This is a genomic window from Lentzea albida (assembly GCF_900111005.1).
Classification (GTDB): domain Bacteria; phylum Actinomycetota; class Actinomycetes; order Mycobacteriales; family Pseudonocardiaceae; genus Lentzea; species Lentzea albida.
Genome location: NZ_FOFV01000006.1, coordinates 1 through 54,435, shown reverse-complemented (window position 1 = coordinate 54,435; position 54,435 = coordinate 1). Strand labels below are relative to the sequence as shown.

Sequence of the window (54,435 nt, the reverse complement as noted above, 5' to 3'; positions counted from 1 at the left end):
TCCAGCCGAGCGGCAGCGGCCAGGTCAACGAGCGCGGGCTCGCGTTCTACGACCGGCTCGTCGACTCGTTGCTGGAGAAGGACATCCAGCCGCTCGTCACGCTGTACCACTGGGACCTGCCGCAGGTCCTGGAGGACTTCGGCGGCTGGCGCAACCGCGACACCGCGTACCGCTTCGCCGAGTACGCCGCGATCGTGCACGAACGCCTCGGCGACCGGGTGCAGGCCTGGACCACGCTGAACGAGCCGTGGGTGTCGGCGTTCCTGGGCTACGGCAACGGGATCCACGCGCCGGGCATCACCGACGCGGTGGCGTCGCTGGAGGCCGCGCACCACCTGCTGCTGGCCCACGGGCTCGCGACGCAGGCGTTGCGCGCGCAGGCACCCGAGTCGCACCGGCTGTCGATCGTGCTCAACTTCAGCACGATCTACGGCGACGACGCGGAGGCGGTGCGCAAGGTCGACGGCCTGCAGAACCGCATCCTGCTCGACCCGGTCCTCGGCAAGGGCTACCCGCTCGACGTCCTGCAGGACACGACGTGGCTGGGCGACTGGACGAACGTGGTCCGCGACGGGGACATGGAGACCATCGCGACCCCGATCGACTGGATCGGCGTCAACTACTACAACCCGACCAGGGTCGCGCCGGCCGATCCCGGCTTCGTGCCGCTCGGGCCGCACGCGGGGCTGCGCGGTGTGACGATCGAGCCGCCGCAGGGCGAGCTCACGGGGTTCGGGTGGGAGCAGAACGCCGACGCGTTCACGGAACTGCTCGTCCGCCTGTCGCGCGACGCCGGCGGCGTGCCGCTGGTGGTCACGGAGAACGGCTCGGCGTTCCCGGACGTCGTCGACCCCGCGGGGCGCGTGCACGACGTCCAGCGGACGAAGTACCTGGTGGACCACGTCCGCGCGGTGCACAGGGCGATCTCCGAAGGCGCCGACGTCCGCGGGTACCTGGCGTGGTCGCTGCTCGACAACTACGAGTGGGCGGCGGGGTACTCGCAGCGGTTCGGGATCGTGCACGTGGACTTCGAGACGCAGCAGCGGACCGTCAAGGAAAGCGCCGTCACGCTGTCGCGGATCATCGGGCAGAACGGGCTTCCGGCCCACGGTTACACCGTTTAGCCCAGCAGTCGGGCCGAGGGGGCCTCAGCGCTCCCACCTGCGGACACCTCCGTGCCGCAGGTGGGAGCGCTCTCTCGTCTAACGCCTGCGCAGCACCCGCGGGTCGGCGTGCAGGCTCTCGCCCAGCCTGATGGTGATGAACTCGTTGTTGTCCGGCTTGCCCGGGGTGCGGCCCGACGACGACGGGAAGTTGTTGTCGTTGAGCACCGCGATCGTGCGGTCGTCGAGGATGGTGACGTCCTCGATCGTGACGAACGGGAAGCGGAACGGGTCCGCCTGGCCGCCGACGTGCTTCGGGTTGGCGAGGTCCAGCAGGTCGGCGACGAGGGTCTTGTCGAGCTCGCCGTCGCGGTCGCGGTCCCGCTTGTCCGCCAGGTACACGCGCTTGACCAGCGCGGCGGCGCCCTGGCCGTTGTCCCGCTCGATGATCAGCAGGCGGTTGGCGTCGACCGCGATGGCGTCACCGATCGCGAAGGACGGGTCCTCCAGCCGGTAGCGCCAGGTCTTGCCGGTGAACGAGTTGGAGGCGACGTCGAACTCGTTGAGGCGCAGGGTGCCCGGGGCGTCACCGGCGACGGTGCCCTCCAGCAGCGCGTTGATCCTCTTGCCGTCCGGCGAGAGCGTGATGCCCTCGAAACCCTTGCTGCCGCCGAGGTTCGGGTTGCCGGCGGGGTTCTCGGGGGCGCGCACGCCCGGCAGCGGCACGGGCGGGGCGAGCAGCCGGCCCGCGCGGTCGAAGTGCAGCAGGTACGGGCCGAACTCGTCGCCCATCCAGTAGGTGCCGTCGGCGCCGCGCGTGACGGACTCGACGTCGAGGTCCGCGCCGGTGATCACCCGGTCCTGCCGGGTGAGCGGGAACGGGATGTGGCCGTGCGGGTCGGTCAGCGTGACGCCGCCGAGCACGTCGACGGTGCCCTTCGCGAAGTCGGGCGCGATGCGGTGGATGCGCAGCAGGAAGTCCGCGCTGTTGGCCTTCGCGCCGTACCCGTTGTCGGAGATCGCGTCGAACGTGCCGTCGCCGTTGCGGACGAGACCGCTGAAGCCCTGGATCGGCTGGTCCGCGAACGGCGGCGTGACACCGTTGATCGGGGCGGTCCCCAGTGCCGCGCCGCTCGGTTCGCTGCCGGGCAGGTACGTCTCCGCCGGGAGGAAGGCGAAGTTCGTCAGCGCGGCCCGCTTCGGGCCCTTCTCGCCGGCCGCCTGAGGTGCCGCGGTGGTGGGCGTGGCCAGTGCCGTGACGGTGAGCAGGGTGAGGCCTACGGCCAGTGTTCTCCTCATCCCGCGACCCTATGAGGATCGTTTTACCCGTGGTTCGTCTCGCGGCAACAAGTTCCATGAACTCTTGACGTCATGACGACGACCTGGCGCTTGCGCTTCGAACTCAGCGACAGCCCCGGCGCGCTCGCCCGCGTCACCGTCCGGCTGGCCGCAGCAGACTGCAACGTCCTCGCGTTGCACGTGATCCCCGTGCCCGGCGGTGTGCTGGACGAGATCGTGGTGCGGGCCGGTGAGGGCGTGCTGCCCGCGGACCTCGTCGACGCCGTGCGGTCCGAGGGCGGCAAACGCGTCGGGATCACCACCGCGGACCTGAAGGAACTGGTGGACGAACCGACGGCGGCGCTGCGGGCGGCCCGGATCGCGCTGGCCGACCCGTCGCGGACGGGGGAGGCGCTCCGCCAGGTGCTGGCCGCGGACTCGGTGACCGCGGGGGAGGCCGCGGACGGCCAGGTCCAGTTGGGAGAGTGGGCCGCCCGGCGCGGCTGGGCCCGGTTCACGGAGGTGGAACTCACGCGCGCGCAGGCGTTGCTCGACCTCGTCGACGTCCCCGCGCCCACGATGCGGGCGACCGTCCTCGACGACGGCGCGGCTCTCGTCCTGCGCCCCGGTTCCGCCTCCGACGAGGACCTCGTGTCGGGCCTGCACTCCCGCTGTTCGATGAAGACCCTGTTCAACCGCTACCACTCCGGCATGCGCGCGCTGCCCCGCCGCTGGGTGCACCGCCTGCTCAACCCACCGCGCGGCACCACGGTCCTCGCGCAGGGCGGGGACCAGGTCGTGGCCCTCGGGCAACTCATCCACACCGGAACACCGGAGTGCGCCGAGATCTCGCTGCTGGTCGAGGACGCCTGGCAACGCCGTGGCGTCGGAACGGCACTGCTGAGCGCGCTGGCCGCGGACGCCCGCGCCGCCGGTTTCTCCGAGCTCGTCGCGTGGTGCCTGCCCTCGGAGTCGGCGCTCGTCCGGACCGCCGGCCGCGCCGGTCTCCCCGCCACGACACGCCGGGAGGACGGTCTTCTCCGCGTTTCGATCACGCCTGGTGCGACCGGTGTGAGGGCGCGGGGTGCTGGGGTCATAGCCGAAAAAACACGATGAACAGCGCGGAAACCCTCCTCGGAGATCGCTTGGGGCTAAGCTGCTTAGCGACTCAAAGGTTTTCATCGAGGAGTGGTGGTGCTCGTGTCCAACCACGCGCGTCCGACGTTGGAAGACGTTGCCGCGAGGGCAGGGGTTTCCCGCGCCACGGCGTCACGAGTGCTGAACGCGTCACCGCGCGTGAGCCCGGAAGCGCTGGAGGCGGTCAACGCGGCCGTGTCGGCGCTGGGCTACCAGCCGAACCGCGCCGCGCGGGCGTTGGTCACCCGCCGCACCGGCGCCGTCGCCGTGCTCTTCTCCGAACCGGAACCCAAGATCTTCGATGACCCGCACTTCGCCCGCCTGATCCGTGCGGGAGCGCGCGCTCTCGCGGACGTCGACGTGCAGATGGTGCTCATGCTCGTGCACTCGCCGGACGACCAGGCGCGCGCACACCGCTTCCTCGCAGGCGGCCACGTCGACGGCGCCCTGGTCTTCGCGCCGCACCGCAACGACGAGCTGGTCTCGATCGTGAAGAAGCTGCCGCTCCCGGTCGTGTACGCCGGCAAGCCGTGGGGTTCGTTGCGCGGCATGCACCTCGTGGACAACGACAACGAGGGTGGCGCGGTCCTCGCCACCGAGCACCTGAAGTCGCTCGGCCGCAAGAAGATCGTTCACGTTTCCGGCCCGCTGGACGAGCTGTCGGCCATAGACCGCCTGAACGGCTTCAAGTCCGCCCTGTCGTTGGACGACAAGGGAGTCGCGCGGTTCGTCGAGGACGGCGGCTTCACGCGCGAGGGCGGGCGCAAGGCCATGTCCGTCCTGCTGAACAAGATCCCGAACCTCGACGCCGTGTTCGTGGCCTCCGACCTGATGGCCGCGGGGGCGCTGGAGACCTTGCAGGAGGCCGGGAAGCGCGTGCCGCAGGACGTCGCCGTGGTCGGGTTCGACGACCACGTGGCGATAGCGGAGCACACCTCACCGCCGTTGACCTCCGTTCGGCAGGACTCCGACGAGCAGGTCGCCCACATGGTCGAGCACCTGATGAAGCTGCTGCGGGATGAGACCGTGAAGCGCAAGCAGCAGATGCTGCCCACGGTGCTGGTGCGGCGCGAGTCCGCCTGAGCTGCGTCTCGGCCCCCGCCCGGCACAGCCCGGCGGGGGCCGAGACGTGTCAGCCGCCCATGTTCTTGCAGGTGGGCGGTGGCAACGGGTTCAGGGGACTGCACGGCCACCCCGACGAGGACGGCGCTGCCGTGGTCGTGGGTGCCGGCGTCGTCGTCGGCTGCTGGTCGGGGTTCGTCGCCGCCGGGGGCGGGGTGGTCTTCTTCGGGCTCTGCTGCGTGCTCGGGGTCGGGCTCGAGCTCGGCGATTCGCTGCTGGTCGGGGTCGAGCTCTCCGTCGTGCTCGGTGCGGTGCTGGAAGTCGACGTGATCCAGCTGGAAGCGGGTGTTCTGCTCAGCGGGTCCTCACCTGCCGCTCCGTGGAACGCCATGCCCACCAGCACGCCGAGCAACGCTGACCCGAGCACAGCGGAACCACCTGCGGCCCACAGTGCGCGCACAGCGGTCCTCCTCTAGATGCTCACGGTGTGAAGTCGATCGATCACGCTCTCGGCACAGTACCGGGTGGACCGGTTGCGGGAGAACGCTCGACTGAATGCCTTATCGGCTCCCTGATGGCCCCGGTTGAGTGATCACCGTCACTGAACTGTGATCCGGGCGAGTACCAAACTGGCCCCGGAAAGGCCTGCCACCAGCACGGTTCCGGTCAGGTGCCACGTCGGAGCGTCACCCGAGCAGGTGAACACCTCGGTGAAGCGTTCCGACGAGCAGGTGACGAACGGAACCGAGGAGAGGGCGATGGAGGCGGCCGCCACGCCGCCGAGCAGAGCGGAGCCGAACGTGCGCATGGCCGGGAACGCGGCGTTGGCCGTGCCCACCGCGGCGATGGCGAAGAGGAGCGGGACCGGTCTGGGGAAGAGGCCCGTCAGCGCGCAGCCGACCATCAGGACGCCGAGCACGGCCTGGCCGATCCTCGCCTGTGTCGCCACGGCGGCACCCTAACAACTCCGTAAGCTCTTTTCGGTCCGGTTTGCGCCACTATTTTCCGTATGCGCAGTCGTCGATTTCTGATCCCCGTCTCAGTTTTCCTGGTCGTCGCGCTCGGGGTGGGGCTGTACCTGTTCCAGCCGTGGCGGCTGCTCACGGTTCGCGAAACGCACGACGCCTTGCTCGTGCCTCCCGCGCCCGTGTCGACGAGTACCTCCGCGGTCGCCGAGACGTCCGCCGAGTCGCCTGTCGAAACGGCGAAGGAGGTGGCGATGGGGCAGTGGCGCTCGCTCGAGCACGCGACCACCGGTAAGGCGAGCCTGATCTCGCTGCCGGGTGGCGCGCATTCGGTCCAGTTCGCTTCTCTGGACACCAGCGACGGCCCTGACCTGTACGTTTACCTCTCGCCGCACCCGTCGAGCTCGCCGGAGAAGAAGTTCGGTGAGGGATTCACCAGCCTCGGCAAGTTGAAGGGGAACCGTGGCGACCAGGTGTACGAAATTCCCGCGGGCGTGGACGTGTCCACCATTCGGAGCGTGGTGATCTGGTGCCAGCGGTTCAGTGCCGGCTTCGCCGTAGCGCCACTGGAACAAGCCTGAAACATCCACTTCGGACTGGGCTCTTCGCAGTATTGACTTTCCTGGTCTAGACCACATAGCGTTAACGTCAACAACACCACATCGTCCCTTGTCGATGGGCGTGCGGAAGCCCCGTCGACAAGGAGCACGGCTCACTGGATGGGCCCACTGCGGCGGTGACGCGACTCCTGCTCTCCCCGGAGCCGCGTCACCGCCGGTGGCGTTTACTGTGGTTCGTGCACTCCAGGACGGTGGCGATCCACTACGTGCGCGCGGCGCTCCGCGCGTGCCCGGAGCCGTCCGCCGTCCTGCACGGTGCTGGCATCCCGCCCAGCCTCCTCGCGGACGACCGGGCGCGCGTCACGCCCGCCCAGTACACGAAGTTCATCCAGACGCTGTGGGAAGTCCTCGACGACGAGTTCATGGGCTTCGGGCCGCGGCCGTCCAAGCGCGGCACGTTCGCCATGATGTGCCTGCTCTCCGTGCACTGCCCGGACCTCGAAGCAGCGCTCAAGAGGGGTCTCGCGTTCTACGCGCTCTTCGACGAGCCGCTGGAGCTGTCGCTCGACGGCGGCCGCTTCACGCTGCACATCCCCGGCGACCCGGACCACTTCCTGACCGAGTCGCTTCTCGTGTTGTGGCACCGCTTCTCGTCGTGGCTCATCGGCCGCCGCATCCCGTTGCAGAGCGCCGAGTTCGCCTACCCGGAGCCGTCGCACGCCGCCGAGTACCACCTGATCTTCGGCTGCCCGCTGCGCTTCGACGCGCCGGCCACCACGATCGCGTTCGACCCGAAGTTCCTGCGCATGCCGGTCGTGCAGGACGAGGCGGCGCTGCGGCGGTTCCTGCGGCACTCGCCGGCGGAGCTGTTGTCGCGCAGGGACCACGGCGCGGACACGGCGGGTCACGTGCGGCGGTTGCTCGGGCGCGGCGTGACGGGACTGGAGGCCGTGGCGGCCCAGCTGGGGGTGTCGGCGCCGACGTTGCGGCGCAGGCTCGCCGCCGAGGGGACGTCGTTCCGCGAGGTGCGCGAGCAGCTGCTGCGCGACCAGGCGGTGGCCTCGCTCGTGCGGGGCGGGGAGTCGGTGGAGGAGTTGGCGCTGCGCCTCGGGTTCTCCGAGGCGAGCGCCTTCCACCGTGCTTTCAAACGCTGGACCGGGTCGTCACCCGGCTCCTACCGTGCCTAAAACTTGTCGCGCTCCCGCAGCGAGGCCGGGGGACGGAACCGCTCCCCGTACGTGTCCGCGAGGTAGTCCGCGCGCTCCACGAACGCCTGCACGCCGTAGGAGTTGATGAACTGCAGCGTGCCACCGCTCCACGGCGCGAACCCGAACCCGAAGATCGAGCCGATGTTCGCGTCCGCCACGGACGTCAGCACGCCCTCGTCCAGGCACCGCACGGTCTCCAGCGACTGCACGAACAGCAGCCGGTCGCGCACGTCCTGTTCGGACACACCCGCGTCGGCCTTCGCGTACCGGGTGGTGAGCTCGGGCCACAGGAACTTCTTCGACCCGTCCGAGGGGTACTCGTAGAAGCCCGCGCCGGTCGACTTGCCGCTGCGTCCCAACGACACCAGCTCGCGGATCAGGTCGTAGGCCGGGCTGTCCGACACGAGCGTCGGGTCGTCGGCGAGCGTCTGGTCGTGGATCTTGAGCTGCAGCGACAGCGTCACCTCGTCCGACACCGCCAGCGGGCCCACGGCCATGCCGGACTTCTTCGCGACGTTCTCGATCAACGCCGGCGCCACGCCCTCGGCCAGCATCGTGATCGCCTCGATCACGTACGTGCCGAACGTCCGCGAGGTGTAGAAACCGCGCGAGTCGTTGACCACGATCGGCGTCTTCCCGATCTGCCGCACGTAGTCCAGCGCGCGCTGGAGCGTCTCCTCGGACGTCTTCTCGCCGCGGATGATCTCCACGAGCCGCATCTTCGGCACGGGGGAGAAGAAGTGCAGGCCGATGAACCGCTCCGGCGCGGCCACGGCCGACGCGAGGCCGGTGATCGGCAGCGTGGAGGTGTTGGACGCGATCACCGCGTCCGGCAGCGCCTTCTCCTCGGCCGCGGGCAGGACCTTGTTCTTCAGCTCGCGGTTCTCGAAGACGGCCTCGATGATCAGGTCGCAGCCCGCGAGGTCGTCGTCGGAGTCGGTCGGCGTGATGCCTTCCAGGCCCTGAGCGCCCTTCTGGGCGCCTTCGAGGCTGACGTCCTTCAGGACCACCTCGATGCCGGCCTTCGCGGACACCTCGGCGATTCCGGCGCCCATCATGCCCGCGCCCAGCACACCGAGCTTCGAGACGCGCTTGCCGGTGGCGGAGGCGCGGCCGTTGACCTCGTTGAGGTTGAACCAGAACGCCGTGATCATGTTCTTGGAGACCTGACCGGAGGCCAGTTCCAGGAAGTAGCGGCCCTCGATCTTCAGCGCCGTGTCGAAGTCGACGAAGGCGCCTTCGACGGCCGTCGCCATGATCTTCTCCTGCGCCGGGTACACGCCGTGCGTCTTCTTGCTCAGCACGGCGGGAGCGGCGGCCAAGAGCCCGTAACTGTTGGGGTCGCCGAACTTCAGGTCCGGCACGCCCGCGCCCTGCACGTCCCACGGCTGCGTCGGCGCCGGGTTCGCCTTGATCCACGCGATCGCCTCGGAGATCAGCTCCTCGCGCGTGTCCACGAGCCGGTGCACGATGCCGGCCTGCAGCGCGCGTTCCGGACGCAGCTGCTTGCCCTCCATGAGCAATGGCAACGCCTTCTGCACGCCGAGCAGCCGCACCATGCGCGTGACGCCACCGCCGCCGGGCAGCAGGCCGAGCGTCGCCTCGGGCAGGCCGACGCGGATGCCGTTGTCGTTCAACAGGATCCGGTGGTGCGAGGCGAGCGCGATCTCGAACCCGCCGCCGAGCGCGGTGCCGTTGATGGCGGCCACGACCGGCTTGCCGAGCTTCTCCAGTCGCCGCAGCTGCGACTTGAGCTCCTCGACGCCGTCGAGCGCCTGTGAGGCGTTCTCCGGGGTGATCGAGATCAGCACGTTCAGGTCGCCACCGGCGAAGAACGTCTTCTTGGCGGACGTGATGACCACGCCGGTGATGTCGTCGCCCTCGAGCTTCGAGACCGCGTCGCCCATCAGGTCGCGGTACTCGTCGTTCATGACGTTGGCGGAGCCGGACATGTCCATCGTCAGGGTGACGATGCCGTCCGCGTCCTTGTCGTAGTGGAACGGCATGCCTCAGACCCTCTCGATGATCGTCGCGATACCCATGCCGCCGCCCACGCACAGCGTGGCGAGGCCCCGGCGCAGGTCCCGGCGCTCCAGCTCGTCGAGCAGCGTGCCGAGGATCATGCAGCCGGTGGCGCCGAGCGGGTGGCCGAGCGCGATCGCGCCGCCGTTGACGTTGACCTTGTCCTCGGGGATGTTCATGTCCCGCAGGAACTTCAGCACGACCGACGAGAACGCCTCGTTGACCTCGAACAGGTCGATGTCCTCGACCGAGAGGCCCGCCTTGTCGAGCGCCTTGCGCGCGGACGGCGCCGGCCCGGTGAGCATGATCGTCGGCTCGGTGCCCACGACGGCCACGGAGACGATCCGGGCGCGCGGGGTCAGGCCGAGCGCCTTGCCCGCCGCCGCGGAGCCGATCAGCATCGCGGCGGAGCCGTCGACGATCTGCGACGAGTTGCCCGGCGTGTGCACGTGGCTGATGCGTTCGACGGTGGGGTAGCGGTCGATCGCGACGGTGTCGTAGCCGAGGTCGCCGTGGAACTGGAAGCTCGGCTTGAGCCTGCCGAGGGACTCCACGGTGGACTCGGGACGGATCGTCTCGTCCTCCTTGAGCACCACCGTGCCGTTCTGGTCGACGACCGGCACGACGGACCGCTCGAACCAGCCGTTCTTCTGCGCCTCGAACGCGCGGGCGTGCGATCGGGCGGCCCAGGAGTCGACGTCCGTGCGGGAGAAGCCCTCGAGCGTCGCGATCAGGTCGGCCGAGACGCCCTGCGGCACGAACGAGAGGTCGAAGTTCGTCTGCGGGTCGATCGCCCACGCGCCGCCGTCGGAGCCCATGGGCACGCGCGACATCGACTCGACGCCACCGGCCACCACGAGGTCCTCGAACCCGGACGCGACCTTGGCCGCGGCGAGGTTCACGGACTCGAGGCCCGAGGCGCAGAACCGGTTGAGCTGCACACCGGCGGGACGCTGGTCCCACCCGGCGGCCAGCAGCGCCGTGCGGGCGATGTCGCCGCCCTGCTCGCCGAGCGGGGACACGACGCCGAACACGACGTCGTCCACCGCGGAGGTGTCGAGGGAGTTGCGTTCGGACAGGGCGCGCAGCACACCGGCGGCCAGCTCGACGGGCTTGACGCTGTGCAGCGCCCCGCGCTTGCCCTTGCCGCGCGGCGTGCGCACCGCGTCGAAGATCAAGGCTTCGCTCATGACACCACGCTAGGCCCGCTCCCCGGACCTGGCCATGACCGTGAAGGGTGACCGATTAGCTCACCGCGAGCTGCAGGTACTCGGGATCCTCCGTCTCGACGAACCCGAGCCGCTCGTAGAGCCTGCGCGCGGGCAGGTTGTCGACCCACACGCGCAGTCGCACGACCTTCCAGCCCTCCTCCACCGCCCACTCGAGAACGGCCTTGAGCAGGCCTTCCCCGAGTCCGCGCCCGCGGTGCGACGGCCGCACCCACATCGAGTAGAGGTAGAGCCCCTCCGGCTTCGCGGTGGCCGCGACCAGGGCGACGGGTTCGTCGTCGAGCGCGACGACCTTGAGGCCCTCGGCCGCGCGTTCCCGCCACTCGGCGTCGTCGAACCCCTGCTCGACCGCCAGCGTCGACCCGAACTCCTCGGGGTCGCTGGACAGCGCCTCCAGGCGGATGTCCCGCCACAGCCGCCACTCGTCCGGCGCGACCTGATGGATCTGCATACCGACCAGTCTGGACGACGGGGTGGGAATTTCGCTCAGATTTTCGGGTGACGCCCTGGCGCGGCGGTCATGGTGTGGATCATCGCGCGGTGGTTTCGTGGACCGCATGGCAGAGCGTCGATCGCGGTGGATGGACAGCGACCTGGACCAGTTGCGCCAGCTCGCGCGCACGTTCTTCGAGAAGGAGGTCACGCCGAACGCCGAACGCTTCGCCGAGCAGAAGCAGGTCGACCGCGACCTCTGGACGAAGGCGGGCGAGCTCGGGCTGCTGTGCCTGAGCATCCCCGAGGAGTACGGCGGCGGTGGCGGCACGTTCGCGCACGAGGCCGTGCTCCTGGAGGAGCAGGCGCGCGCCGGCGACAGCTCGTGGGGCAACAGCGTCCACAGCGGCATCGTCGCCCACTACCTCAACTCCTACGGCACGGAGGAGCAGAAGCGGCGCTGGCTGCCCAAGCTCGCGTCCGGCGAGTACGTCGGCGCGATCGCGATGACCGAACCCGGCGCGGGCTCCGACCTCCAGGGCATCCGCACGAAGGCGATCCGCGAGGGCGACGAGTACGTCATCAACGGTTCGAAGACCTTCATCACCAACGGCGCGCTCGCGGACCTCGTCATCGTCGTCGCCAAGACCGACCCGTCGCAGGGCGCCACCGGCATCTCGCTGCTCGTCGTCGAGAACGACATCCGGCGCGGCCGCGTGCTCGACAAGGTCGGCATGAAGGGCCAGGACACCGCCGAGCTGTTCTTCGACGACGTCCGCGTGCCCGCCGCGAACCTCCTCGGCGGGCAGGAGGGCCAGGGGTTCGTCCAGCTCATGCAGCAGCTGCCGCAGGAGCGTCTGATCATCGGGGTCTGCTGCATCGCGGGCATCGAGGCCGCCGTCGACCTCACGCTGAAGTACGTGAGGGAGCGCAAGGCGTTCGGCAAGGAGCTGATCAAGTTCCAGAACACCCGTTTCAAGCTCGCCGAGTGCGCCACCGAGGCGTCCGTGACGAGGGCGTTCATCGACGAGTGCGTCGAGAAGCACCTGCGCGGCGAACTGGACGTGCCGACCGCGGCGATGGCGAAGTGGTGGGCCAGCGACCGGCTGAGCAGGGTCGTCGACGAGTGCGTGCAGCTCTTCGGCGGCTACGGCTACATGAACGAGTACCCGATCGCACGTGCCTGGTCCGACGCCCGCGTCCAGCGGATCTACGGCGGCACGAACGAGATCATGAAGGAAATCATCGCGAGGTCCCTGTGAGCGGCCCTCTGGCGGGACTCCGGGTCGTCGAACTGGCCGGGCTCGCGCCCGCGCCGTTCGGCGCCATGGTGCTGGCCGACCTGGGCGCGGACGTGGTCCAGGTGCACAAGCCGGGGAGCCGCTCGACCGTCCCCGGCGACTTCCTCACCCGCGGCCGGCGCTCGATCGCGATCGACACCCGCGAACCCGAGGGCGCCGAGCTGGTGCTGGGCCTGGTCGAGCGCTCGGACGTGCTGATCGAGGGTTTCCGGCCGGGCGTCACCGAACGGCTGGGCATCGGCCCCGCGCAGTGCCTCGCCCGCAACCCGCGCCTCATCTACGGGCGCATGACCGGGTGGGGCCAGGACGGGCCCCTGGCCGACCGCGCCGGGCACGACATCAACTACATCGCCGTCGCCGGGGCGCTGGAGCCCCTGGGACGGGCCGGCGGGCCGCCGTCGTTCCCCATCAACCTGCTGGGCGACTTCGGCGGGGGAGGGCTGCTGCTGGCCCTCGGCGTCCTGGCCGCGCTGTATGAAAGGGAACGTTCCGGGCGGGGCCAGGTCGTGGACGCGGCGATGGTCGACGGGGCGGCGTTGCTGACGACGTTCCTGCACGGGATGCGCTCCGCGGGCATGTGGTCCGGCGGCCGCGGCGAGAACATGCTCGACGGTGGAGTGCCGTTCTACGACGTCTACGAGGCCGCGGACGGGCGGTACGTGGCGGTGGGCGCGCTGGAGGAGAAGTTCTACGCGGACCTGGTGCGGGTGCTGGGCCTGCAGGACGCTCCCTCGCGCAACGACCCGGCGAACTGGCCCGAGCTGCGGGAACGCATCGCGGCGGCGGTGAAGACCCGGTCGCGGGACGAGTGGGCCGAGCTCGCGGAGGGCACGGACGCGTGCCTGGCGCCGGTGCTGACCCCCGCGGAGGCGGCGAATCACCCGTACAACGCGGCTCGCCACACTTTCGTGGACGTGGGCGGTGCTCTGCACCCGGCTCCGGCGCCCCGGTTCGACCGCACTCCGGCGGCCGTTCCGACGCCTCCGGTCCCGGCCGGGGCGAACACCGGGGAAGTGCTTGCCGACATGGGTGTGTCGGAAGACCGAATTATGGAACTGCGGCGGTCTGGAGTAATTGGATAATGCCTGGGCGCGCTTTTATTGCGCCACGAGGGCGTGACGGTGCGTGATGGGGCGCGTTCGGCATCCGGGTGAGGCCCGGTGCAACAGTCTCTCTTCCAAGCTGTGGGATGCGAGGGTCTCCGTGTTCACCTCGTGCCCAGGACATCGGCGCTGCTGACGCCCCTCTTTAGCCGCCATTCGGGTGACATTGGCCGCCGTGCAGGCGTGCGTCGCTGGTGGATCCTGGGACGACTTGGGCGTGGTCGTTGTTCATCGCAAGGGTGAATGAGGGACCATGACGGGTGACACGGGCGGCGTGCCGCCCGACCTGTGGACGACACGGACGGAGAGGTACCTGTGAACCTCAAGAAGGTGCTAGTGCTGGCGGGCGTCGCGCTGGTGCTGTTCCTCCTGATCACCCAGCCCGAGCAGTCCGCTTCGGCGGTGCAGCAGGTCCTCGGCTGGCTGCGTCAGGGCGCGGAGTCGATCATCACCTTCGTCAGGAGCCTCTTCGGGACGGCCACCCCTCTCGCCTAGTGACGGACGGTGATCTTCGGCCGTCCGCGTTGAGCCGGACGGGTGGAATGCGGCCAATCACGCACTGGTAACGGGTGTTCTGGTGATTCAGGGTCTGGCGATTGTCAGACCTACCGAATACCTTCCGCTGCAATGGCCGATCCCCGACCGACGAGGAGGCATTGATGGTCGAGGACTCCGGGGTCCACGAGCTGTTGCAGCAGTGGGCGGCTGAACGGTCTGATGACGCAGAGATGCAGGAGGTGAACCGGATCAAGAACGCGTGGCTCGCGGAGGCTCCCCCCTCGGCGCCAGGCATCCCCGTGCAGCGGGGAGGCAGGAGCGGGTCGCGTGGCTTGGTCAAGGTCGACTCGGCGGATCCGGCCTACGTGGCCGCGATGCGCAAGCGGGCGCCGGAGGCACCCGAGGCACTGCTCGCCGCCGCGGCGAGCTACTGGCAGCTGGTGGGCGACGTCGCCGAGGCCGAGCAGTGGTGGGACGCGGGCATCAGCCCGCTGGACCAGCGCGCGCTCGACTACCGCGCGGCCGGCCTCACGCCTGCCGACCTCGGGCGGCGCCTGGGACCGATGACGGTTCTCCAGCACCTCCGCCGTGGCTCGGCCGCGGCCTGGTGCGTCGCACGTCTGCAGAGGCAGCGCCGGGACGGCGTCGCGTAGTTCGGCAACGGGCTCTCGGAGGCGGGAGCCCTGCAGTTCCCTTCACGGGTGGCCTCCTCTTCGCGGAGGCCTCACCCAAGTAGTGTGGAGGTCGTGCGCGGCCTCCTTACTCCCCAACGTGTGCTGATCGCGTTCGCCTGTCTGGCGGCGCTGGTCGTCTGTTGCGGGCTCGCGTACTGGCAGTGGCAGCGCTTCGAGTCCGCCAGCGGCACGTTCCAGAACCTCGGCTACGTGCTCCAGTGGCCGCTCTTCGGCCTCTTCCCGCTCTTCATGGTGTGGCGCTTCCGCAGGCTCGCGCGCGAACGCCGTGACGAGGCTCTCTCACCCGAGCCGGTTGCAGCAGCCCCTGCGCCGGTAAGTACGGTTGTCGCCGTCAAACCCGCGCCTGTCGAGCAGTTCGACGACGAAGAAGACGCGGAGCTCGCGGCCTACAACCGCATGCTCGCGGACCTCAACGCGCGGGACGGTCGTTGAGCGAAGGCGGGCAGATGAAGGGTGCGTTGACCCGGTTCAGGGTCATGGCTTACGTGGTCGGAGTCTTCCTGCTGCTCCTGGTCGTGGCCATGGTGCTCAAGTACGCCGCGGACATGGGTGGCGCGATGAAGGTCGTCGGCCCGGTCCACGGCTTCCTCTACGCCATCTACCTGGTGATTTCCGTCGACCTGGCGCTCAAGCTGCGCTGGTCGATCAAGGGCACCCTGCTGGTGCTGCTCGCCGGCACCGTGCCGTTCCTGTCGTTCTGGGCGGAGCGCAAGGTGGTCGAGAAGACGGCGCAGGGCGTCCCGCTGTGACGTTTGGCCTGCTAGCGTCTGGGGCTACCAACTGAACACGGCCGTTGACGTCGCGCGGGAGAGCTCCCTTCGGTGGGAGCGCCGAAGGAGCAACTCCTCCCCGGAATCTCTCAGGTACAAGTACCGCGCGACGAAGGCAACTCTGGAAAGCAGGCCGCTCGGCGGCCTCGCCCACGGTGCAAGCCACTCCGGTGGTGAAGCTCTCAGGCTCATGACAGAGGGGGAGGCTCGCTCTAGTGAGGAGTCTCCGATGGACCGTGTCATTCTTCTGATGCCTCAGCCGGCCGCGTCCGGCTCTTCGGCGCACCCTGGAGGAGCGTTCTGATGTCCCGCCTCACGCCTCTGAACGCCGAGCACGAGCAGCTCGGCGCGATGTTCACCGACTTCGCGGGCTGGCGGATGCCGCTGCGCTACTCGTCCGAACTCGCGGAGCACCACGCGGTGCGCACGACCGCGGGCCTGTTCGACCTCACGCACATGGGTGAGATCGTGCTGACCGGCCCGGCCGCGGGGGAGGCCCTCGACCACGCGCTGGTCGGCCACATCTCCGCGCTGGCCGTCGGCAAGGCGCGCTACACGATGATCACCCAGGCCGACGGCGGCGTGATCGACGACCTGATCGTGTACCGCCTCGGCGACGAGGAGTTCATGGTCGTCGCGAACGCCTCCAACGCTTCAGTGGTGGCTGAAGCTCTGGTCGAGCGCGCCGCCGGGTTCGACACCGTGGTCACGGACAAGTCGACCGATTACGCGCTCATCGCCATCCAGGGCCCGAAGTCGGTCGAGATCCTTTCGGGTCTCACCGAAACGGACCTGTCGACGGTCAAGTACTACGCCTCGTACCCGTCCACCGTGGCCGGCGTCGACGCGCTGCTCGCCCGCACCGGCTACACCGGTGAGGAGGGCTTCGAGCTGTTCGTCGCGCCCGCTGACGCGTCCGCCGTGTGGGCGGCGCTGCTCGCCGCGGGTGAGGCGCACGAGCTCAAGCCGTGCGGTCTCGGCTGCCGCGACACGCTGCGCCTCGAAGCCGGGATGCCGTTGTACGGCAACGAGCTGACGACGTCGCTCACGCCGTACAACGCGAACCTGGGCCGCGTCGTGAAGCTCGACAAGCCCGGCGACTTCGTGGGCCGCGACGCCCTGACCAAGGTCGCGGAGTCCGGTGTGGACTCGGTCCTGGTCGGACTGAAGACCCCCGAGCGCCGCGCCCCGCGCCACGGCTACGCGGTGCTGAACGGCGACGAGGTCGTGGGCGAGGTGACGTCGGGCGCGCTGTCCCCGACCCTCGGCTACTCCGTCGCGATGGCCTACGTGACCAAGGCCAGTGCCGAGCCGGGCACCCAACTGCTGGTGGACGTCCGCGGCAAGAAGCAGCCGGTCGAGGTCGTCGCACTTCCGTTCTACAAGCGCGCCAAGTAAGGGAGATCTTCCAGATGTCCGACCAGTTCAACGCTTCCCTCGCGGAGTACGACCCCGAGGTGGCCGAGGCCGTTGCGGCCGAGCTGGCACGCCAGCAGGGCACTCTCGAGATGATCGCCTCGGAGAACTTCACGCCCGTCTCGGTCCTGCAGGCCCAGGGCTCGGTGCTGACCAACAAGTACGCCGAGGGCTACCCCGGCCGCCGCTACTACGGCGGCTGCGAGCACGTGGACGTCGTCGAACGCCTCGCCATCGAGCGCATCAAGTCGCTCTTCGGCGCCGGCTTCGCGAACGTCCAGCCGCACTCCGGCGCGCAGGCCAACGCGGCCGCCATGTTCGCCCTGTTGCAGCCCGGCGACACGATCCTGGGCCTGGACCTGGCGCACGGCGGCCACCTGACGCACGGCATGCGCATCAACTTCTCCGGCAAGCTCTACAACGTCGTGCCGTACCACGTCTCCGACGGCGACGGCCGCGTCGACATGGCCGAGGTCGAGCGCCTGGCCCAGGAGCACAGGCCCAAGCTGATCGTCGCTGGCTGGTCCGCCTACCCGCGTCAGCTGGACTTCGCCGAGTTCCGCCGCATCGCGGACTCGGTCGAGGCCTACCTGATGGTCGACATGGCGCACTTCGCGGGCCTCGTCGCCGCGGGCCTGCACCCGTCGCCCGTGCCGCACGCGCACGTCACGACGACCACGACCCACAAGACCCTCGGCGGCCCGCGTGGCGGCGTGATCCTCTCCAACGAGGCGGACATCGCCAAGAAGATCAACTCCGCGGTGTTCCCCGGCCAGCAGGGCGGCCCGCTGGAGCACGTGATCGCGGCCAAGGCCGTGGCGTTCAAGCACGCGGCCTCGCCGGAGTTCGCGGACCGCCAGCGCCGCACGCTGGAGGGCGCCCGCATCCTGGCCGACCGCCTGTCGCAGGCCGACGTCGCCGCGGCCGGCGTGAAGGTGCTGACCGGGGGCACCGACGTGCACCTGGTCCTGGTCGACCTGGTGTCGTCCGAGCTGGACGGCAAGCAGGCCGAGGACGTGCTGCACCAGATCGGCATCACGGTCAACCGCAACGCCGTGCCGAACGACCCGCGTCCGCCGATGGTCACGTCGGGGCTGCGGATCGGCACGCCGGCGTTGGCCACGCGCGGGTTCGGTGAGGTCGACTTCGCCGAGGTCGCCGATGTGATCGCGGAGGCCTTGAAGCCCGGTGCGGCTGTTGAGGAGCTGCGGGCCCGGGTCGAGGTGCTGGCGGCGAAGCACCCGCTGTACTCGACGCTCTGATCGTTGCTTGGACGAAGAGGGGGCCTCGGTGAGGTCCCCTCTTCGCTGTTCCGGGGTGGACTCCACTACCGCAGAAATCTCGGAACTGGTCCGTTCGCGCGGTTCTTGATCATGACTTGTCCACATTTTGCGAGTTGTCCACAGCTTGGCCGGGATCAGGCCACCTGTCGGCTGCCCGGCAACACACTGGCGAGGAAGGCAGGCGAAGGGATCTCGTCCATGTGGGGCTGGTTGGTCGGCGGCTACACCGGAGTGCTCGTGGCGCTCACCGGTTTCGCCGGATTCGTCGCGTCGGGGGTCGATTGCTCGAAGAAGCGCGCCGACGCGTACAAGGTGCTCAAGCTCGTTCTGATGTCGGTGACGGGAGCTGGCGGTGTGTTCGCCGTACTGGTGAGGCTGCACGAGGCCGGGTTGGTGTGAACGAGCACCGGTGAACAGGGAAGGGCGCCACCGCGAACCGGTGGCGCCCTTCCGTGACCCGAGAGCGAAACGACGGGAACCCCGGCCCCTTCCCCAGGGCCGGGGTTTCACCGTGTCAGGGTGATGTGTGTCTCAGATGGACCGTCCTAACGGGATGCTGTGTGGGTTACGCCGCGGGGGCCGTCACACCGGGCGGGAGGCACTCGACGTTGCGCTTGCCGTTGGGCTGGATCACGAACCAGGTGTTGCCGATGCCCTGGCCCGCCCACTTGCCCGGCGCCGGGTCCTTCGAATAGGTGTAGAGGGCCCAGCCGTCGATGGCGACCTGCTTCTTGCCGTCGGCGCGGGTGATCAGGGAGACCAGCTTCTGGTCGACGCCCTCCAGCTGCGGGATCGTGTCCGACAGCAGCGGCGGCCACGTCACGGCGCACTGGTCGTTGCAGTTGGACTTGCCCTCCGGCTTCGGGACGTCCTTGTCGAAGCGGTAGAGGGTGCGGCCGTCGCCGTCCTGGACGACCTGGCCCATCTTGTCGACGCTCTTGCCGACCAGCCTCAACGTGCTGACCGGGGCTGCTGCCGGAGGCTGCGCCGCGGGCTGTGCGGCCGGGGTCTCGGGGGCCTGCTGCTGGACGGGGGTCTCGGGTGCCGCAGCGGGTTCCTGGAGTACCGGGGGCTGACCCACGTCGCCGTAGTCACCGAGGACGCCCAGGTCGGTTTCGGTCTGTGCCACCGGCTTGGAGTTGTTCGAGCCACTTCCCGTGGCGCTCCAGACACCCAGACCCAGCACAACTGCCAGTCCCGCGGCGAGCCCGATGGCAATGCGGTTACGTCGGATCACACTCATGTCCTCCTTGTCCATCCGTTCGCTCTATCGAGGCCATACGGGCGGGGTTGCGTCTCGGTTCAGAAACGAACCGAACCTCCTCGCCGCTCGAACGTCTGGCGGAGCCAGGTCACGCAGGAGGTGCAGGGTGGTCGTCGCTGGTCAGCTGGCGGGAATGGCCGAACGGGTGCTGGGTGCGCCGTTGCCGATCGGAATTCGGGCGTGGGACGGGAGCGTCGCCGGGCCGCAGGACGGCACGGTGCTCGTGATCCGGTCGCGGGACGCGTTGCGCCGGCTCGTGTGGAGTCCGAACGAGTTGGGGCTCGCGCGCGCGTACGTGAGCGGGGAGCTCGACGTGGAGGGAGACCTCGCGAGCGGTCTCTCGCAGATCTGGGGGCTCGTGCGGCGGGGTGTCACCCGGCGGCCGAAGATCTCGGAGGTCGCGAAGCTCGCGGTGAAGCTCAAGGTGCTGGGGCCGAACCCGGACGCGCCGAAGGAGGAGGCGCGGCTCAAGGGCGCGCTGCACACCAAGAGCCGCGACCGGGACGCCATTTCGCACCACTACGACCTGAGCAACGCGTTCTACCAGCTCGTGCTCGACCCGAGCATGGCGTACTCGTGCGCGTACTTCACGTCCGAGGACGAGCCGCTCGCGCAGGCGCAGCACAACAAGCTCGACCTCGTGTGCCGCAAGCTCGGCCTCGAGCCGGGCATGCGGCTGCTCGACGTCGGGTGCGGGTGGGGTTCGATGATCATCCACGCGGCGAAGCACTACGGCGTGCACGCGACGGGTGTGACGATCTCCGCGCAGCAGCGCGAGCACATCCTCAAGCGGATCGAGGCCGAAGGGCTGACCGGGCGCGTCGAGGTGCGGCTGCAGGACTACCGCGAGGTGCGTGACGAGCCGTTCGACGCGATCTCCACGATCGAGATGGGCGAGCACGTCGGCGAGAGCAACTACCCCGAGTACGCCTCGACGCTGTACCGGCTGCTCAAGCCCGAGGGGCGCCTGCTGCTCCAGCAGATGTCGCGCGGACGCAACGCGCCCGGCGGTGGCGCGTTCATCGAGTCGTACGTCGCACCGGACATGCACATGCGGCCGATCAGCCAGACGACGGGCTTCCTCGAAAGTGCCGGCCTCGAGATCCGTGACGTGCACGCGTTGCGCGAGCACTACGTGTGGACCGTGCGCGCGTGGGCGGACACTCTCGAGGAGCGGTGGGACGAGGTCGTCGCGCTGGTCGGTGAGGGGCAGGCGCGGGTCTGGCGGCTGTACCTGGCGGGTGGCGCGCTGACGTTCGAGGAGGGGCGGATGGGGGTCGACCAGGTCCTCGCGGTGCGCAGGAGCGAGAACGGGCGCAGCGGCATGCCGCGCGTGCGGCGTGAGCTGGTCGCCCGATGAGCTTCCTGATCACCCTCGTCGCGGTCCTCGCACTGCTGAGCGGGCTGTTCCTGTACGCGGACTCCCGCAAGCGGTACGACCTGATCGACTCCGTGTGGGGCCCCGGCTTCGCCGTGATCGCGGTGCTCACGTTGGTGTTCGCGGAGGGCGAACCGACTCGGCAGTGGATCATCACCGCGCTCACCGCGGTGTGGGGCGTACGCCTGGGCGTGCACATCCACTCGCGCAACAAGGGCAAGGACGAAGATCCGCGGTATCAGGACATCCTGAGGCGTGCCAAGGGAAATCCCCGCCTGAAGATGTACCGGGTCTACCTGTTGCAGGCCGTGCTGATGTGGATCGTGTCGCTGCCGGTGCAGGCCGCGCAGCACCTTTCGGCCCCTTTCGGAGTGCTGGATTGGGTGGGCACTGGCGTGTGGTTGGTCGGCTTCGTCTTCGAGGCCGTGGGTGACTGGCAGCTCTCCCGGTTCCGTGCGGATCCGGCGAACAAGGGCGCCGTGATGGACAGAGGGTTGTGGCGCTACACGAGGCATCCGAACTACTTCGGTGATTCGGTCGTCTGGTGGGGCCTGTACCTGTTCGCGTTGCACTCGTGGGTCGCCGCGCTCACGATCATCGGCCCGGTTGTCATGACGTGGCTGCTCGCGAAGGGCAGCGGCAAGCCGTTGCTGGAGAAGGACATCGTGTCGCGCCGTCCTGGGTACGCCGAGTACGTCCGGCGCACCAGCGGCTTCTTCCCGCTGCCTCCGAAGAGTCGAGTCAAGGCCTGAGAACGGTCCTGCTCGCGCTCTTCGTGCGAGCGCGAGCAGGACCGGGCAGGTGCCAGACCGCTGCGGCGAGTTTCGCCGAGCACAGGTAGCGGTAAGCGCTTTCCCGGACTTTCGACGCGGCGAGGATCAGCGCGACCGTCCGGACGACCGTCGCCTGGAGCCTGCCCGCTCGCGCCGCGACGTCGGTGAGCTGCGGCCGGATGCTCGTCGCCTCACTGGCGCACGTCATCTGCTCGGTCGTGGCCGTCCGGTGCGGCACGCGCACCGCGCGGTCGGCAGGCGGGTGAGCGGCCCGTCCTCGCGCGGTGCCGTCGTGGCCGGAGCGCGGGTTAGTGTGGGGCCCGTGGGCAACGACATCTCCTTTCCGCGCCAGCAGGCGCGCACCCAGCGGTTCACCGTCGGCGCACCGAGGACGTTCGCGGTGTCGGCTGACGGCGCACGTGTCTTCTTCCTCCGCCCTGCCACGGCCGCAGGTCGGGCCAACGGCCTCTGGGAGTTGAACACCTCCACCGGAACCGAACGTCTGCTCGCCGACCCGGCGACGCTGCTGTCGGACCCGGAGGACCTGCCCGCGGAGGAGAGGGCGCGCCGGGAGCGCACGCGCGAGTCGGGAGCGGGCCTCGTCGGCTACTCGCTCTCGCGGGACGCCTCGGTGGCCGCGTTCGCGCTGTCCGGCCGCCTGTTCGTGGCCGATCTGACCAGCGGTGACGTCCGCGAGCTGCCGACCGGGGGCGGGGTCATCGACCCGCGCGTCGATCCGACGGGGGAGCGCGTCGCCTACGTCACGCGTGGCACGTTGCGGGTGGTCGAGCTGGAGTCGGGCGACGACCACGCCGTCGCCGAGCCGGACGGCGACGACGTGACGTTCGGCCTCGCGGAGTTCATCGCGGCCGAGGAGATGTCGCGCTACCGCGGCTACTGGTGGGAGCCGGGCGGCAAGCGGCTCATCGCCGCGCGCGTGGACAACTCCCCGGTGCAGCGCTGGTACATCGCGGACCCGGCGAACCCCGCCACCGCCGCGACCGAGATCGCCTACCCCGCGGCGGGCACGGAGAACGCCGCGGTGTCGCTGCACGTCGTGTCGCTCGACGGCACCTCCGTCCCGGTGCTGCTCGAGTTCGACTACCTCAACGACGTGCACTGGTCGTCCGGCGGCGTCCCGCTGATCACCACGCAGACCCGCGACCAGCGCACCCGCACGATCTACGCCCTGGCCCCCGACACCGGCGCGGTCACCGAGCTCGCGACCGAGACCGACCCGGTGTGGCTCGAGGTCAGCGACGGAGCTCCGGCCTGGACCCCCGACGGGCGCCTCGTGCGGATCGTCGGCTCCGGCGACGAGTACGCGTTGCAGGTCGGCGACGACGTCCTGACGTCCGGTCTGCAGGTGCGCCGGGTCCTCGACATCGGCGACGACTCCATCCTAGTCGCCGCCTCCGCCGACGACCCGACGCAGACGCACGTCTACTCGGTCGGCGCCGAGACCACCCGGCTGTCCTCCGAGGACGGTGTGCACGCCGCGGTTCGAGGCGGTGACACGGTTGTGCTCGTGTCAGCCACTTTGGACTGGTTCGGAGCGAAGGTGCGCGTGGGCGACCACGTGATCGAGTCGTGGGCGGACACGCCGGTCATCACGGCGTCCCCGCGCATGCTGACCCTCGGCGAACGAGGTCTCCGCGCCGCGCTCCTGCTGCCCACCGGCCACGTTCCCGGCACCAAGCTCCCGGTGCTGCTGGACCCGTACGGCGGCCCGCACGCCCAGCGCGTCGTGTCGGCACAGAACGCCTTCCTGGCCTCGCAGTGGCTCGCGGACCAGGGTTTCGCGGTGCTGGTCGCCGACGGCCGCGGCACCCCCGGCCGTGGCCTCGCGTGGGAGCGCGCGATCGCGTTCGACTTCGCCGGCGCCACCCTCGAGGACCAGGTGGACGCACTCGAAGCGGCCGCCGCGGTCGAGCCCGACCTCGACCTGACGCGCGTGGCGATCCGGGGCTGGTCCTACGGCGGCTACCTGAGCGCATTGGCCGTGCTGCGCCGCCCGGACGTCTTCCACGCGGGCATCGCCGGCGCCCCGGTCACCGACTGGCGCCTCTACGACACCCACTACACCGAGCGCTACCTCGGCCACCCGGACGCCGAGCCCGAGGTCTACGACCGCAACTCGCTCATCGACGACGCGGACAAGCTGTCCCGCCCGCTGATGATCGTCCACGGCCTGGCCGACGACAACGTGGTGGCCGCGCACACGCTGCGCCTGTCCAGCGCGCTGCTCGCCGCGGGCCGCCCGCACACCGTGCTGCCGCTCTCGGGCGTCACGCACATGACGCCGCAGGAGCAGGTGGCGGAGAACCTCCTGCTGCTGCAGGTCGACTTCCTGAAGCAGTCACTGGCATAGGGACGGCAAAGGGGGCGTCTCCGCGACGGGAGACGCCCCCGAGACGGCGAAAAGGGGCGCTTCCCGCGAACGGGAAGCGCCCCTTTCTCGTGCCTCGATCAGGCCAGCGACTGCCGCACCCGGTACGGCGGGATGCTGTTGCCCAGCAACGCCAGGTCGTCGATCGACTCCGGCTGGTAGCCGGCCGTCTTCAACCGCTCGACCATCAGCGCGGTCGGGTCCTCGACGACGTCCGCGCGGCCGAACAGGTACGCCCACTCGTGCTCGTCCGAGCCGTAGTACGCGACCGTCTCGAACACCTCGTTGAACCGCTGCCAGGAGCGGATCAGCGTGGTGTTGCGCCACATCGTCTGGCACCCGGACTGGTTGACGACGACGCCGCCGGGACGCAGCAGCGCCTTGCACATGCGCAGGAAGTCCGCGCCGTACAGGCGGTTGTGCTGCGCCTCCTCCTCGCGCTCGTCGGGCAGGTCCACCAGCACGATGTCGTACTTCTCCGACGTCGTGCGGATGTACTCGAACCCGTCGATGTACTGCACGCGGATCGGGCCGTCACCCTTCTCCGCGGCGGCCAGCTCCTCGGTCGTGTAGCCGTACGGGAGGTGCTCCGCGCACAGCTTCACGGCCTGCTCGTCGATGTCGATGTGGTCGACGACGGTCGCACCGTGCTGAACGGCCATCTGGCACACGACGCCCTCGGAGGAGCCGATGACCAGCACGCGCTCGACGGTCTCGGCCAGCAGCAGCGCCGGCACCATCAGGGCCTCGTGGTAGGTCAGCTGGCTGAACTCCGTCGACTGGCGGTCGTTGTCGCAGAAGAGCGACAACCCCTGGGCCGTGCGGGCGATCACCAGGTGCTGGAAGTCGGTCTTGGTGTCGACCAGCACCTCGTCCACCTGCCAGTGGCGGGTCATGCCCTCGGCAAGAGGCTCGTTGATGGTGTTCACGCGACATGCTCCTTGACGCCACGAGTGACGAGATCCGTGCTCACATGAGCAGCGCCCAGGGCGTCAGCGAGTAGCTGGACGGCCAGCGCGGGTTTCGCACGAGTACCGCAGGTGAACACGTCGACGAACACCGAACCCACTTCGGGGTACGTGTGGATCGAGGCATGGGATTCCGACAGCAGGGCCAGCACGGTGACTCCTTGGGGATCGAACTTCTTGGAGATCACCTCCAGCACGGTTGCGTCGGCCTGCGTGAGAACCTCACCGAGGGCGTGCTTGAGGAACTGCTCGTCATCGAGCAGATCGGCACTCACACCCGAAAGCTCTGCAAGTACGTGCTGTCCCGCGAACAAACCGACGGTCTCCTCGGTCTGACAGGGCGCTTCGGACATCAATCACTCCAAACTATGTGATGTGCAAACGGTCTTAGATGCAGTACGTGGCCAACGGCGGGAAGCCGTTGAAGCACACGGACGAATAGGAGGAGGTGTAGGCGCCGGCGTGGAGGATGTCCACGTGGTCGCCCGCCTGCAGGTCGAGCGGCAGGTCGTAGCGGGTGTGCTGGTAGATCACGTCGTCCGCGTCGCACGTGGGACCGGCCAGCACCACCGGTCCGGCGGGACCGCCGTCGCGCGAGGTCCGCAACCGGTACGCGATCGCCTCGCCCTCGGTCTCGGCGAGACCCTGGTAGCGGCCGATGTCGACGTAGACCCACCGGCGTTCGTCCGAATAGGACTTCCGCGACACCAGCACGACCGACGAACGGATCATCCCGGCCTCGGCGGAGATCGCCCGGCCCGGCTCGATCATCACCCTGGGACGCACCGCACCGAAGTGTCGCGCGAGCGAAGCCTCGATGGCAGAGGCGAAGGACTCCAGTGACGGCGTGGACTCCTGGTACACGGCGGGAAGCCCGCCGCCCAGGTTCACCGTCGTGGTCTCGATGCCCTCCGCGCGCAGCTTGGCGGCGATCAGGGCGGCGTCGGCGATGCCGGTGTCCCAGCCCTCGACGGAGAGTTGTTGCGAGCCCGCGTGGAACGCGACTCCGAGAGGAACGAGTCCCAATTCGTGCGCGAGCCGCAAGAGGTCCGTCGCCATCTCGGGATCGCAACCGAACTTGTTGCCGAACGGGTACGTGGAACCCTTGCTGTGGACGAGGATCCGCACCAGCACGGACGAACCGGGCGCGTGCTCGGCGACGAACCGGACGTCCTGCTCGCTGTCCGACACGAACATCCGCACGCCGCGCGAGTACGCGTACGCGATGTCGGCGGCCTTCTTGATGGGGTTGCTGTAGGAGATCGACGACGGCGCGGCGCCGCGCGCCAGGCACAGGTCGATCTCCGCGGGCGACGCCACGTCGAACCGCGCACCCTCCGCGACCAGCGTGCCGACCACGTCGGACTCCGGGTTCGACTTGACCGCGTAGAAGATGTCGACGGCCGGCATGGCCGCGTGGATTGCCTGGTAGCGCGCGCGAATCGTCTCGAGGTCGATCACCAGACACGGTGTCGACGGGTTCTCCTGGTCCAGGAAACGCCGAATACGAGCCTCTGCCTCGTTGCGCCGATCAACGGCGAAGCTCTCGGTCATTTCCCCAGGGGTCCCCCTTCATCCGCCTCGCGTTCCGCACGCGGGCACGGCCGTCCACTCTACGGCCTGAACACCCGAAGTGCGCAAGCCAGTCCAGGCGAGTGTGATTTAGCCAGCAGAACGCAGCTCGATCATCGTGATGTCCGGCGGGGCGCCCACGCGCACCGGCGGACCCCAGAAACCCGCGCCACGACTGGTGTAGAGCCACGTGTCGTCCACCTTCGACAACCCCGCGGTGCTGGGCTGCTGCAGCGGCACGAACAAGTTGAACGGCACCATCTGTCCGCCGTGTGTATGACCGGACAACTGGAGGTCGACGCCGTGTGAAGACGCGTCGGTGACCTGCACCGGCTGGTGTGACAACAGGACGACGGGGTTGTTCGGATCGCGTTTCGACAGCGCGCGGCCGAAGTCCGGCCCGTCGTCGTAGGACTTGCCGGTGACGTCGTTCACGCCCACGACGTCGATGCCGCCGGCGACGGTCAAACCCTCGTTGCGCAACGGGTTCACGCCGAGCCTGTCGAGCTCCGCGATCCACTGCTCGTGACCGGAGAAGTACTCGTGGTTGCCCGTCACGAAGAAGCTGCCGTGCTTGGACACCAGGTCCCGCAGCGGCGCGGCGGCCTCGCCCAGCTCCGCGACGGTGCCGTCGACCAGGTCGCCGACGATCGCGACGAGGTCGGCCTCCTGTTCGTTGATCATCCGCACGATCCGCTCGGTGTGCGAACGCCCGAGCAGCGGCCCGAGGTGGATGTCGCTCACGACCGCGATCCGGAAACCCGACAGCGACGACCTCAGCTTGTCGAGCGTCACCGGCACGTTCAGCAGCTGCGGGGCGCCCAGCGCCTGCGTCATGCCGTACCCGACGACGCCACCCGCCGCGATGCCCGACCCGATCGCCACCGAGCGCGCGATGAACAGCCGCCGCGACGGGTCCGGCACGACCTCGACCGGTTCGACGGGCTCGGGACCGGCGCCCACGGCCACCGGCGCGGCCGCGACGCGCCTGAGCAGGATCCGGCGCGGGATCTCGGCGATCCCGAGCGCGATCGCCAGGTAGAAGAGCACGGCGAGCCAGACGAACCCCGGCCAGGCGAAGAACTTCCCGTACTCCGGCGGCACCCTGCGCGTGACGACCAGAGCGCTCATCAGCACGAGGAACGCGGCGACGATCGCCACGGTGCCGATCCGGCGTCCGGCGGTGCGCGGGAGCGTGGTGTCCACGACCAGCCGCCGCCACAGGTACAAATGGCCCAGCGCGACGGGTACGCCGAGGAGCAAAAGGAAAATCACGACATCAGTATGCGTTTCGAGAACTCCGTGCAACCCGCCAGGCCCCAGGTGGCGTGAGTAACCCGGCACCGCAGATAGGGGGAAACCTGATGAGTGATCGGGACGCCGCGTTCCAGGAGTACTTCGCGGCCCGTTCCGACGCCATGCGCGGCACGGCATACCTGCTGTGCGGCGACTGGCATCGCGCGGAAGACCTCGTGCAGCAGGCCTTCACCAAGCTGTACCTGGCCTGGCGCAGGATCGAGCGGCACGAGGCGCTGGACGCCTACACCAGGCAGATCGTGGTGCGGACGTTCCTGTCCGAGCGACGGCGCGGGTGGTTCCGGTTCGAGTCGGCGAGTGACGACCTGACCGACTCGGCCGCTCCACCGGGCTCCTACCCCGAGGAACGCATGGTGTTGCTGGAGGCGCTGGCGAAGGTGCCTCCGAAGCAACGTGCGTGCCTCGTCCTGCGGTACTGGGAGGACATGTCCGTCGAGCAGACGGCCATCGTCCTCAAGTGTTCGGAAGGAACCGTGAAGAGCCAGGCCGCGCGGGGGCTGCAGACGCTGCGCGGCCTGCTCTCGGAGCAGGAGAGGGTTCGATGAACGAAGAGGACCTCAAGCGAGCTTTCCAGGACGTGGTGGTGGCGAGCAGCCCGCCGCCGTCGATGGATCCGGGCAACGCGCTCGCCAGGGCGCACAAGGCCAGGTCCAAGCGGCGCGCGTCGGTCACGGGGGCCGTGGTCGCCGTGCTGGTGGTCGGCGTCGGCCTCGGGTCGGCGTTCGCGCTGAACCCGCAGGGCGCGAAGGAGTACATGACGGGAGCGGGTCCGAGCAGCTCCAGTTCGGGTGTGCCCGAGACGCAGTGGGGCGAGACGTGGCCGGTCGGGCAGACCGACCGGACGGCCACCAGCGGCCCGCAGGCCGACCGCGGCACGCAGCTGCTGGAGCTGGCGAAGGCGTCCGTGCCGGCCGGGTACGACACCCCCGACCTGCAGTACAAGGACCCGGGTTTCCGCGGCGGGATGCTCCGCGGCCAGGCGCAGGTCTCGTCGGACAAGGGCGAGACGCCGGAGGTCTGGGAGTACACGGCGTACGTGCCGGTGCGGAAGGGGGACAAGGTCGGCAGGCTCACGGTGCGCGTGTCCACGCCGAACCCGGAGGACCCGGCCGATCCGTGCGCGATCCTCAAGCGGCCCGCGGGCGGTTCCGGCAGCTGCAAGACCTACGAGGTCGCCGGGAAGCAGGTCGCGACCCTGGCCTCGATGAGCGGCCCCGGCCAGCCCGCCTCCACCTGGGCGTCCTACCGGGCGGCCAACGGCTGGACGGTGACGGTCGGGCAGGAAGAGGAGTACGCCCACAGCGACTATCCGAAGCTGGACGCGCAACCGTTCTTCACCCCGCAGCTAGCGGAGCTGGCGGCTGATCCGAAGTTCCTGCTCGGCAGCTGAGTTCTCGTTCCACCCGGAGGGCGGTCACGATCTGTGGCCGCCCTCTCTCGTTGCTCCCATCGGGTGTTTTGCCAGGTAGAGTGCCGTCCGCAATGCGGACTCTGCTCATCGACAACTACGACTCGTTCACGTTCAACCTCTTCCAGCACCTGGCGGAGGTGAACGGCGCCGAGCCCGTGGTCGTCCACAACGACGACCCGCGGTTCCGGCTGTCCACGCTGCGGTCGTTCGACCACGTGGTGATCTCCCCCGGCCCCGGCCGGCCCGGCAACCCCGCCGACTTCGGCCTCTGCCGCGCGGTGATCGACCACGCCGAGATCCCGTTGCTCGGCGTGTGCCTCGGGCATCAGGGCCTGTGCCTGTCCTACGGCGCTGTGGTGGGACCCGCGCCCGTGCCGCGACATGGAATTATTTCGCCGATCACGCACAAAGGCATTGATCTTTTCGCTGGATTGCCATCGCCGATGGAAGTCGTTCGGTATCACTCGCTCGCCGTCACGGATCTGCCTCCTTCGTTGGAAGCGATCGCGTGGAGCGACGATTCCGTTCTCATGGGCGTGCGCGCTCTCGACCGGCCCGCGTGGGGTGTGCAGTTCCACCCCGAGTCGATCTGCACGGAGTCCGGCCGCGAGATGCTCGCGAACTTCGCCGCGCTGACCCCGACGCGCACGGCCGCCGTGCCGGAACCGGTGCTGGTTCGCCCAACGCCTCAGAAGCGCCCTGTGCACGTGCGGAAGCTCGCCGTGGCCGTCGACGCGGAGCAGGCGTTCGCGGCACTCCACGGGGCGTCTGAGACGGCGTTCTGGCTGGACAGCGGCTCCGGCGGGCGGTTCTCCTTCATGGGGGATTCCTCGGGGCCCCTCGCGCGCTTCGCGCAGTACTGCGTGCAGGACCAGGTGCTCACGCTCGACGGCGCACCGAGGCACTGCCCGTCCTTCTTCAGCTGGCTGGACGACGACCTCGCGGAGTGGGCCGTCAAGCAGCCCGACGTGCCGTTCGACTTCGCCCTGGGATGGGTGGGCTACCTCGGCTACGAGCTCAAGGCGGAGTGCGGCGGCGACTTCGCCCACCGCGCCGAACAGCCCGACGCGTCGTTCGTCTTCGCCGACCGCGCCGTGGTCGTCGACCACGCGGAGGATTGCGTCTATTTGCTCTCGCTGTCCGACGACAACTGGTTCGACGAGGTTTCGGTCGTTCTGGCCGCGCTGACGCCTTTGGCCGAACCTTCCCGGCCGGTCGTGTCGGACGTGACGTTGAGACATCCCCGCGCGCACTACCTGAAGCTGATCGGCGCCTGCCAGGAAGCGATCACGGCGGGGGAGACGTACGAGGCATGTCTGACGAACATGATGTCGTGGCGTGCCTCGATCGACCCGTGGGACACTTATCGGCTGCTTCGCGCCGCAAATCCCGTTCCGTTCGGGGCGTTGCTGCGTTTCGGTGACCTGTCCGTGCTCAGCACGTCACCCGAACGATTTATGAGGGTGGACCGAGATGGCGTCGTGGAGTCGTCGCCGATCAAGGGGACGCGTCCGCGCGGTGTTGATGCGGCGGACGACGAGATGTTGCGCACAACGTTGGCGCGTTCTGTCAAGGACCGCGCCGAGAACCTGATGATCGTGGACCTCGTCCGCAACGATCTCGGCACCTGCGCGGAAGTGGGTTCGGTCGAGGTGACGCGGTTGTTCGACGTCGAGACCTACGCGACCGTGCACCAATTGGTGAGCACCGTGCGCGCCCGACTTCGGCCGGGCAGTTCTGCCGTCCGTTGTGTTCGGGCCGCGTTTCCCGGTGGTTCCATGACCGGTGCGCCGAAGATCCGCACCATGCAGATCCTTGATGGGTTGGAAGCCGGTCCACGCGGGGTGTACTCGGGAGCGCTGGGTTACTTCTCGCTCAACGGAGCCGCCGACTTCAGCATCGTCATCCGAACGCTGGTCCGCAACGGCGAACGGGTGAGTTTCGGTGTGGGCGGAGCGGTCATCTCGCTGTCCGACCCTGACGAGGAATTCGAGGAGACAGCGGTCAAGGCCGCCGCGGTGTCGCGCCTGTTCGGAGCGCACTTTCCCGGTCGTTGATCCCGCGTTCCGGGGATAGTGTGAACGAACCGGGACGTGTTAGGTCTTTGGGGTTTAACACGTCGGCCGGCATCCCGGCCGACGTGTGGAAACCTCGAGCGTTCGCCCAGGTCAGGAGGCGTGCGCTTCCTGGAACTGCACGACCAGGTTCTGCGGAATGCGGCCGCGGTCCGAGATCTGGTGCCCCTGCGCGCGGGCCCAGTCGCGAATGCGCTGCGCCTCAGCCTTGTCGGTGGCCTTGACCGTGGACTTGCCGGTGCCCTTGCGCTGCTTGCGGCCACCCGCACGACGGGCCTTGCCGACGAAGTCCGCCAGCGACTCGCGAAGCCGCTCCGCATTTCCCTTCGACAGGTCGATGGCGTACTCGACACCGTCAAGTGCGAAGGTCACGGTCTCGTCGGCTTCTCCGCCGTCGAGGTCGTCGATGAGTTGGACGACGGTCTGCTGTGCCACTGTTCCTCCGTTGGGTACTCACATAGCACGCGGATCCTCGACGTAACCACGTGCTTCGACAACACCATAGTCCACATGACGAAAAACGGCGAACCTTTCGCAGCTAAAATGTGACCCCAACCGCCCGGTCGGGGCATTTACCCGGTAAACCGCACGGGTGTTATGGGTCCAAAATGTGCTGCTAGTCGTCGTACTCCGACCCGTTGCTGGGCTTGCCGGACGCTTCCCCATTCCCGCCGACGGAGCAGTCGTTGCACATAACGCACCCCCATCCGGTGCGGGTATCCTCGACATACCCGCCAGGGGTAGGGAAGGTCAGGGGCCGATGCACGGGTACACCGCGGACAAGGACGCATACCTCAAGCGACTGCGCCGCATCGAGGGACAGATCCGCGGCCTCCAGCGCATGGTCGAGAACGACGAATACTGCATCGACGTCCTCACCCAGATCTCCGCGGCCACGAAGGCGCTGCAGGCGGTCTCGCTGGGCTTGCTCGACGAGCACCTGAAGCATTGTGTGGCGCAGGCCGCGGCGGAAGGCGGCCCGGTGGCCGAGGAGAAGCTCGCGGAGGCCTCCGCCGCGATCGGGCGACTCGTTAAGTCGTAAGAGGTCCTGAAAACGCCACGGGCGAGGCCGGGTTCGCGCATTCCGCGAACTGGACCTCGCCCGAAGATCGTGCCCCCGGTGCGACTCGAACGCACACTGGACGGATTTTGAGTCCGCTGCCTCTGCCGATTGGGCTACGGGGGCGTAGCAGGGTGAACTCTAGCGGATCACCCCAACAGGTTTGTCCCGGGGGCCGCGTCGTCCGGCCCCCGTCGCCGCTGCCGGCCGCATCCACAGTGGAGCCTTTTGCCCGTTCCGGGCGCGTCCCGTGACGCCCGTTGACAGCCAATACTGGTTTGCACCAGTATTGGCCCTACTTCGGCTGACCAGGGGGAGTGGGCATGGCGGGAGTGCATCTGCGGGTCGACAACCGGTTGATCCACGGCCAGGTGACCGTCGCGTGGACCGGGGGGTTGCGCGTGCGGAAGCTGGTCGTGTGCAACGACGAGGTCGCCGGTGACGAACTGCAGCGGATGTTGCTCCCGCAGGCGGCGAGGGGGCTGCCGACCGAGGTGCTCACCGTCGCCGAGGTGGTGGAACGCGTCTGGGGAGAGGACGTGATGCTGATAGCCAAGCATCCGGCCGACGCGTTCCGCCTCGTCGAGGGCGGGGTGCGGCCAGAGGTGGTGAACGTCGGGAACGTCGCACCCCGCCCCGGTGAGCGGTACACGATGGTGACGAGGTCGATCGCCGTGACCGCCGAGGACGCGCAGGGGTACCGCCGGCTCGCCGCCGAGGGGATTCCGGTTGTCGCGCAGATGATGCCGCGGGACAAGGCCGCCGACTTCACCGCGCTGCTCGACAAGAAGGGGCTGTAGGCGCAGATGCTCGTGGCACTGGCTTTGACGCTGTGGGCCGTCATCTGCACCTACGACGTGCTGGGGCCTTTTCTGATCTTCGCGGGCCGTCCGCTCGTCGCCGGGTCGGTGGCGGGGCTCATCACGGGTGACCCGTTGCTGGGCATGGCGATCGGCGCGACGCTGGAACTGGTGGCACTGGGGGTGTACCAGTACGGCGGCGCGACGATCCCGGACTACCAGACCGGGGCCATCGTCGGCACCGCGCTCGCCGGCAGTGCGGCGGGGCCGCTCAGCGCTCAGGTCGCGGTCGGTATCGCGGTGGCGCTGCCCGCCGCCGTGTTGCTGGCCGCGCTGGACCCGGTCGGCAAGATGATCACGACGGGGCTGGTGCACCGGGCCGACCACTACGCGGCGTCGGGGGACGCGCGGGGACTGGCCCGGATCCACTGGCTCGGGCTCGTGCCGTGGTGCGGGGTCCGGGCGGTGCCGACGTTCCTGGCCGCGCTGACCGCCTCGAGCGGTGTGGTCGAGGACCTGACGCGGGGGATTCCCGCCGGGTTCGTGAACGGGATGACGCTCGCCGGGTCGTTGCTGCCCGCGGTCGGGTTCGCGTTGCTGCTGTCGATGATGCAGCTGTCGAAGTACTGGTACCTGTTGCTCATCGGGTTCGTCGCGTTCGCCTACATGGACGTCCCCGTGCTCGGCATCGCGTTGCTGGGCGTCGCGATCGCGTTCCTGGTCGTCGGCAGGAGCGAGCCGGCGCCGGTGGTCGCGGAGGAAGAAACGTCCGAAGTGGACCGCGTGCTGGCCGAGCAGGACCTGAAGAGGGCCTACCGCAGGTACTTCTGGTCCAGCCAGGTGTCGTGGAACTACGAGCGGATGCAGGGACTCGGGTTCGCGTACGCCATGGAACCCGTGCTGCGCCGGCTCTACCCGGACGCGCACGAGTACGCGCAGGGCCTCCAGCGGCACATGCAGTTCTTCAACACCTCGGTGCTGGTCGGCGGGCCGTTGATCCTCGGGTCGGCGATCGCGATGGAGGAGGCGCGGTCGCCGCAGTCCGCCGAAAGCACCAAGGTCGCTTTGATGGGGCCGCTGGCCGGCATCGGCGACACCCTCGTCTTCGCGCTGTACAACAGCATCATCTTCACCATCGGCGCCTCGCTCGCGCTGCAGGGCAACTGGCTCGGCCCCGTGTTCGCGATGGTCATGGTGCTGGTCCCGTACGCGCTGGTGCGCCGCTGGCAGTTCCGCCTCGCCTACCGCGAGGGCAAGAGGCTCATCGCCCGTTTCGCCGTCGGCACGCTCGACCGGCTGTCCCGCGGTGCGACCGTGCTCGGGTTCGTCGTGCTCGGCGGGTTCATCCCGTTGAGCGTCAAGGTCGTCACGACGCTCACGTACCGGCAGACCACGACGGTCAACGGCGAACCGGTCACGCAGACCGTGCCGATCCAGGACCGCCTCGACGACCTGCTGCCCCACCTGCTTCCCGTGCTCGTCACCGCCGCCGCGTACCTGCTGCTGGTCAAGGCCAGGTTGAAGCCCGCGGTGGTGATCGGCGTCGTCGTCGTGGTGGGCGTCGCGCTGGGCTGGTTCGGCTGGTTCGCGCCCGCCGCCCCCAAGAGTTAGGAACGAGCGATGACCATCCCCGTCCTGCTGGCCGGGCACGGCGCGCTGCCGTCCGGTGCCGCCGACGCCGCCGAGTTCGTCGTCGGACCGCAGTCCCGGCTCCTGGTTTGTGAGCTCGGTCCGGCGGAAAGTCCTGACACGTACGGGGAACGGCTCGCGGACCTCGTCGGTGACGCCCCGGAGGTGCTCGTGCTGGCCGACCTCCCCGGAGGCACCCCCGCCAACGCCGCGAAGCTCTTCGCGGCGCGCCGGACGGGCGTGCGGATCGTGACCGGTCTCAACCTGCCGATGCTGCTGGAGGTGCTGGTGCGCGACGGGGACGTGGACGAGCTGGCGGCGATCGCCCAGGCAGCGGGGAAGGGCGGGGTTCTGACCGAACCGGTGCTGAGCCGATGACCCTCCTGCTCGCGGCCGGTCGCACGGTGATCACCCCGGGATCCGGCCACCCGATGGGCGGCTACCTCGCCAGGGAGGGCGTCGCCTGCGGCGTGCACGACGACCTGGAGGCCACCCTGGTCTGGTTGTCCACAGAGGACGATCCGGGCGTGGTGTGGGTGACGCTCGACGCGCTCGCCACGGACGTCTCGCTGACCCGCGCGCTGGCCGCCGTGGTCGCGCAGGAGACGGGGGTCCCCGCCGGCCGCGTGCTGGTGTGCGCGTCGCACACCCACTCCGCGCCGGACGGGTGGACCGGGTCGATCCACCCCGGCATGCCCGCGCAGCGGGAGCCCGAGCTCGTGCGCGGACTGATAGAGCGGGTCGGGGCGGTGGCGCGCCAAATATGTCCACAGAGGACTCCGGTGCTCGCTCGCTGGCACGAGGGCGCGGCGGCCCGCGTCGGCGCCAACCGCCACCGGCAGGACGGCCCGCACGACGACTCGGTGGGCGTTCTGACGCTGCACCACCCCGACGGCACCCCGGCGGCGCTGCTCTTCGACTACGCCAGCCACCCGACCGTGCTGGGCGCTGACAACCTCGCCTGGTCGGCGGACTGGCCGGGCGCCACTCGAAGGGAGCTGGCCGGGCTCGCCCCGGTGGTCGCGTTCCTGCAGGGCGCGGCGGGCGACGCCAGTTCGCGGTTCGTCCGGCGCGCCCAGGGGCACGCCGAGGTTTCCGCGCTCGGCGGCAGGCTCGCCGAGTCGATCACACGCCTGCTGCCGTCCGGTCAACCGGTCGGGGAACCGCTCCGGCTGACGCGCACGGTCCTGCGGATGCCCCACCGCGCGCTGCCGTCGCAGGCCGAGTGCAGGCGGTTGCGCGAGGGCGCCGAACGCGGGTGGCGGAAGTTGTTGCCCTGCGACGAGAGCGACCCGGCCGTCCGCGTCGCGCGCACCCGGTACGAGGGGACGCTGATGCTCAGCACCCTGGCCGCCGTCGGCCTGGACGGGGACGCGGAGGTGCCCGTCACCGTCGTGTCGCTCGGCGAGGTCGCGTGGCTGCACACGCCGTTCGAGCTGTTCTCGTCGATCGGCCTGCGCATCAAGGCCGCCAGCCCGTTCGCGCACACGAGGGTGATCGGCTACACCGACGGCTACGCGGGTTACCTGCCCGACCAGGACGCCTACCGCGAGGGGCTCTACGAGTCCTACATCGCGCTGGTGGAACAGGGTGCGGCGGAAGTGCTCGTGGAGCGCTGCACCGAGCTGTTACGCGCTCACCGCGAACGGCGCGCGGTGGTGAACACGGTGTAGCGGTCGGCCCGGTAGAGCGACCGTCCCGCCTCGATCACCCGGCCGTCCGCGGCGTGCAGCGTGCCCTTGAGGACGAGGCACGGCTGGGTCGGCTCGATCTCCAGCAACGCGGCGTCCTGCGGTGGGGGCAGCACGGCACTGATGGCCGTGTCATTCCAATCCGGCACCACGCCGAACCGTTCTTCGAGCGTCTTGTGCAACGAGTTCGCGGCCCAGTCGAATGCGTCGATGCCGGGAAAAAGATCGAGCGAGAGGTTTGTGCGCTCCAACGCGAATGGCTCGTCATCGACCAGACGGAGTCTTTCCAGGCGAAAAACCGGCGCACCCGGAGGAATGTTCAGGCGCCCGGCGATCTCGGCACCCGCGGATTCCACGAGGGCGAGCAGTACCTTCGTTCCCGGCGCGGAGCCGCGTGCCCTGATGTCCTCGGTGAACGACGTGAGCATGTCGATCTGCGTGGGCGGACGCTCCGCCGTGAAGGTGGCGTTGCCGTGCTGGCGGTACAGCAGCCCGTCGGCGACGAGCCGATTGACCACCAATCGAACCGTGCTCCTGGAGATCTGGTAGTGCTCGGCCAGAAAACGTTCCGACGGAATCAGCCTGCCCGGCCCCGCCTCGACCGCGACGTTCTCCAGGATCTCCCTGAGCTGGTCGCCCTTCGGCCGGTCGGGAGCCAACGCGTCCGGGAATTCCAGATCGTCCGCGGGAACATGCTTGGAGCGGGGCACAGCGCCATTATGCCCGAGTGATCAGGTAAATGGTTCCGGGCCGGCGACTCCGCGCCGACCGGTCGATACCGAACGATCGGTGTCGGCCGTGCGCGCAGGGCGCTACGATCATGGCGGTTGGATGAACGTGTGGGGGAGTCCCTCGTGTTACGGAAGTCCTTGGCTTTTCTGCTGGTTCTTTTCGCGTGTGCGTGCGGGGCGGAAAGTCCGCCTCTTCCCGCGACGCCTCCTGTGCAGGTGCGTCAGCCGACGTTGGTCAAGGACGTCCAGGGCGAGCTGTCGGCCGTGGTGCGCAAGGTGATCGACGGCCGGACGATCGAGCTCGACACCGGTGAGCGCGTCCAGGTGTCGTCGCTGGCGCCGCCCGCGACCTGCTGGGCGGCCTCCGCGCGCACGTTCGCCGAGAAGCGGTTGCTGGCCAAGACGGTCCGCGTCACCACGGTGACCCCGGGGGAGGTGCACCTCCGGCTGGAGGACGACACCGACTACGCGTCGCTCGCCGTGCGGGAGGGCGCGTTGCGGGCCCAGTCCGGGGCCGGTGCGCTCGCCGACGCCGAGAAGGGCGCCGAGCGCGAGGACCGCGGTCTGTGGGGTGCGCCCTGCAACGGCAAGGACACGTCGTCGTCATCGGCGGCACCGACGACCACGACGGCTCCGTCCTCCTCACAACCCGCCGAGTCGTCGAAGGCCGCGGCCACGACCACGACCGCGCCTCCCGTCGTCACGCCCACCGCGGCGGCGGCCACGTGCACGGTCGCCTACCGGGTCGACAACCAGTGGCAGGGCGGCTTCCAGGGCCGGGTCACCATCAGGAACAACGGCGGTTCCTCGATCAACGGCTGGACGCTGCGGTGGTCGTTCGCGGACGGTCAGACGGTGCGCGAGGTGTGGAACGCGACGGTGTCCCAGCGCAACGGCTCCGTGAGCGTGACCGGCGTCGACCAGGCGAGGACCATCCCGTCCCGCGGCGAGGTGACCATCGGGTTCATCGGGGCCTCCGGCGGCAGGAACACCGCGCCGTCCTCGTTCACACTCAACGAGGCCGCCTGCACGACGGGCTGACTGTGGGTCCGGCGGCCACCGTGGCAAGATAAATTAGTAATTAACTGGTTTGCTCTTGCCCGGAGGTGAGCCGTGCGGGTCGTGCCGCTGCACGTCGAGGTCGACCACGCCCTGGGCGGCCGCTGGACCTCGCTGCGCGCGGCAGACCGCGAATGGCTGTGGCACAGGGCCGATCCCGCGCGCGCCGAGGTGGTGCCGGGGTCCGCGTTCGTCGACGCGGGCGGCTTGGAGGAGTGCGTCCCGACGGTGCGCGGCGTACCCGACCACGGCGACGCCTGGAGCAGGCCGTGGCACCGGACCGGCGTGGACTGCCCCGACTTCGCGCTCACCCGCGTGCTCGCCTCCGACGGCGGCGCGGTCGTCGCCGACTACGAGTTGACCGCCGAGCCCGGCTACCGCTTCGTCTGGGCGGCGCACGCCCTGCTCGACGTCAGCGCGTCCGCCCGCCTGGACGCCCCTCCCGGCACCCCGGTGCTGATCACGGACCCACAACCGCTGCTGCGCGAGTGGCCGGCGGGCCTCGACGCGCTCGGCCCCGATGACGGCACGGCGGTAGGCGCGGTGCTGGAACGCGACCAGATCCGCGTGGTCGACGGAGACCAGCAGCTGGACCTGCGCGTCGAGTGCGATGACCAGCCCGTGTCGATCGCGTTGTGGCGCAACCTGCGCGGCTGGCCGGAAGACGCCCCGTACCGCAGCGTCGGCGTGGAACCCATGCTCGGCCGCACCTTCGACCGCGCCGACACCACCCGTCCGGTGGCGGTCGTGCCCGCCTCGGGTTCGGTGCGCTGGCGCCTGACGATCACCGCCCTCGCGGGAGGAACGGCATGACCGACGTGCTCGCGCTCGGCGAGCAGGGGGAGGTCCCTGCGCCGCCGGGGATCGTCATGTCCAGTCCTCAAAGGACTGACGATCCCGGACGGCCCTGCGTTCTCCTTCTGACCGCGACCTGGGCGCCCGCCGCTACCGCCCGGACGGACGGCTGGACCGCGCGCTGTTCGCCGTGGACGTCGACGTACCGGGCCGCCCGGCGGACGGGTTCGTCCCGGCTCAGCCCGCCCAGTGCCGCGGGTACACACCGGGTTCCGGCGCGAACAACCACGCTCCCGAGCTGATCTCCAGATATCGCGTGGGATCGGCGAATCCGGAAGCGTGCCGGATCACGGTCTCGTAGACCTGCGAGGACACCATCACCGCGAGGTCGGCGTCGCTGCCGGCCAGTTCCGGCGTGTTCAGGAGACGGGCGGCCGCGGCGATCGCCTGCCCCGACAAGCCGTCCGGGCTCACGGTGACGGGACCGACGTGCAGCGAAGCCCGGAGCTGCATCCGGACGGGCGCGGCTTCGCGGTTGTAGCGCCGCACACCGTTCTGGATGTGGGGGATCAGCCGGTCGACGATCACCGACGTGGTGACGCTGGGAGGGATGACGACCAGCACGCCGTCGTGTCGTTCGACGTGGCGGCAGTTGCTCCAGGGGATGTCCGAGTCCGCGAAAGCGTTGCGCACCACCCGGTGCAGCGGTGCCCGAGCGACCTCGCGGTCGCTCTCGGTGCCGCCGGGTCCGTGCAGGGAAGCGATTTCGAGGAACAGGAGGGAGTGGTTGACGTGGTCCCATCGACCGGTGGATCGACCGGACCTGTCGGGCGAGGCGGTCATGGTGGGCCCCCTTGCGAATCGGCTTGCCGGGGTGGAGTGTGGCGCCACGACCAGGTTAAATTCGTGTGGGAGAAGCAACAACGAATTCTTTGGGAAAGGCCTCGTCGTTTGAGGTGATCGTTGATCACGCCGAAATCAAAGACTCGGGTGCTTCAATTCTGCCGGACGTGGTCCACGGTCAGCGCGTACGCGAGCGCGCCCAGCGCTCCCGCCTGCAGGCCCAGTTCGGAGGTCTCCACGGTCATCGGGGCCACGTAGTTGAACATCCCGCCGAGCGAGTGCAGGCGCATCGACTGCACTGCCGGCTCGATCACGAGGTCGGCGGCCCTGCCGAGCTCCCCGCCGATGAACACCTTCTCCGGGTTGAGCAGGTTGCAGGTCCTGGCCAGCGCGATCCCGATGCCGCGGCCCGCGTCCTGCAGGACCCTGCGGCACAACAGGTCCCCGGTCTTCGCCCGCTCGACTATGTTCGCGAGGCTCGTGGGCAGGTCGACGCGGTAGCCGACGTAGGCCCGGCGGACCTGTTCGACCAGGCGTGCGCCGCCGACCGCGGTCTCGAGGCAGCCCCTGTTGCCGCACTGGCAGACGACGCCGTTCGGGTCCATCACGAGATGCCCGATCTCACTCGCGAGGCCGTGCCTCCCCCGGTAGATCAGGCCGCCGATGACCAGTCCCGCGCTCACACTGGTCGACGACTTGACGAACAGCATGGTCTCGGTGCCGCGCCCGCCGCCGTAGAGGTGTTCGCCGTACGCCGCGTAGTTCGCCTCGTTGTCCATGATCACCGGCACACCGGGGAAGTGCTCCTGCAGACGTGCGCCGGGATCCGCGCCGCGTTCCCAGTCGAGAGCCCACGCGACCTGGGAGATCGTGCTCGTGCGCGGGTCCACCGCGGCGGGGATGCCGAGTCCGATCGCGACGATGTCGGTCTCGTCGAGGCCTGTCCGCCGGACGACGTCCCTGATCAGCTGCACGCACTCGCGCATCCAGGCCTGGCTGCCGTGTTCGGCGCCGCGCCCGGACCTGTCGACCTCGACGCGGGGGCCGTCCACCCGGCGTGCGGCGACGGTGACCGTGTCGTAGCTGACCTCGACGCCGATGGCCACGCCCCGGACGTTGGTGAGGCCGATCTTCTTGCCTCGTTCGTTGTCGGTGCCGTCGACGGCGACCACGTTGTCCCGCTGCAGCTCCTGCACGATCCCGGAGACGGTCGCCTGGGAGAGGCGGGTGAAGTCGGCGAGGTGCACCTGGGTGGCGGGGGCGACCATGATCGCGCGGAGCACGCGTCTGCGGTTGAGGGCGCGCAGGGTGTCCGGTGTCCGGCCCCAGATCAGTTCTCGCGCGTGCCTGTCGCCGCCAGTGGGCACCCGGTGCCTCCTGCCCTCAGCTTCGAATCGAAGCGCCGAATCATGGTAGCGGCGTGCGAGGCATCATTTGGAAGCCGCCAAGCGTGCGATTCGTATCCTCAGGCCCGACTCGTGGTGATCAACAGTGGGAGCTACCCTTACGCCTTCCGCTGGCTGGGGCCCACCTGTGAGAGGCACTTTCGTGATCGAGGACGACGTCGTCGGAGTTGCGGCTGACCAGGGGTACGAGCCGCCTGTCCTGTTCGACCTGGGGTCCGTGTACGACATCACCTTCGGAAGCGCCAGCGGTTCGAGCGATGCCTCCGGCCAGAGTTTCAACTAGGCCACCGGACTCCACCGGTTCCCTCGAGGTCTTCGGCCAGTGCTTCGCCGAGGAGGGCGTCCTCGCGCGGTCGCTCGCCGAGTTCACCGAGACCGGTGACCACCGCCCGGTGACCGGCCACGTCGGGTGCTACTCGGCGGTCGTGCGGCAGCCCGGCGTGACGACGCTGTTCGCCGACCCGGTGGGCCAGTTCCCGCTCTACTACGACGATTCCGGGCGACATGGCACGAAGGCGGTCGAGCTCGGCACGGCCCTCGACAGGGTCTACCTCGCCACTCGGCTGGCCTGCCTCGACGGAGCCGGTCTCCTCGGGAACCGCAGCCTGCGCGCGGGCGTCCGGCGGGTGCGCGAGGGTCACGCCGTCCGCCTCGGCGACGGCGTCCTCGGCGAGGAGTCCTGTGCTCCGCTGAGCGCCGATCCCGATGTGACCACTGTGGACGCCGCGGACATGCTCCGCGACGCGCTCGTGACCGCTGTCCGGGCACGCGCGCGGTCCGCGCGGAAGCTGGTCTCCGACTTCAGCGGTGGCCTCGACTCGACGACGCTCGCCCACCTCGCGCTAGACGACGTGACGACGCTTCCCGTGCTGACGCACCACAACCCGGACTCCCCGGTCCTCGACGACCTGGACCGCGCGGAGTGGTACGTCAGGTCCGAACGGCGGTTCGACCACCAACTGGTGAAGGTGTCGCCGGAACACCTTCCCTACCAGGACCTGGCGTCGTGGGGGGACGAACCGCACGCGGCTTCGATCTCCTGCGGTCCCGCAAGCCTCCGGTTCTCCGCCGCGGCCGCGCTCGGTGCCGACCTCCACCTGATGGGTGAAGGTGGCGACGCAGTGCTGTGGGCGCCCGGCGCCTACTTCATCGACCTCGCCCGGCGAGGTGAGCTCGTGACGTTGTGGCGGCACTGCTTCGCGTGGGCGCGGATGCGCAACCGGTCGCCGCTGAGCGTGTTCCGGCAGTCCGTGGTCATGGCGGCACTCGGTCGCCGGCGCGCGTTGCTCCGGCTCGCCGGCACCCTGGACCGGGGCGGGCCCGTCGGTGACCCGCCCTGGGAAGTCTCGGTGGTCGCTCGCTGGGACGTGCCGCGGGTGGACTGGCTGACCGCGGACACCCGGTCCCTGCTGGCCGCCCAGGCCCGCGAGGTGGCGGAACGGGAGTCCGATGTGGACGCCGGTGAGTCCGTTGTGCTCAGTCAGCTGCGTCTGCACGGTCTCACGCAACAGGTTCACCGGGAAGTGGGCGAACAGGCCGGAGTCGCCGTTCACGCACCGTTCCTCGACACGGCCGTCGTCCGGGCGGCCATGGCGGTCCCGGCGCACCGGCGTGCCGACCCGGCCGTGGCGAAGCCTCTGCTGAAGAAGGCGCTGACGGGCCTCGTGCCCGAAGCGGTCCTGTCCAGGGAGACCAAGGGCGACTACAGCTCCGACGCCTACCGGGGTCTCCGGCGGGCGGCGCCCCGGCTCAGGAGGCTGCTGGCCGACTCGGCGGCAGCCGACTTCGGCCTCATCGAACCGGCACCTGTTCGCCAGGCGCTCGAGGACGCGGTGAACGGGTTGCGGGTGCCGTGGGGTGCGCTCAACCAGGTGCTCGCCGTAGAAGTGTGGCTCCGGGCGAACGCGAGAGAGGTGGCTTCGGCATGACCCGCTTCGTGGTTCCCGATTCGGTGCACGTGAAGGCTGACGACGACGGGAGTCTCGTCCTGCTCAACGTGACCACCGGCCAGTGGCACAAGCTGAACCGCAGCGGGAACGAGCTCTTCGCGGCGATCTGCGCCGACGGTGTGGAGGCAGCGGTCGAGACGTTCGTCGGCCGCTATCCGGGGGAGCCGCGGGAGCAGGTCCGACTGCACGCGGAGAGGTGCGTGTCGGCCCTGGTGGAACGAGGCCTGCTCGAGCCCGAGAGCCCGGTGCGCGGCAGTGGCGGGGTGCCGATCGCACTGGCTCCCCGTGGTTCCGCCGGCTGGAGGCCGCAGCTGGTGGCGACGGTGGCGTTGCCGGTGGCGCTCCTGCTGCTGAGGTTGCCGTTCCGCAGGACGGTGGGAGCCTTCAAGTTCGTGAAGCGGGGGCTGGCCAGGCGTCCGGCGACGAAACCCGAAGCGCTGCAAGCGCTTGCGGCCGCCAAGCGCGTGAGCAGGTTCCACCCGGGCCGGGTGGCGTGCCTCGAGCTTTCGCTGACCGCCGCGCTGACCGCGGCTCTGCGCGGCCGGGAGGTGCAGTGGTGCCTGGGGGTCGCGAGCGATCCGCAGGCGTTCCACGCGTGGATCGAGGCGGACGGCGAGCCGGTCACCGACCCGTTCGACGACCCGGTTCCGCCCACCTACCAACGGGTGCTGGCCGTGTGAGGGCTGCTGTGAGCTGATCTGCCCACAGCAGAGAAGGCGGCGCACCCCCTGCGCCGACCGGCATCGTCGGTGCCATGACGAACAGCGAGAAGCTCTTCAGCCCAGGGCTGCGAGAACGGTTCTTCGGTCAGCGGGTGCTGATCCTCGACGGCGCCCTCGACGACGACAACGGCACGGTGCTGGCGACGCAGATGTTGTCGCTGGCGAGCGAGGACCCGCGGCAGGACATCGCGTTGTGGATCAACTCGCCGGGCGGGTCGGTGCCGTCGATGCTGGCGATCCGCGACGTGATGCGGCTGGTGCCGTGCGACGTGGCGACGCTGGCGCTCGGACTCGCCTGCAGTGCCGGGCAGTTCCTGCTGTCGGCGGGGACGCCGGGCAAGCGCTTCGCGTTGCCGCACGCGCGGATCCTGATGCACCAGGGGAGTGCGGGCATCGGCGGCTCGGCCGTCGAGGTGGAGGTGCAGGCCGACGACCTGCGCTACACGAGGGACACCGTGCTCGGACTGATCGCGGCCGACACCGGGCAGCCGTTCGACCGGATCTTCACCGACTCGCTGCACGACAGGTGGTTCACCACCGAGCAGGCACGCGAGTACGGGTTCATCGACCACGTCGTCAGCGACCTGGGCCAGGTCGTCCCCGTCCGCATGCACAAGCTGGGACTGCACTCGGGAGCCGTCGCATGAGCACCTACACCATCCCCAACGTCATCACGCGGGACGCACGCGGCGAGCGGGTCATGGACGTCTACTCGCACCTGCTGTCCGAGCGGATCGTCTACCTCGGCACCGGAATCGACTCGGGCGTCGCCAACGCGCTGATCGCGCAGCTGTTCCACCTCGAGGCCGACAACCCGGATCTCGAAATCAACCTCTACATCAACTGCGAGGGCGGCGATCCCTCGGCGATGCTCGCGCTCTACGACACCATGCGCTACATCAAGGCGCCGGTCGCCACGACCTGCGTGGGGCAAGCGGTTGCGGCCGGTGCGGTGCTGCTGGCCGCGGGCGCGGAGGGACGGCGGTCCGTGCTGCCGCACTCCAGGGTCGTGCTGCACCAGCCGGCGGCGCAGGGGCGGGGCACGATCCCGGACCTCATCCTCGCGGCGGACGAGGTGGTGCGGGTGCGCACGCAGTTGGAGGCGATCCTGGCGCGGCACACCGGCCGGACCGTGGCCGAACTGCGCCACGACACGGACCGGGACCGCGTGTTCGATGCGGCGGGTGCGGTGGAGTACGGGCTGGTGGACCGGGTGCTGGACCAGCGGGCGTGAGTGGGTGGTGAACGGTCCGGTCACGACCGGACCGCTTCAGCCTCAGGCGGCCAGAGCCATCGCCACCGGACCGGACGGCCTGCCCATCGGCCGTGACGTGTGGAAGTGGCGGGACTGCTGCACGCGGAGGTTCCGCACCTGGCCCGCGATCCCGATCAGCAGGTCGGCCAGCTCGACGCCGAGCGCGCCGGCCACCGCCGCGATCATCTCGCTCGACGGCTCCTTGCGCCCGCGTTCGATCTCCGACAGGTACTGCACCGAGATGCCCGCCCGCTCGGCCACGTCGACCAGCCGGTCGCCGCGCTCCTCCCGGGTCTCGCGCAGTTTGCGGCCCAGGGCTTCTCTCCAGAGGGGCTCCGGTTCGCGTGTGAAGTCCAGGATCTCCGCCATGTGGTCATGGTGACAGCACCGCGACCACCGCAAAGGGGCGTTCTGCTACCAGCAGAACGCAGAGATGACAGACAAAGACAGGTTGGCAGTCACTGACAGGCTGGCGTACGGTGTCGGCATGGGAGTCGACTTCACGAAGCAGACGGTGCTGGTCACCGGGGCGAGTTCGGGCATCGGCGCGGAGTTCGCGCGGCGGCTGGCGGCGCGCGGATCGGATCTGGTGCTGGTCGCGCGCCGCGAGGACAGGCTGGAGGAGCTGGCCGCGGAGCTGCGGCCGCACGGCGTGACCGTGCACGTCGTGGCCGCGGACCTCGCCCAGCCCGGCATCGGGCAGCGGCTGGCGGAGGAGGTCGCCGGCTTGGGCGTCACGAGCCTCGTCAACAACGCCGGGTTCGCGACCTTCGGGCCGTTCCACGAGGAGGACCCCGAACGGCTGCGGCAGGAGGTCGCGGTCGACGTCAACGCCGTCGTCGAGATCAGCAGGGCGTTCATCGAACCTTTGCGCGCCAACGGTCACGGCTTCCTGATCAACGTGGCGAGCATGGCCGCGTACCAGGCGACGCCGTGGTCGTCGGTCTACGGCGCGACGAAGGCGTTCGTGGTGAGCTTCACCGAGGGGCTGTGGGTGGAGTCGCGTGGCACGGGCCTGCGCGTCATGGCGCTGTCGCCCGGTGCCACGCGCACCGAGTTCTTCGAGGTCGTCGGCACCGACGAGATGGCGGGCGGGAGCCGGATGCAGACCGCCGGCGAGGTGGTCGCGACGGCGATGCGCGCGCTGGACCGCAAGGTCACGCCGGTGGGTGTCATCTCGGGCCGGATGAACCGCGTGATGGCGTTCGCCGGACGCCACTTCTCCTCGCGCGCCATGGGCGCGCGGGTCGTCGGGCGAATGGTGCGGCAGAGCTAGAGTGAGGTCATGGGCAAGGCGACGCTGTGGGACCGGTCGCGTCAGGCCGTGGTCGCCGAGATTGTCGAGACCGCGCTGACGTTGTTCGCGGAGCAGGGCTACGAGGCGACCACGATGGCCCAGGTCGCGTCACGTGCAGGCGTGTCGCAGCGGTCGCTCTTCCGGTACTTCGGCACCAAGGAGGACCTGGTCTGCGGCGAGCAGGAGCAGCTGGGCGACCTGCTGGTGTCCACCGTGGCCGCGCAGCCCCCGGAGATGTCCACCTGGGACGCCCTGGCGGCCGGGTTCACCACGATCCTCACCGCGTCGGACCACACCGAGCAACGGGTGCTGGAGATCTCCACGCTGATCTTCACGAACCCGTCGCTGCGCTCGAGGTACTTCGAGAAGCGGTTGAAGTGGCAACGGGCGCTCGTCCCCGTGGTCGAGGAACGGATGGGCATCGAGTCGGGAGAGGTCCCGGACGCCCGCGCGGTGGGCGTCATCGCCACGGTGTTCGCGTGCGTCGACGCCGCGTCGGAGCTGTGGGTCCTGCACGGCGGCAAGGCTGACGTGTTCGAACTGTACGAACAAGCACTCGCCGCCGTGCGGAACTAGACCGTCACCTCGGTGTTCTTCTTGCGGCGCAACCGAAGCACCACGGCCACCGCCAGCAGCACGACGAGCACGCCGTAGGCGGTCGCCGCGAACGGGCTGGCGACGAGCGCGGTCAGGTCGCCCTCGCTGATCTGCAGCGTGCGCCGGACCTGCTCCTCCGCCATCGGCCCGAGGATCAGTCCGACGACGAGCGGTGCGACCGGATAACCGTGGCGCCGCATGAAGAACCCGATCACGCCGATGACCAGCAGCACGATCAGGTCGTCCACGACGAAGTTCACCGCGTAGGTGCCCAGCGCCGCGAACAGCAGGATGCCCGCGTACAGGTACGGCCGCGGGATCTGCAGCACCTTCACCCAGATCTTCACCAGCGGCAGGTTCAGCACGAGCAGCATCACGTTGCCGATGTACAGCGACGCGATCAGCGCCCACACCATCGCGGAGTTGTTGGTGAACAGCAACGGTCCCGGCTGGATGCCGTAGCTCTGGAACGCCGCCACGATCACCGCCGCCGTGGCGGTGGTGGGAAGGCCGAGGGTCAGCAACGGCACGAGAACGCCTGCCGCGGCGGCGTTGTTGGCCGCCTCCGGACCCGCGACGCCCTCGATCGCGCCCTTGCCGAACTCCTCCGGCCGCTTCGAGAGCTTCTTCTCCGCGCCGTACGACAGGAACGTCGACACGTCCGCGCCACCGGCCGGCACGGTGCCGATCGGGAAGCCGATGAACGTGCCGCGCAGCCACGGCTTCCACGACCGCGCCCAGAACTCGCGCGTCATCCACTTGCCGCCCACGGGGATGACCTCGATCGGTCCGTGCCGCAGCCGCGACGCCACGTACAGCGCCTCGCCGACCGCGAACACGCCGACGGCGACCACGACCACGTCGATGCCGTCGGCCAGCGTCGCCACCCCGAGGGTGTAGCGCTGCTGACCGCTGAGCATGTCGGTGCCGATGAGCCCGATGAACAGACCGAGTCCCAACGACGCGAGGCCACGCACGGGGGAGGACCCGAGCAACGCCGCCACGGTCGTGAACGCCACCACCATCAGTGCCACGTAGTCGGCCGGGCCGAGCTGCACGGCGACGTCCGCGATGGTCGGCGCGAGCAACGTGAGCAGCACCGTGGCGATCGTGCCCGCCACGAACGAGCCGATGGCGGCGGTCGCGAGCGCGGCAGCACCGCGTCCGGCCTTGGCCATCTTGTTGCCCTCTAGAGCAGTCACGATGGACGCCGACTCGCCCGGGGTGTTGAGCAGGATCGACGTCGTCGAACCGCCGTACATGCCGCCGTAGTAGATGCCCGCGAAGATGATCAGTGCCGCGGTCGGCTCCAGCGTGTACGTCAACGGCAGCAGCAACGCCACCGTCATCGCCGGTCCGATGCCCGGCAGCACGCCGACGGCCGTGCCGAGCGTGACGCCCAGCAACGCGTACAGCAGGAACTCGGGCTGCGCGGCGGTCGCGAACCCCTCCAGCAGGGCGGTGATGCTATCCATCGAGGAACGGCACCCCTTCGAAGATCCCGGCGGGCAGCGACAGGCCCAGACCCGACGCGAACACCACCTGCACGACGAGCGCCAGCACCACCGCGATCGGCAGCGCGCGCCACCAGGTCGCGCCGAGCGTCCAGGCGGCGCCGAAGAACAGCAGCGCCGCCGCGACCGGCCAGCCGACGAGGTCGATCAGCACCAGGTGCGCGACCAGCACGGCCACGAGCTTGGCCACGGTGACCCAGTCGGTGCGGACGTTCTCGTCGACGTCCTCGGCTTCCTCGGCCTGGCCGAGTTTCCCGCGGGCGGTCGCGATGATCGCGGCGATTCCCGTTACGACAAGAAGAATGCCCACGGCGTACGGGAACGCACGTGGTCCTACGGCGTTGTCGTCGCGCGCGGCGATCGTGGTCGCGTCGACCAGGGTGAAGACCCCGATCGCCGCGACCAGACCGCCGAACGCGTACTCCTCGACTTTGGCAGCGATCACTTCACGAGCCCGATGTCCTGCAGTGCGGGCTTCACCCGCCCGATCTCCTTGGCCATGAACGTGGAGAACTCGCTGCCGGTCAGGAACGTGTCCGTCCAGCCCTTCTTGGACAGCTCGGCCTTCCACTCCTCGCTCGCGTGCATGTCGGTGACCAGCTTGGTCAGCCGCTGCTTCGCCTCGGCGCTGATCGACGCAGGCGCCACGACACCGCGCCAGTTGATGAGCTCGACGCCCAGCTCGCCGAAGGTCGGCACGTTCAGCTCGGGAACGGGGTTCGGGCCCGACGTGCCCAGCGCGCGCAGCTTGCCCGCCTTGATCTGCTCCTTGTACTCGCCGATGCCGGAGATGCCCGCGTCGACCTTCTTGCCCAGCAGTGCCGCCAGCGACTCACCACCGCCGGAGTACGGCACGTAGTTGAGCTTGTCGGGGGCGATGTTCTTCGCCTTGAGCAGCATGCCGGCGAGGATGTGGTCGGTGCCGCCGGCCGAGCCGCCGGTGATCGAGACGCCCTTGCCCTTCTCGTTGACGGCGTTGAGCAGGTCGTCGATGGTCTTGTGCGGCGAGTCGGCCGGCACGACGACGACCTCGTCCTCCGCGGTCAGCCGAGCGATCGGCGTGGTCTCCTCCAGCCGGGCCTGCGACGCGTTGGTCTCCACCGCGCCGACCATGACCAGGCCGGTGATCATCAGGTACGACTCGGAGCGTTCGTTGAGGAGCTTCTGCAGACCGACCGTGCCGCCGGCGCCACCGACGTTGGTGACCTGCACGGAGTTGGCGAGCTTGGCGCCCTGCACCGCCGACTGCATCGCCCTCGCGGTCTGGTCCCAGCCGCCACCGGGGTCGGCGGGCGCCATGATCTCCAGCTTCGCGATGGAGTCACCGCCGCTCGCGCTCTTGGCCCCCTGACCGCAGCCCGCGAGCACCAGTCCGGCGGCAGCGACCGCCACCGCTCGTCTCCATGCCGTACCCATCGAACACTCCTCGCTTCGTCGCGAACGTTGGGCGGGGACGCTAGGTAACGGCTGTGTACACACGTAAGTGTTAGGTCGTAAGTTCCGTATTGGTCGTTTAGTTCGTGACCTGTTTCACAGCCGATACGTCAGAATCTCTTCCATGTTCCGTCGATCTGTGTCGTTTGGAGCCTTGCTTCTGGCGTTGCAGGTGGTCATCGTGCTGGTGACGACCTGTGCCGCCGGTCTGCTCGCGGCCAAACTGCAGAGCGACCGGATCCGCGACTCGTACAAGGACCGGATGCTGTCCGTCGCGGAGAGTGTGGCGCGGCTACCTACCGTGATCGACGCGTTCAACTCCGTTGACCCGGTCGAGACCATCCAGCCGTTGGCTGAGGTGATCCGGAAGGCGTCGAACGTGACGTACGTGGTCGTCACCGACCACAACGGCGTCCGCTACGCCCACCCCGACCCGAAGCGCATCGGCGAGCGCGTGTCGACCGACCCGTCCACGGCCCTGTCCGGTGAGGTCTTCGTCGGCACGGAGACCGGCACGCTCGGCACGTCGCTCCGCGCGAAGGTGCCGATCCGGGCCGCCGACGGGAAGATCATCGGCATGGCCTCGGTCGGCATCCTGGAGAGCCAGCTGTCCGCCGACCTCGCCGAGGACCTGCCGGAGCTGATCGGCTGGCTCGCGGCGGCCGCGCTGATAGGCGTGCTCGGCGCCGCGCTGGTCACGCAGCACGTGCGCCGGCGGACGTTCCGGCTCGAACCGGCCGAGATCGCGCAGCTGCTGGAGACCAGGGACGCGATGCTGCACGGCATCCGCGAAGGCGTTGTCGCCGTGGACGACCAGGAGAAGCTCGCTCTGGTCAACGACGAGGCGATGCGGCTGCTGGGGCTCGACGAGAACCCGAGCGGACGCCCGGCGGCGGAGGTGCTCGACGACGGGCTGCTCGCCCTGGCGCGGGGTGAGGACGACGTCGCGGACCGCCTCGTCCTCGCGGGAGAACGGGTCCTGGTCGCGAACCGGATGACGGCGAAGACGAACGAACGCGCCGTCGGCGTCGTGCTGACGTTGCGCGACCGGACGGAGCTGCACGACGCGTTGCGGGAGCTCGACGGCCAACGCACCGTCACGGAGGTGCTGCGTGCGCAGGCCCACGAGTTCTCGAACCACCTGCACGTGATCGGCGGACTCCTGGAGCTGGACCGCGGTTCCGACGCCGTCGCCTACATCGAACGGGTCGGCGGAGCCGGATCGCTCACGGCTGACATCATCGACGGGGCGAACGCCGACCCCGCGCTGGCGGCGTTGCTGCTGGCGAAATCCTCCACCGCGCACGAACGAGGGGTGGAGCTCCGGCTGGATCCCGGCAGCTCCGTCGACATCCGTGCGGGCGACGACGCGTTGACAGTGCTGGGAAACCTGGTCGACAACGCGGTCGACGCCGTGGAGACGGGGGGAACCGTGCGGGTGCTGGTGCGCTCGTCGGTCACCGGAGTGAGGGTGGTCGTGGACGACGACGGGCCGGGGGTGGCGGAGTCGCAACGCGGCCGGATCTTCGACCTGGGCGTGAGCTCCAAGGACGTCCAGGGCGCGCACGGCAGGGGAATAGGTCTTGCATTGGTGTCGAGGGTGGTGACCCGGCGCAGCGGCCGGGTGGCGATCACCGACTCGGAGCTCGGCGGCGCGTCGTTCGACGTGTGGCTGCCGGAAACGGGGAACCGATGAGCGTGCGAACGCTCGTGGTCGATGACGACTTCGCCGTCGCGGCGATCCACCGCGGGTTCCTGGAGGCGATGCCGGAGTTCGAGGTGGTCGGTGAGGCGCACCGGGGCGGCGAGGCGTTGCGCGCAGTGGAGGCGTTGCGGCCGGACCTCGTGCTGCTCGACATCCACCTGCCCGACATGTCCGGGCTGGACGTGCTGTCGCGGCTGCGCGCCCGCGGCGGACCGCCGGTCGACGTCATAGCCGTGACAGCCGCCCGCGAACGCGAGACCGTGCGGCAGGCAATGTCCCGCGGCGTCGACAACTACCTGGTGAAACCCTTCACGCGCACGGCGTTCCTCGACCGGATGCGGGAGTACCTCGCGCAACGGATCGAGGTGCAGCGGCTCGGCCAGGTGCTCGACCAGGACGAGGTCGACTCGCTGATGCACCACCGCCCGCGCAGCCCGATCATGCCCAAGGGGCTGTCCGCCGTGACGCTGCGGCTGGTGACGGACGCGTTGCGGGACAGCGAGAACGACCTGTCGGCGCAGGAGGTCGGCGACCGCGCCGGGCTGTCGCGCGTGAGCGCCCGCCGCTACCTGGAGCACCTGGTGACCATCGGCAAGGCGGAGGTGCAGCCGCGCTACGGCATGGCGAACCGGCCCGCGCACGGGTACCGGCTGACCTGACGGATCTCGCTCCGCTTGTGAAGGTTTCGGTGGAGCACCCACGATCTGTGGCACGATCGGCCACATGAGATCTGGGGGCAGAATTCTCGTCGTGGTCGCCGTGCTCGCAGCACTGGCCGGCGCGACAGGGGCACAAGCGTCAGAAGAACCGTGCGACACCGGTGCGCGGTTCACCACCAACGGCACCAGCGCGGCCATGGGCCTGCGCGTGATGTCGGTCGAGGTGACCAACTGCGGCAGCGAACCGTTGCAGCTCAACGGATATCCGCAGGTGGAGGTGCTGGACGCCGGGCGGGTGCCGTTGGACGTCGCGGTTCTCGAAGGCTCGGGCGGCATCGCCTACCTCGACGGCTTCGACGACGCGCCGCAACCGATCACCGTGCAACCGGGCGAGAGCGCCAAGAGCGCGTTCGTGTGGCGGAACACGCACACGTCGGTGGAGCCGCCGCTGGTCGGCAAGCACGTCGACATCGCGGCGGCGCCCGGCGGCGTCCGGCAGCCGCTGGTCGCCACGTCGCCGCAGAGTTCCGTGCTGATCGATCTGGGCAGCACCGGGAGGATGGGCGTCAGGGCCTGGTACCGCTGACACCCGTGTCGGGAGCGTTAAATCTTCTGGTGGCGCCGCGTTCCCGTGCTCTGATGACGTCATGTCGACTGCCGCGCTCCTGAGCTTCACGCTCGTCGCCCTGCTGACCGTGATCACGCCCGGCCTGGAGACGCTGCTGGTGCTGCGCACCGCGTTGCTGGTCGGCCGCCGTGCCGCCTTGGGCGTCGTGGTGGGCAGCACGCTCGGATGCCTGGTGTGGGCGGCGGCGGGTCTCGTCGGGCTGACGGCGTTGTTGCAGGCGTCCGAACTCGCCTACGACGTCGTGCGCTGGCTCGGCGCGGGTTACCTGGTCTACCTCGGCGTCAAGGCGTTGTGGCAGTCCCGGCGCCCGGCGGAGGTCGACGAACCGGCGCCGGTGCCGTCGGCGCGCGCGGCCGTCCGGGTCGGGCTGCTGACGAACCTGCTCAACCCCAAGCCGGGCGTCTTCTACGTCTCGCTGCTGCCGCAGTTCCTGCCCGTGGGCGAGCCCGCGTGGGGCGCCGTGCTCGTGACGATCCACCTCGGCATCGGGCTGGTGTGGTTCCCGATCCTGATCACGGCGGCCGGGCGGGCGCGTGCTTTCCTGCTGCGGCAACGACTCCTGCTCGACCGGTTGTCCGCTTCCGCGCTGATCGCGTTCGGCTTGAAGACGGCGGCGGACGCGCGGTGACGTGTGGTCTGATGGCCTCATGTCGACCGCCGCACTCCTGAGCTTCTCGCTCGTCGCGTTGCTCACCGTCCTCACACCGGGTCTGGACACGGTGATGGTGGTGCGCACGGCGTTGCTGAGCGGCAGGCGCGCGGCGATGGGCGTGGTGCTCGGCATCACGCTCGGGTGCCTCGTGTGGGGCGCGGCGAGCCTGGCGGGCCTCACGGCGTTGCTGAGGGCGTCCGAACTGGCCTACGACGTCGTGCGTTGGCTAGGTGCCGGTTACCTGATCTACCTGGGCGCCAAGGCGTTGTGGCTGTCGTTCTCGGCCCGCGCGGCCGCCTCGCTGGACGACTCGCGCCCGGTTCCCGGCGCCGGAGCCTCGTTGCGCGTGGGACTGCTGACGAACCTGCTGAACCCGAAGGTCGGCGTCTTCTACCTGTCGCTGCTGCCGCAGTTCATGCCCGCCGGCCAGACGGGCTGGGGTGCCGTGCTCGTCGCCGTCCACCTCGGCCTCGGCCTGGTGTGGATGCCGGTCCTGATCGCGGTGGCCGGACGTGCCCGCGCGTTCCTGTTGCGCCAGCGGGCTTTGCTCGACCGCGTGACGGCGTCGGTGTTCGTCGCGCTGGGGCTGAAGCTGGCGTTCGAGGCGCGTTGACGCTCGCCGGCGAGCAGCGCTTGGCCGGTCGGCCCCGCCGCGCAACCGCGCTGGCCATCAGGTGCCCGCCCGCACCGCCAGACCGCCTGTCGCTCGCCACCGCTGCCAGCTCACCCGCCGCTGTCAGCCGCCAGACCGCCGCCGGTCACCCGCCAGACCGCCGCCTGTCACCCGCCAGACCGCCGCC

At 69.4% G+C, this 54,435-nt stretch carries 58 protein-coding genes, 1 tRNA gene and 2 riboswitches (1 of these 61 only partly in view); of the genes, 39 read left to right on the top strand and 20 right to left on the bottom strand.

The genetic code is table 11. The features are described from left to right. A protein-coding gene (locus tag BMY74_RS17105; RefSeq protein WP_089917120.1) for a GH1 family beta-glucosidase crosses the window boundary here: on the top strand, positions 1 to 1,124 show its 3' portion. The gene continues 283 nt to the left of window position 1, outside the view; only the last 1,124 of its 1,407 coding nucleotides appear in the window; its start codon lies beyond the left edge, outside the window; its stop codon occupies positions 1,122 to 1,124. Positions 1,125 to 1,202: 78 nt separating this feature from the next. Here BMY74_RS17105 and BMY74_RS17100 read toward each other — a convergent pair whose 3' ends face one another. Next, a complete protein-coding gene (locus BMY74_RS17100) occupies positions 1,203 to 2,402 on the bottom strand; it encodes an esterase-like activity of phytase family protein (protein ID WP_089917118.1) in 1,200 nt (399 codons plus the stop codon). Between the two features lie 72 nt (positions 2,403 to 2,474). Between BMY74_RS17100 and BMY74_RS17095 the strand changes: the two genes are divergently transcribed. The 3 genes from BMY74_RS17095 to BMY74_RS17085 all read left to right on the top strand — a co-directional run bounded on the left by BMY74_RS17095 (position 2,475) and on the right by BMY74_RS17085 (position 5,056). Further along, positions 2,475 to 3,497, top strand: coding sequence for a GNAT family N-acetyltransferase (locus tag BMY74_RS17095; protein ID WP_089917116.1), 1,023 nt, complete (start codon positions 2,475 to 2,477; stop codon positions 3,495 to 3,497). Between the two features lie 78 nt (positions 3,498 to 3,575). After that, positions 3,576 to 4,601, top strand: coding sequence for a LacI family DNA-binding transcriptional regulator (locus BMY74_RS17090; protein WP_089917668.1), 1,026 nt, complete (start codon positions 3,576 to 3,578; stop codon positions 4,599 to 4,601). A 59-nt stretch (positions 4,602 to 4,660) separates the two neighbouring features. Continuing rightward, positions 4,661 to 5,056 carry a hypothetical protein gene (locus BMY74_RS17085; RefSeq protein ID WP_089917114.1) on the top strand — a complete coding sequence of 132 codons (396 nt, stop codon included), beginning with the start codon at positions 4,661 to 4,663 and terminating at the stop codon, positions 5,054 to 5,056. 122 nt (positions 5,057 to 5,178) lie between these two features. Here the strand turns inward: BMY74_RS17085 and BMY74_RS17080 are convergent, their stop codons facing one another. Next, on the bottom strand, positions 5,179 to 5,529 hold the full coding sequence (locus tag BMY74_RS17080) for a hypothetical protein (protein ID WP_089917112.1): 351 nt from the start codon (positions 5,527 to 5,529) through the stop codon (positions 5,179 to 5,181). Positions 5,530 to 5,589: 60 nt separating this feature from the next. Here BMY74_RS17080 and BMY74_RS17075 point away from each other — a divergent pair, with 60 nt between their 5' ends. Next, a complete protein-coding gene (locus tag BMY74_RS17075) occupies positions 5,590 to 6,126 on the top strand; it encodes a DM13 domain-containing protein (RefSeq protein ID WP_089917111.1) in 537 nt (178 codons plus the stop codon). A gap of 215 nt (positions 6,127 to 6,341) precedes the next feature. Further along, complete coding sequence (locus BMY74_RS17070; protein ID WP_089917109.1) at positions 6,342 to 7,292, top strand: AraC family transcriptional regulator; 951 nt, start codon at positions 6,342 to 6,344, stop codon at positions 7,290 to 7,292. Here BMY74_RS17070 and BMY74_RS17065 read toward each other — a convergent pair. From BMY74_RS17065 to BMY74_RS17055, 3 genes are read right to left on the bottom strand one after another with little or no spacing between them, the layout of a single operon-like run. Then, complete coding sequence (locus tag BMY74_RS17065) at positions 7,289 to 9,319, bottom strand: 3-hydroxyacyl-CoA dehydrogenase NAD-binding domain-containing protein (protein WP_089917108.1); 2,031 nt, start codon at positions 9,317 to 9,319, stop codon at positions 7,289 to 7,291. The two genes, BMY74_RS17070 and BMY74_RS17065, sit on opposite strands and share 4 nt — an antisense overlap. Before the next feature lie 3 nt (positions 9,320 to 9,322). Continuing rightward, positions 9,323 to 10,525: an acetyl-CoA C-acetyltransferase gene (locus tag BMY74_RS17060; protein WP_089917106.1), complete on the bottom strand. Its 1,203-nt coding sequence runs from the start codon at positions 10,523 to 10,525 to the stop codon at positions 9,323 to 9,325. A 55-nt stretch (positions 10,526 to 10,580) separates the two neighbouring features. After that, positions 10,581 to 11,015: a GNAT family N-acetyltransferase gene (locus tag BMY74_RS17055; RefSeq protein ID WP_089917105.1), complete on the bottom strand. Its 435-nt coding sequence runs from the start codon at positions 11,013 to 11,015 to the stop codon at positions 10,581 to 10,583. 106 nt (positions 11,016 to 11,121) lie between these two features. On the opposite strand from BMY74_RS17055, the gene BMY74_RS17050 reads away from it, so the two are divergent. The 9 genes from BMY74_RS17050 to BMY74_RS17010 all read left to right on the top strand — a co-directional run bounded on the left by BMY74_RS17050 (position 11,122) and on the right by BMY74_RS17010 (position 18,461). Beyond that, positions 11,122 to 12,258: an acyl-CoA dehydrogenase family protein gene (locus BMY74_RS17050; RefSeq protein ID WP_089917666.1), complete on the top strand. Its 1,137-nt coding sequence runs from the start codon at positions 11,122 to 11,124 to the stop codon at positions 12,256 to 12,258. Next, positions 12,255 to 13,379: a CaiB/BaiF CoA transferase family protein gene (locus BMY74_RS17045; RefSeq protein WP_089917103.1), complete on the top strand. Its 1,125-nt coding sequence runs from the start codon at positions 12,255 to 12,257 to the stop codon at positions 13,377 to 13,379. Before BMY74_RS17050 ends, BMY74_RS17045 begins: the two co-directional genes overlap by 4 nt. Positions 13,380 to 13,715: 336 nt before the next feature. Beyond that, positions 13,716 to 13,895: a hypothetical protein gene (locus BMY74_RS17040; protein WP_177229788.1), complete on the top strand. Its 180-nt coding sequence runs from the start codon at positions 13,716 to 13,718 to the stop codon at positions 13,893 to 13,895. A 164-nt stretch (positions 13,896 to 14,059) separates the two neighbouring features. Beyond that, complete coding sequence (locus BMY74_RS17035; protein WP_089917100.1) at positions 14,060 to 14,551, top strand: transcriptional regulator; 492 nt, start codon at positions 14,060 to 14,062, stop codon at positions 14,549 to 14,551. Positions 14,552 to 14,671: 120 nt separating this feature from the next. Then, positions 14,672 to 15,025 (top strand): hypothetical protein, encoded by a 354-nt coding sequence (locus tag BMY74_RS17030; RefSeq protein WP_245786188.1) that lies wholly within the window; start codon positions 14,672 to 14,674, stop codon positions 15,023 to 15,025. 14 nt (positions 15,026 to 15,039) lie between these two features. Further along, the gene (locus BMY74_RS17025; protein WP_089917097.1) at positions 15,040 to 15,342 is read left to right on the top strand and encodes a DUF3817 domain-containing protein; all 303 of its coding nucleotides are present in this window, start codon (positions 15,040 to 15,042) and stop codon (positions 15,340 to 15,342) included. A 45-nt stretch (positions 15,343 to 15,387) separates the two neighbouring features. Then, positions 15,388 to 15,478: riboswitch (glycine riboswitch) on the top strand. Position 15,479: 1 nt separating this feature from the next. Beyond that, positions 15,480 to 15,567, top strand: a riboswitch (glycine riboswitch). 99 nt (positions 15,568 to 15,666) lie between these two features. After that, positions 15,667 to 16,761, top strand: coding sequence for a glycine cleavage system aminomethyltransferase GcvT (gcvT, locus tag BMY74_RS17020; RefSeq protein ID WP_089917094.1), 1,095 nt, complete (start codon positions 15,667 to 15,669; stop codon positions 16,759 to 16,761). 14 nt (positions 16,762 to 16,775) lie between these two features. Further along, entirely contained in the window at positions 16,776 to 18,041 is a 1,266-nt protein-coding gene (glyA, locus tag BMY74_RS17015; RefSeq protein ID WP_089917091.1) for a serine hydroxymethyltransferase, read from the top strand. Positions 18,042 to 18,260: 219 nt separating this feature from the next. Further along, the gene (locus BMY74_RS17010; RefSeq protein ID WP_089917088.1) at positions 18,261 to 18,461 is read left to right on the top strand and encodes a hypothetical protein; all 201 of its coding nucleotides are present in this window, start codon (positions 18,261 to 18,263) and stop codon (positions 18,459 to 18,461) included. Positions 18,462 to 18,627: 166 nt separating this feature from the next. On the opposite strand, the gene BMY74_RS17005 is transcribed toward BMY74_RS17010, so the two are convergent. Next, positions 18,628 to 19,305, bottom strand: a complete 678-nt coding sequence (locus BMY74_RS17005) for a COG4315 family predicted lipoprotein (RefSeq protein ID WP_245786187.1) — start codon at positions 19,303 to 19,305, stop codon at positions 18,628 to 18,630. A 154-nt stretch (positions 19,306 to 19,459) separates the two neighbouring features. On the opposite strand from BMY74_RS17005, the gene BMY74_RS17000 reads away from it, so the two are divergent. Both BMY74_RS17000 and BMY74_RS16995 read left to right on the top strand, forming a co-directional pair. Next, positions 19,460 to 20,686: an SAM-dependent methyltransferase gene (locus BMY74_RS17000; protein ID WP_245786217.1), complete on the top strand. Its 1,227-nt coding sequence runs from the start codon at positions 19,460 to 19,462 to the stop codon at positions 20,684 to 20,686. Next, positions 20,683 to 21,456, top strand: coding sequence for a DUF1295 domain-containing protein (locus tag BMY74_RS16995; protein ID WP_089917083.1), 774 nt, complete (start codon positions 20,683 to 20,685; stop codon positions 21,454 to 21,456). Before BMY74_RS17000 ends, BMY74_RS16995 begins: the two co-directional genes overlap by 4 nt. Here BMY74_RS16995 and BMY74_RS16990 read toward each other — a convergent pair. Then, the gene (locus tag BMY74_RS16990) at positions 21,446 to 21,685 is read right to left on the bottom strand and encodes a hypothetical protein (RefSeq protein ID WP_218159654.1); all 240 of its coding nucleotides are present in this window, start codon (positions 21,683 to 21,685) and stop codon (positions 21,446 to 21,448) included. The genes BMY74_RS16995 and BMY74_RS16990 overlap by 11 nt on opposite strands. Before the next feature lie 114 nt (positions 21,686 to 21,799). On the opposite strand from BMY74_RS16990, the gene BMY74_RS16985 reads away from it, so the two are divergent. Beyond that, positions 21,800 to 23,848, top strand: a complete 2,049-nt coding sequence (locus BMY74_RS16985; RefSeq protein ID WP_089917078.1) for a S9 family peptidase — start codon at positions 21,800 to 21,802, stop codon at positions 23,846 to 23,848. A 98-nt stretch (positions 23,849 to 23,946) separates the two neighbouring features. Here BMY74_RS16985 and BMY74_RS16980 read toward each other — a convergent pair whose 3' ends face one another. The 4 genes from BMY74_RS16980 to BMY74_RS16965 form a co-directional block, all read right to left on the bottom strand. Continuing rightward, entirely contained in the window at positions 23,947 to 24,762 is an 816-nt protein-coding gene (locus BMY74_RS16980; RefSeq protein WP_089917659.1) for a spermidine synthase, read from the bottom strand. A 29-nt stretch (positions 24,763 to 24,791) separates the two neighbouring features. Then, positions 24,792 to 25,187 (bottom strand): adenosylmethionine decarboxylase, encoded by a 396-nt coding sequence (gene speD / locus BMY74_RS16975; protein WP_030476957.1) that lies wholly within the window; start codon positions 25,185 to 25,187, stop codon positions 24,792 to 24,794. A gap of 34 nt (positions 25,188 to 25,221) precedes the next feature. Further along, on the bottom strand, positions 25,222 to 26,388 hold the full coding sequence (locus BMY74_RS16970; protein WP_089917075.1) for a type III PLP-dependent enzyme: 1,167 nt from the start codon (positions 26,386 to 26,388) through the stop codon (positions 25,222 to 25,224). 108 nt (positions 26,389 to 26,496) lie between these two features. Continuing rightward, complete coding sequence (locus BMY74_RS16965) at positions 26,497 to 27,681, bottom strand: metallophosphoesterase (protein ID WP_342717137.1); 1,185 nt, start codon at positions 27,679 to 27,681, stop codon at positions 26,497 to 26,499. Between the two features lie 89 nt (positions 27,682 to 27,770). Between BMY74_RS16965 and BMY74_RS16960 the strand changes: the two genes are divergently transcribed. The 3 genes from BMY74_RS16960 to pabB all read left to right on the top strand — a co-directional run bounded on the left by BMY74_RS16960 (position 27,771) and on the right by pabB (position 31,191). Continuing rightward, on the top strand, positions 27,771 to 28,268 hold the full coding sequence (locus tag BMY74_RS16960) for a SigE family RNA polymerase sigma factor (protein ID WP_089917658.1): 498 nt from the start codon (positions 27,771 to 27,773) through the stop codon (positions 28,266 to 28,268). Continuing rightward, a complete protein-coding gene (locus BMY74_RS16955; protein WP_089917070.1) occupies positions 28,265 to 29,113 on the top strand; it encodes a hypothetical protein in 849 nt (282 codons plus the stop codon). The genes BMY74_RS16960 and BMY74_RS16955 overlap by 4 nt, the downstream gene beginning before the upstream one ends. A 92-nt stretch (positions 29,114 to 29,205) precedes the next feature. Beyond that, positions 29,206 to 31,191, top strand: coding sequence for an aminodeoxychorismate synthase component I (gene pabB, locus BMY74_RS16950; protein ID WP_089917067.1), 1,986 nt, complete (start codon positions 29,206 to 29,208; stop codon positions 31,189 to 31,191). A 111-nt stretch (positions 31,192 to 31,302) separates the two neighbouring features. On the opposite strand, the gene BMY74_RS16945 is transcribed toward pabB, so the two are convergent. Continuing rightward, positions 31,303 to 31,644, bottom strand: a complete 342-nt coding sequence (locus BMY74_RS16945; RefSeq protein WP_030476951.1) for a histone-like nucleoid-structuring protein Lsr2 — start codon at positions 31,642 to 31,644, stop codon at positions 31,303 to 31,305. 325 nt (positions 31,645 to 31,969) lie between these two features. Between BMY74_RS16945 and BMY74_RS16940 the strand changes: the two genes are divergently transcribed. Further along, positions 31,970 to 32,251, top strand: coding sequence for a metal-sensitive transcriptional regulator (locus BMY74_RS16940; RefSeq protein WP_030466675.1), 282 nt, complete (start codon positions 31,970 to 31,972; stop codon positions 32,249 to 32,251). A 70-nt stretch (positions 32,252 to 32,321) separates the two neighbouring features. On the opposite strand, the gene BMY74_RS16935 is transcribed toward BMY74_RS16940, so the two are convergent. Then, positions 32,322 to 32,395: transfer RNA gene (locus BMY74_RS16935), tRNA-Leu, on the bottom strand. 197 nt (positions 32,396 to 32,592) lie between these two features. Between BMY74_RS16935 and BMY74_RS16930 the strand changes: the two genes are divergently transcribed. Genes BMY74_RS16930 through BMY74_RS16915 form a run of 4 tightly spaced genes read left to right on the top strand, consistent with a single transcriptional unit; the run spans position 32,593 to position 36,371 of the window. Continuing rightward, on the top strand, positions 32,593 to 33,069 hold the full coding sequence (locus tag BMY74_RS16930; RefSeq protein WP_089917064.1) for a PTS sugar transporter subunit IIB: 477 nt from the start codon (positions 32,593 to 32,595) through the stop codon (positions 33,067 to 33,069). Between the two features lie 6 nt (positions 33,070 to 33,075). After that, entirely contained in the window at positions 33,076 to 34,680 is a 1,605-nt protein-coding gene (locus BMY74_RS16925; protein WP_089917062.1) for a PTS system mannose/fructose/sorbose family transporter subunit IID, read from the top strand. A 9-nt stretch (positions 34,681 to 34,689) separates the two neighbouring features. Then, positions 34,690 to 35,076 (top strand): PTS sugar transporter subunit IIA, encoded by a 387-nt coding sequence (locus BMY74_RS16920; RefSeq protein ID WP_089917060.1) that lies wholly within the window; start codon positions 34,690 to 34,692, stop codon positions 35,074 to 35,076. Next, positions 35,073 to 36,371 (top strand): hypothetical protein, encoded by a 1,299-nt coding sequence (locus BMY74_RS16915; protein ID WP_089917057.1) that lies wholly within the window; start codon positions 35,073 to 35,075, stop codon positions 36,369 to 36,371. Before BMY74_RS16920 ends, BMY74_RS16915 begins: the two co-directional genes overlap by 4 nt. On the opposite strand, the gene BMY74_RS16910 is transcribed toward BMY74_RS16915, so the two are convergent. After that, complete coding sequence (locus BMY74_RS16910; protein WP_089917055.1) at positions 36,335 to 37,099, bottom strand: GntR family transcriptional regulator; 765 nt, start codon at positions 37,097 to 37,099, stop codon at positions 36,335 to 36,337. The genes BMY74_RS16915 and BMY74_RS16910 overlap by 37 nt on opposite strands. Before the next feature lie 237 nt (positions 37,100 to 37,336). Here BMY74_RS16910 and BMY74_RS16905 point away from each other — a divergent pair, with 237 nt between their 5' ends. Then, positions 37,337 to 38,161 carry a cellulose binding domain-containing protein gene (locus tag BMY74_RS16905; RefSeq protein WP_143091593.1) on the top strand — a complete coding sequence of 275 codons (825 nt, stop codon included), beginning with the start codon at positions 37,337 to 37,339 and terminating at the stop codon, positions 38,159 to 38,161. 72 nt (positions 38,162 to 38,233) lie between these two features. After that, complete coding sequence (locus BMY74_RS16900) at positions 38,234 to 38,992, top strand: hypothetical protein (protein WP_218159653.1); 759 nt, start codon at positions 38,234 to 38,236, stop codon at positions 38,990 to 38,992. A gap of 219 nt (positions 38,993 to 39,211) precedes the next feature. On the opposite strand, the gene BMY74_RS16895 is transcribed toward BMY74_RS16900, so the two are convergent. Together BMY74_RS16895 and BMY74_RS16890 are read right to left on the bottom strand one after the other, a co-directional pair. Then, a complete protein-coding gene (locus BMY74_RS16895; protein ID WP_089917049.1) occupies positions 39,212 to 39,817 on the bottom strand; it encodes a hypothetical protein in 606 nt (201 codons plus the stop codon). Between the two features lie 152 nt (positions 39,818 to 39,969). Then, positions 39,970 to 41,184: an ROK family transcriptional regulator gene (locus tag BMY74_RS16890; RefSeq protein ID WP_245786186.1), complete on the bottom strand. Its 1,215-nt coding sequence runs from the start codon at positions 41,182 to 41,184 to the stop codon at positions 39,970 to 39,972. A gap of 296 nt (positions 41,185 to 41,480) precedes the next feature. Here BMY74_RS16890 and BMY74_RS16885 point away from each other — a divergent pair, with 296 nt between their 5' ends. The 4 genes from BMY74_RS16885 (at position 41,481) to BMY74_RS16870 (ending at position 45,128) form a co-directional block, all read left to right on the top strand. Beyond that, positions 41,481 to 43,151 (top strand): asparagine synthase-related protein, encoded by a 1,671-nt coding sequence (locus BMY74_RS16885; protein WP_089917046.1) that lies wholly within the window; start codon positions 41,481 to 41,483, stop codon positions 43,149 to 43,151. Next, the gene (locus tag BMY74_RS16880; RefSeq protein WP_089917043.1) at positions 43,148 to 43,852 is read left to right on the top strand and encodes a lasso peptide biosynthesis B2 protein; all 705 of its coding nucleotides are present in this window, start codon (positions 43,148 to 43,150) and stop codon (positions 43,850 to 43,852) included. Before BMY74_RS16885 ends, BMY74_RS16880 begins: the two co-directional genes overlap by 4 nt. 74 nt (positions 43,853 to 43,926) lie before the next feature. Then, positions 43,927 to 44,541, top strand: a complete 615-nt coding sequence (locus BMY74_RS16875; RefSeq protein ID WP_089917040.1) for a ClpP family protease — start codon at positions 43,927 to 43,929, stop codon at positions 44,539 to 44,541. Beyond that, a complete protein-coding gene (locus tag BMY74_RS16870) occupies positions 44,538 to 45,128 on the top strand; it encodes a ClpP family protease (protein ID WP_089917037.1) in 591 nt (196 codons plus the stop codon). Before BMY74_RS16875 ends, BMY74_RS16870 begins: the two co-directional genes overlap by 4 nt. A 42-nt stretch (positions 45,129 to 45,170) precedes the next feature. On the opposite strand, the gene BMY74_RS16865 is transcribed toward BMY74_RS16870, so the two are convergent. Continuing rightward, on the bottom strand, positions 45,171 to 45,518 hold the full coding sequence (locus tag BMY74_RS16865; protein WP_089917034.1) for a helix-turn-helix domain-containing protein: 348 nt from the start codon (positions 45,516 to 45,518) through the stop codon (positions 45,171 to 45,173). A 118-nt stretch (positions 45,519 to 45,636) separates the two neighbouring features. Between BMY74_RS16865 and BMY74_RS16860 the strand changes: the two genes are divergently transcribed. Together BMY74_RS16860 and BMY74_RS16855 are read left to right on the top strand one after the other, a co-directional pair. Next, complete coding sequence (locus tag BMY74_RS16860; protein ID WP_089917031.1) at positions 45,637 to 46,425, top strand: SDR family NAD(P)-dependent oxidoreductase; 789 nt, start codon at positions 45,637 to 45,639, stop codon at positions 46,423 to 46,425. A gap of 9 nt (positions 46,426 to 46,434) precedes the next feature. After that, entirely contained in the window at positions 46,435 to 47,022 is a 588-nt protein-coding gene (locus BMY74_RS16855; RefSeq protein WP_089917028.1) for a TetR/AcrR family transcriptional regulator, read from the top strand. Here the strand turns inward: BMY74_RS16855 and BMY74_RS16850 are convergent. From BMY74_RS16850 to BMY74_RS16840, 3 genes are read right to left on the bottom strand one after another with little or no spacing between them, the layout of a single operon-like run. Continuing rightward, positions 47,019 to 48,518, bottom strand: a complete 1,500-nt coding sequence (locus BMY74_RS16850; RefSeq protein WP_089917025.1) for a tripartite tricarboxylate transporter permease — start codon at positions 48,516 to 48,518, stop codon at positions 47,019 to 47,021. The two genes, BMY74_RS16855 and BMY74_RS16850, sit on opposite strands and share 4 nt — an antisense overlap. Further along, positions 48,511 to 49,002, bottom strand: a complete 492-nt coding sequence (locus BMY74_RS16845; RefSeq protein WP_089917023.1) for a tripartite tricarboxylate transporter TctB family protein — start codon at positions 49,000 to 49,002, stop codon at positions 48,511 to 48,513. The genes BMY74_RS16850 and BMY74_RS16845 overlap by 8 nt, the downstream gene beginning before the upstream one ends. Further along, positions 48,999 to 49,949, bottom strand: a complete 951-nt coding sequence (locus BMY74_RS16840) for a Bug family tripartite tricarboxylate transporter substrate binding protein (RefSeq protein ID WP_245786185.1) — start codon at positions 49,947 to 49,949, stop codon at positions 48,999 to 49,001. Before BMY74_RS16840 ends, BMY74_RS16845 begins: the two co-directional genes overlap by 4 nt. 166 nt (positions 49,950 to 50,115) lie before the next feature. Here BMY74_RS16840 and BMY74_RS16835 point away from each other — a divergent pair, with 166 nt between their 5' ends. From BMY74_RS16835 to BMY74_RS16815, 5 genes are all read left to right on the top strand, one after another. Further along, complete coding sequence (locus tag BMY74_RS16835; RefSeq protein ID WP_089917018.1) at positions 50,116 to 51,687, top strand: ATP-binding protein; 1,572 nt, start codon at positions 50,116 to 50,118, stop codon at positions 51,685 to 51,687. Beyond that, entirely contained in the window at positions 51,684 to 52,355 is a 672-nt protein-coding gene (locus BMY74_RS16830; protein ID WP_089917015.1) for a response regulator, read from the top strand. Before BMY74_RS16835 ends, BMY74_RS16830 begins: the two co-directional genes overlap by 4 nt. 64 nt (positions 52,356 to 52,419) lie before the next feature. Then, positions 52,420 to 52,941, top strand: a complete 522-nt coding sequence (locus tag BMY74_RS16825; RefSeq protein WP_089917009.1) for a DUF4232 domain-containing protein — start codon at positions 52,420 to 52,422, stop codon at positions 52,939 to 52,941. 61 nt (positions 52,942 to 53,002) lie between these two features. Further along, complete coding sequence (locus BMY74_RS16820) at positions 53,003 to 53,611, top strand: LysE family translocator (RefSeq protein WP_089917007.1); 609 nt, start codon at positions 53,003 to 53,005, stop codon at positions 53,609 to 53,611. A gap of 19 nt (positions 53,612 to 53,630) precedes the next feature. Next, complete coding sequence (locus BMY74_RS16815; RefSeq protein WP_089917005.1) at positions 53,631 to 54,248, top strand: LysE family translocator; 618 nt, start codon at positions 53,631 to 53,633, stop codon at positions 54,246 to 54,248. The last annotated feature ends 187 nt before the right edge of the window (positions 54,249 to 54,435 follow it).

Excerpts from the sequence above, each read along its gene's own strand:
- BMY74_RS17100 (WP_089917118.1), bottom strand. The coding sequence starts at position 2,402 with ATGAGGAGAACACTGGCCGTAGGCCTCACCCTGCTCACCGTCACGGCA.
- BMY74_RS17095 (WP_089917116.1), top strand. The coding sequence starts at position 2,475 with ATGACGACGACCTGGCGCTTGCGCTTCGAACTCAGCGACAGCCCCGGC.
- BMY74_RS17085 (WP_089917114.1), top strand. The coding sequence starts at position 4,661 with ATGTTCTTGCAGGTGGGCGGTGGCAACGGGTTCAGGGGACTGCACGGC.
- BMY74_RS17075 (WP_089917111.1), top strand. The coding sequence starts at position 5,590 with ATGCGCAGTCGTCGATTTCTGATCCCCGTCTCAGTTTTCCTGGTCGTC.
- BMY74_RS17065 (WP_089917108.1), bottom strand. The coding sequence starts at position 9,319 with ATGCCGTTCCACTACGACAAGGACGCGGACGGCATCGTCACCCTGACG.
- BMY74_RS17060 (WP_089917106.1), bottom strand. The coding sequence starts at position 10,525 with ATGAGCGAAGCCTTGATCTTCGACGCGGTGCGCACGCCGCGCGGCAAG.
- BMY74_RS17055 (WP_089917105.1), bottom strand. The coding sequence starts at position 11,015 with ATGCAGATCCATCAGGTCGCGCCGGACGAGTGGCGGCTGTGGCGGGAC.
- BMY74_RS17050 (WP_089917666.1), top strand. The coding sequence starts at position 11,122 with ATGGCAGAGCGTCGATCGCGGTGGATGGACAGCGACCTGGACCAGTTG.
- BMY74_RS17035 (WP_089917100.1), top strand. The coding sequence starts at position 14,060 with ATGGTCGAGGACTCCGGGGTCCACGAGCTGTTGCAGCAGTGGGCGGCT.
- BMY74_RS17025 (WP_089917097.1), top strand. The coding sequence starts at position 15,040 with ATGAAGGGTGCGTTGACCCGGTTCAGGGTCATGGCTTACGTGGTCGGA.
- gcvT (WP_089917094.1), top strand. The coding sequence starts at position 15,667 with ATGTCCCGCCTCACGCCTCTGAACGCCGAGCACGAGCAGCTCGGCGCG.
- glyA (WP_089917091.1), top strand. The coding sequence starts at position 16,776 with ATGTCCGACCAGTTCAACGCTTCCCTCGCGGAGTACGACCCCGAGGTG.
- BMY74_RS17010 (WP_089917088.1), top strand. The coding sequence starts at position 18,261 with ATGTGGGGCTGGTTGGTCGGCGGCTACACCGGAGTGCTCGTGGCGCTC.
- BMY74_RS17005 (WP_245786187.1), bottom strand. The coding sequence starts at position 19,305 with ATGAGTGTGATCCGACGTAACCGCATTGCCATCGGGCTCGCCGCGGGA.
- BMY74_RS17000 (WP_245786217.1), top strand. The coding sequence starts at position 19,460 with ATGGCCGAACGGGTGCTGGGTGCGCCGTTGCCGATCGGAATTCGGGCG.
- BMY74_RS16995 (WP_089917083.1), top strand. The coding sequence starts at position 20,683 with ATGAGCTTCCTGATCACCCTCGTCGCGGTCCTCGCACTGCTGAGCGGG.
- BMY74_RS16990 (WP_218159654.1), bottom strand. The coding sequence starts at position 21,685 with ATGACGTGCGCCAGTGAGGCGACGAGCATCCGGCCGCAGCTCACCGAC.
- BMY74_RS16980 (WP_089917659.1), bottom strand. The coding sequence starts at position 24,762 with ATGACCCGCCACTGGCAGGTGGACGAGGTGCTGGTCGACACCAAGACC.
- speD (WP_030476957.1), bottom strand. The coding sequence starts at position 25,187 with ATGTCCGAAGCGCCCTGTCAGACCGAGGAGACCGTCGGTTTGTTCGCG.
- BMY74_RS16970 (WP_089917075.1), bottom strand. The coding sequence starts at position 26,388 with ATGACCGAGAGCTTCGCCGTTGATCGGCGCAACGAGGCAGAGGCTCGT.
- BMY74_RS16960 (WP_089917658.1), top strand. The coding sequence starts at position 27,771 with ATGAGTGATCGGGACGCCGCGTTCCAGGAGTACTTCGCGGCCCGTTCC.
- BMY74_RS16955 (WP_089917070.1), top strand. The coding sequence starts at position 28,265 with ATGAACGAAGAGGACCTCAAGCGAGCTTTCCAGGACGTGGTGGTGGCG.
- pabB (WP_089917067.1), top strand. The coding sequence starts at position 29,206 with ATGCGGACTCTGCTCATCGACAACTACGACTCGTTCACGTTCAACCTC.
- BMY74_RS16940 (WP_030466675.1), top strand. The coding sequence starts at position 31,970 with ATGCACGGGTACACCGCGGACAAGGACGCATACCTCAAGCGACTGCGC.
- BMY74_RS16930 (WP_089917064.1), top strand. The coding sequence starts at position 32,593 with ATGGCGGGAGTGCATCTGCGGGTCGACAACCGGTTGATCCACGGCCAG.
- BMY74_RS16925 (WP_089917062.1), top strand. The coding sequence starts at position 33,076 with ATGCTCGTGGCACTGGCTTTGACGCTGTGGGCCGTCATCTGCACCTAC.
- BMY74_RS16920 (WP_089917060.1), top strand. The coding sequence starts at position 34,690 with ATGACCATCCCCGTCCTGCTGGCCGGGCACGGCGCGCTGCCGTCCGGT.
- BMY74_RS16915 (WP_089917057.1), top strand. The coding sequence starts at position 35,073 with ATGACCCTCCTGCTCGCGGCCGGTCGCACGGTGATCACCCCGGGATCC.
- BMY74_RS16895 (WP_089917049.1), bottom strand. The coding sequence starts at position 39,817 with ATGACCGCCTCGCCCGACAGGTCCGGTCGATCCACCGGTCGATGGGAC.
- BMY74_RS16885 (WP_089917046.1), top strand. The coding sequence starts at position 41,481 with ATGCCTCCGGCCAGAGTTTCAACTAGGCCACCGGACTCCACCGGTTCC.
- BMY74_RS16880 (WP_089917043.1), top strand. The coding sequence starts at position 43,148 with ATGACCCGCTTCGTGGTTCCCGATTCGGTGCACGTGAAGGCTGACGAC.
- BMY74_RS16875 (WP_089917040.1), top strand. The coding sequence starts at position 43,927 with ATGACGAACAGCGAGAAGCTCTTCAGCCCAGGGCTGCGAGAACGGTTC.
- BMY74_RS16870 (WP_089917037.1), top strand. The coding sequence starts at position 44,538 with ATGAGCACCTACACCATCCCCAACGTCATCACGCGGGACGCACGCGGC.
- BMY74_RS16865 (WP_089917034.1), bottom strand. The coding sequence starts at position 45,518 with ATGGCGGAGATCCTGGACTTCACACGCGAACCGGAGCCCCTCTGGAGA.
- BMY74_RS16860 (WP_089917031.1), top strand. The coding sequence starts at position 45,637 with ATGGGAGTCGACTTCACGAAGCAGACGGTGCTGGTCACCGGGGCGAGT.
- BMY74_RS16855 (WP_089917028.1), top strand. The coding sequence starts at position 46,435 with ATGGGCAAGGCGACGCTGTGGGACCGGTCGCGTCAGGCCGTGGTCGCC.
- BMY74_RS16850 (WP_089917025.1), bottom strand. The coding sequence starts at position 48,518 with ATGGATAGCATCACCGCCCTGCTGGAGGGGTTCGCGACCGCCGCGCAG.
- BMY74_RS16835 (WP_089917018.1), top strand. The coding sequence starts at position 50,116 with ATGTTCCGTCGATCTGTGTCGTTTGGAGCCTTGCTTCTGGCGTTGCAG.
- BMY74_RS16830 (WP_089917015.1), top strand. The coding sequence starts at position 51,684 with ATGAGCGTGCGAACGCTCGTGGTCGATGACGACTTCGCCGTCGCGGCG.
- BMY74_RS16825 (WP_089917009.1), top strand. The coding sequence starts at position 52,420 with ATGAGATCTGGGGGCAGAATTCTCGTCGTGGTCGCCGTGCTCGCAGCA.
- BMY74_RS16820 (WP_089917007.1), top strand. The coding sequence starts at position 53,003 with ATGTCGACTGCCGCGCTCCTGAGCTTCACGCTCGTCGCCCTGCTGACC.
- BMY74_RS16815 (WP_089917005.1), top strand. The coding sequence starts at position 53,631 with ATGTCGACCGCCGCACTCCTGAGCTTCTCGCTCGTCGCGTTGCTCACC.